The sequence below is a fragment of the Mesorhizobium sp. M0563 genome (assembly GCF_040321065.1).
In the GTDB taxonomy this organism is placed as follows: domain Bacteria; phylum Pseudomonadota; class Alphaproteobacteria; order Rhizobiales; family Rhizobiaceae; genus Mesorhizobium.
In genome coordinates, this window is the sequence record NZ_JAMYQV010000024.1 from 1 (window position 1) to 57,671 (window position 57,671).

45 protein-coding genes and 9 pseudogenes (1 of these 54 running past the window's edge) are annotated in these 57,671 nt (G+C 61.0%); 30 read left to right on the forward strand and 24 right to left on the reverse strand.

What is annotated here, in order from left to right; all coding sequences use genetic code 11:
• Nucleotides 1-67: 67 nt before the first annotated feature.
• On the reverse strand, nt 68-364 hold the full coding sequence (gene groES, locus NKI50_RS25215) for a co-chaperone GroES (protein ID WP_019863563.1): 297 nt from the start codon (nt 362-364) through the stop codon (nt 68-70).
• Between the two features lie 610 nt (nt 365-974).
• Here groES and NKI50_RS25220 point away from each other — a divergent pair.
• Both NKI50_RS25220 and NKI50_RS25225 read left to right on the forward strand, forming a co-directional pair.
• Nucleotides 975-1,118, forward strand: a complete 144-nt coding sequence (locus NKI50_RS25220) for a S46 family peptidase (protein ID WP_245278729.1) — start codon at nt 975-977, stop codon at nt 1,116-1,118.
• Nucleotides 1,119-1,122: 4 nt separating this feature from the next.
• Nucleotides 1,123-1,736: pseudogene (locus NKI50_RS25225) on the forward strand (S46 family peptidase).
• An 803-nt stretch (nt 1,737-2,539) separates the two neighbouring features.
• On the opposite strand, the pseudogene NKI50_RS30580 reads toward NKI50_RS25225, so the two are convergent.
• The 11 genes and pseudogenes from NKI50_RS30580 to NKI50_RS25280 all read right to left on the reverse strand — a co-directional run.
• Nucleotides 2,540-2,704, reverse strand: a pseudogene (locus tag NKI50_RS30580) (NrtR DNA-binding winged helix domain-containing protein); the annotation flags it as partial.
• 103 nt (nt 2,705-2,807) lie between these two features.
• Nucleotides 2,808-3,074 carry an aspartate 1-decarboxylase gene (locus tag NKI50_RS25235; protein ID WP_352717983.1) on the reverse strand — a complete coding sequence of 89 codons (267 nt, stop codon included), beginning with the start codon at nt 3,072-3,074 and terminating at the stop codon, nt 2,808-2,810.
• Nucleotides 3,075-3,142: 68 nt separating this feature from the next.
• A complete protein-coding gene (bioZ, locus tag NKI50_RS25240) occupies nt 3,143-4,126 on the reverse strand; it encodes a 3-oxopimeloyl-[acyl-carrier-protein] synthase BioZ (RefSeq protein WP_352717891.1) in 984 nt (327 codons plus the stop codon).
• Nucleotides 4,123-5,388 carry an adenosylmethionine--8-amino-7-oxononanoate transaminase gene (locus tag NKI50_RS25245; RefSeq protein WP_352717985.1) on the reverse strand — a complete coding sequence of 422 codons (1,266 nt, stop codon included), beginning with the start codon at nt 5,386-5,388 and terminating at the stop codon, nt 4,123-4,125. Before NKI50_RS25245 ends, bioZ begins: the two co-directional genes overlap by 4 nt.
• Nucleotides 5,388-6,023, reverse strand: a complete 636-nt coding sequence (bioD, locus tag NKI50_RS25250; RefSeq protein ID WP_031194973.1) for a dethiobiotin synthase — start codon at nt 6,021-6,023, stop codon at nt 5,388-5,390. Before bioD ends, NKI50_RS25245 begins: the two co-directional genes overlap by 1 nt.
• An 11-nt stretch (nt 6,024-6,034) precedes the next feature.
• Entirely contained in the window at nt 6,035-7,174 is a 1,140-nt protein-coding gene (locus NKI50_RS25255; RefSeq protein WP_352717893.1) for an 8-amino-7-oxononanoate synthase, read from the reverse strand.
• Nucleotides 7,171-8,169 (reverse strand): biotin synthase BioB, encoded by a 999-nt coding sequence (gene bioB, locus NKI50_RS25260; RefSeq protein WP_352717987.1) that lies wholly within the window; start codon nt 8,167-8,169, stop codon nt 7,171-7,173. The genes NKI50_RS25255 and bioB overlap by 4 nt, the downstream gene beginning before the upstream one ends.
• A gap of 95 nt (nt 8,170-8,264) precedes the next feature.
• Nucleotides 8,265-9,119, reverse strand: a complete 855-nt coding sequence (nadC, locus tag NKI50_RS25265) for a carboxylating nicotinate-nucleotide diphosphorylase (protein WP_352515915.1) — start codon at nt 9,117-9,119, stop codon at nt 8,265-8,267.
• Nucleotides 9,119-10,660, reverse strand: a complete 1,542-nt coding sequence (locus tag NKI50_RS25270; protein ID WP_352717989.1) for an L-aspartate oxidase — start codon at nt 10,658-10,660, stop codon at nt 9,119-9,121. The genes nadC and NKI50_RS25270 overlap by 1 nt, the downstream gene beginning before the upstream one ends.
• The gene (gene nadA / locus NKI50_RS25275) at nt 10,657-11,631 is read right to left on the reverse strand and encodes a quinolinate synthase NadA (protein ID WP_352508058.1); all 975 of its coding nucleotides are present in this window, start codon (nt 11,629-11,631) and stop codon (nt 10,657-10,659) included. Before nadA ends, NKI50_RS25270 begins: the two co-directional genes overlap by 4 nt.
• Nucleotides 11,632-11,689: 58 nt before the next feature.
• Complete coding sequence (locus NKI50_RS25280) at nt 11,690-12,658, reverse strand: NUDIX hydrolase (protein WP_352515987.1); 969 nt, start codon at nt 12,656-12,658, stop codon at nt 11,690-11,692.
• A gap of 173 nt (nt 12,659-12,831) precedes the next feature.
• On the opposite strand from NKI50_RS25280, the gene panB reads away from it, so the two are divergent.
• From panB to NKI50_RS25325, 9 genes are all read left to right on the forward strand, one after another.
• Nucleotides 12,832-13,692, forward strand: coding sequence for a 3-methyl-2-oxobutanoate hydroxymethyltransferase (gene panB, locus NKI50_RS25285; RefSeq protein WP_352717895.1), 861 nt, complete (start codon nt 12,832-12,834; stop codon nt 13,690-13,692).
• Nucleotides 13,689-14,549, forward strand: coding sequence for a pantoate--beta-alanine ligase (panC, locus tag NKI50_RS25290; protein ID WP_352717897.1), 861 nt, complete (start codon nt 13,689-13,691; stop codon nt 14,547-14,549). Before panB ends, panC begins: the two co-directional genes overlap by 4 nt.
• A gap of 94 nt (nt 14,550-14,643) precedes the next feature.
• A complete protein-coding gene (locus NKI50_RS25295; RefSeq protein ID WP_352518022.1) occupies nt 14,644-15,369 on the forward strand; it encodes a LuxR family transcriptional regulator in 726 nt (241 codons plus the stop codon).
• 93 nt (nt 15,370-15,462) lie between these two features.
• Nucleotides 15,463-16,113, forward strand: coding sequence for an acyl-homoserine-lactone synthase (locus NKI50_RS25300; RefSeq protein WP_352458529.1), 651 nt, complete (start codon nt 15,463-15,465; stop codon nt 16,111-16,113).
• Nucleotides 16,110-16,484, forward strand: a complete 375-nt coding sequence (locus NKI50_RS25305; protein WP_352717900.1) for a transcriptional regulator domain-containing protein — start codon at nt 16,110-16,112, stop codon at nt 16,482-16,484. The genes NKI50_RS25300 and NKI50_RS25305 overlap by 4 nt, the downstream gene beginning before the upstream one ends.
• 157 nt (nt 16,485-16,641) lie before the next feature.
• The gene (locus tag NKI50_RS25310; protein WP_245278728.1) at nt 16,642-16,953 is read left to right on the forward strand and encodes a DUF2285 domain-containing protein; all 312 of its coding nucleotides are present in this window, start codon (nt 16,642-16,644) and stop codon (nt 16,951-16,953) included.
• A 370-nt stretch (nt 16,954-17,323) separates the two neighbouring features.
• Nucleotides 17,324-17,506, forward strand: a complete 183-nt coding sequence (locus NKI50_RS25315) for a hypothetical protein (protein WP_352717902.1) — start codon at nt 17,324-17,326, stop codon at nt 17,504-17,506.
• 259 nt (nt 17,507-17,765) lie between these two features.
• Nucleotides 17,766-19,589, forward strand: a complete 1,824-nt coding sequence (glmS, locus tag NKI50_RS25320) for a glutamine--fructose-6-phosphate transaminase (isomerizing) (RefSeq protein ID WP_352717904.1) — start codon at nt 17,766-17,768, stop codon at nt 19,587-19,589.
• Nucleotides 19,590-20,046: 457 nt separating this feature from the next.
• Nucleotides 20,047-20,262 (forward strand): helix-turn-helix domain-containing protein, encoded by a 216-nt coding sequence (locus NKI50_RS25325; protein ID WP_352453550.1) that lies wholly within the window; start codon nt 20,047-20,049, stop codon nt 20,260-20,262.
• Nucleotides 20,263-20,955: 693 nt separating this feature from the next.
• Here the strand turns inward: NKI50_RS25325 and NKI50_RS25330 are convergent.
• Nucleotides 20,956-22,300: pseudogene (locus NKI50_RS25330) on the reverse strand (IS1380 family transposase).
• A 97-nt stretch (nt 22,301-22,397) separates the two neighbouring features.
• A pseudogene (locus NKI50_RS25335) lies at nt 22,398-22,499 on the reverse strand (LysR family transcriptional regulator); the annotation flags it as partial.
• A gap of 575 nt (nt 22,500-23,074) precedes the next feature.
• Here NKI50_RS25335 and NKI50_RS25340 point away from each other — a divergent pair.
• Together NKI50_RS25340 and NKI50_RS25345 are read left to right on the forward strand one after the other, a co-directional pair.
• Nucleotides 23,075-23,350 carry an acyl carrier protein gene (locus NKI50_RS25340; protein ID WP_023679611.1) on the forward strand — a complete coding sequence of 92 codons (276 nt, stop codon included), beginning with the start codon at nt 23,075-23,077 and terminating at the stop codon, nt 23,348-23,350.
• Nucleotides 23,351-24,556 (forward strand): beta-ketoacyl-[acyl-carrier-protein] synthase family protein, encoded by a 1,206-nt coding sequence (locus NKI50_RS25345; protein WP_352453892.1) that lies wholly within the window; start codon nt 23,351-23,353, stop codon nt 24,554-24,556. It begins immediately after the preceding gene.
• On the opposite strand, the pseudogene NKI50_RS25350 reads toward NKI50_RS25345, so the two are convergent.
• The 4 genes and pseudogenes from NKI50_RS25350 to NKI50_RS25365 all read right to left on the reverse strand — a co-directional run.
• Nucleotides 24,543-24,707: pseudogene (locus NKI50_RS25350) on the reverse strand (LysR family transcriptional regulator); the annotation flags it as partial. The gene NKI50_RS25345 and the pseudogene NKI50_RS25350 sit on opposite strands and share 14 nt — an antisense overlap.
• Nucleotides 24,708-24,875: 168 nt before the next feature.
• Nucleotides 24,876-25,759: pseudogene (locus tag NKI50_RS25355) on the reverse strand (IS1380 family transposase); the annotation flags it as partial.
• Nucleotides 25,760-25,992: 233 nt separating this feature from the next.
• On the reverse strand, nt 25,993-26,172 hold the full coding sequence (locus NKI50_RS25360) for a hypothetical protein (RefSeq protein WP_352717906.1): 180 nt from the start codon (nt 26,170-26,172) through the stop codon (nt 25,993-25,995).
• Nucleotides 26,173-26,425: 253 nt separating this feature from the next.
• Nucleotides 26,426-26,815, reverse strand: coding sequence for a hypothetical protein (locus NKI50_RS25365; RefSeq protein WP_352717907.1), 390 nt, complete (start codon nt 26,813-26,815; stop codon nt 26,426-26,428).
• Between the two features lie 610 nt (nt 26,816-27,425).
• Here NKI50_RS25365 and queC point away from each other — a divergent pair.
• The 3 genes from queC to queE are packed head-to-tail and all read left to right on the forward strand — an operon-like array spanning nt 27,426 to nt 29,211.
• On the forward strand, nt 27,426-28,124 hold the full coding sequence (gene queC, locus NKI50_RS25370; protein ID WP_023679622.1) for a 7-cyano-7-deazaguanine synthase QueC: 699 nt from the start codon (nt 27,426-27,428) through the stop codon (nt 28,122-28,124).
• Entirely contained in the window at nt 28,124-28,480 is a 357-nt protein-coding gene (gene queD / locus NKI50_RS25375) for a 6-carboxytetrahydropterin synthase QueD (RefSeq protein ID WP_023722053.1), read from the forward strand. The genes queC and queD overlap by 1 nt, the downstream gene beginning before the upstream one ends.
• Nucleotides 28,477-29,211 (forward strand): 7-carboxy-7-deazaguanine synthase QueE, encoded by a 735-nt coding sequence (queE, locus tag NKI50_RS25380; protein WP_352717909.1) that lies wholly within the window; start codon nt 28,477-28,479, stop codon nt 29,209-29,211. Before queD ends, queE begins: the two co-directional genes overlap by 4 nt.
• A 556-nt stretch (nt 29,212-29,767) precedes the next feature.
• Here queE and hemN read toward each other — a convergent pair.
• Complete coding sequence (gene hemN, locus NKI50_RS25385) at nt 29,768-31,117, reverse strand: oxygen-independent coproporphyrinogen III oxidase (protein WP_352717911.1); 1,350 nt, start codon at nt 31,115-31,117, stop codon at nt 29,768-29,770.
• A 154-nt stretch (nt 31,118-31,271) separates the two neighbouring features.
• Between hemN and NKI50_RS25390 the strand changes: the two genes are divergently transcribed.
• The 11 genes from NKI50_RS25390 (at nt 31,272) to ubiM (ending at nt 42,223) form a co-directional block, all read left to right on the forward strand.
• Complete coding sequence (locus tag NKI50_RS25390; RefSeq protein ID WP_352717913.1) at nt 31,272-32,018, forward strand: Crp/Fnr family transcriptional regulator; 747 nt, start codon at nt 31,272-31,274, stop codon at nt 32,016-32,018.
• A gap of 256 nt (nt 32,019-32,274) precedes the next feature.
• The gene (locus tag NKI50_RS25395; RefSeq protein ID WP_352610871.1) at nt 32,275-32,577 is read left to right on the forward strand and encodes a hypothetical protein; all 303 of its coding nucleotides are present in this window, start codon (nt 32,275-32,277) and stop codon (nt 32,575-32,577) included.
• A 46-nt stretch (nt 32,578-32,623) separates the two neighbouring features.
• Complete coding sequence (gene ccoN, locus NKI50_RS25400; RefSeq protein WP_352717915.1) at nt 32,624-34,255, forward strand: cytochrome-c oxidase, cbb3-type subunit I; 1,632 nt, start codon at nt 32,624-32,626, stop codon at nt 34,253-34,255.
• The gene (gene ccoO, locus NKI50_RS25405; RefSeq protein WP_352717917.1) at nt 34,246-34,977 is read left to right on the forward strand and encodes a cytochrome-c oxidase, cbb3-type subunit II; all 732 of its coding nucleotides are present in this window, start codon (nt 34,246-34,248) and stop codon (nt 34,975-34,977) included. The genes ccoN and ccoO overlap by 10 nt, the downstream gene beginning before the upstream one ends.
• Nucleotides 34,978-34,988: 11 nt before the next feature.
• Complete coding sequence (locus tag NKI50_RS25410; protein ID WP_352717919.1) at nt 34,989-35,138, forward strand: cbb3-type cytochrome c oxidase subunit 3; 150 nt, start codon at nt 34,989-34,991, stop codon at nt 35,136-35,138.
• A 2-nt stretch (nt 35,139-35,140) separates the two neighbouring features.
• The gene (gene ccoP / locus NKI50_RS25415; RefSeq protein WP_352717921.1) at nt 35,141-36,004 is read left to right on the forward strand and encodes a cytochrome-c oxidase, cbb3-type subunit III; all 864 of its coding nucleotides are present in this window, start codon (nt 35,141-35,143) and stop codon (nt 36,002-36,004) included.
• Between the two features lie 128 nt (nt 36,005-36,132).
• Entirely contained in the window at nt 36,133-37,692 is a 1,560-nt protein-coding gene (gene ccoG, locus NKI50_RS25420) for a cytochrome c oxidase accessory protein CcoG (protein WP_352717923.1), read from the forward strand.
• Complete coding sequence (locus tag NKI50_RS25425) at nt 37,689-38,186, forward strand: FixH family protein (protein ID WP_352642228.1); 498 nt, start codon at nt 37,689-37,691, stop codon at nt 38,184-38,186. The genes ccoG and NKI50_RS25425 overlap by 4 nt, the downstream gene beginning before the upstream one ends.
• On the forward strand, nt 38,183-40,471 hold the full coding sequence (locus NKI50_RS25430; RefSeq protein WP_352717925.1) for a cation-translocating P-type ATPase: 2,289 nt from the start codon (nt 38,183-38,185) through the stop codon (nt 40,469-40,471). Before NKI50_RS25425 ends, NKI50_RS25430 begins: the two co-directional genes overlap by 4 nt.
• A complete protein-coding gene (gene ccoS, locus NKI50_RS25435) occupies nt 40,468-40,620 on the forward strand; it encodes a cbb3-type cytochrome oxidase assembly protein CcoS (RefSeq protein ID WP_023679633.1) in 153 nt (50 codons plus the stop codon). Before NKI50_RS25430 ends, ccoS begins: the two co-directional genes overlap by 4 nt.
• 421 nt (nt 40,621-41,041) lie before the next feature.
• Nucleotides 41,042-42,223: a 5-demethoxyubiquinol-8 5-hydroxylase UbiM gene (ubiM, locus tag NKI50_RS25440; protein ID WP_352717991.1), complete on the forward strand. Its 1,182-nt coding sequence runs from the start codon at nt 41,042-41,044 to the stop codon at nt 42,221-42,223.
• Nucleotides 42,224-42,564: 341 nt separating this feature from the next.
• Here the strand turns inward: ubiM and NKI50_RS25445 are convergent.
• From NKI50_RS25445 to NKI50_RS25460, 4 genes and pseudogenes are all read right to left on the reverse strand, one after another.
• Nucleotides 42,565-42,823: pseudogene (locus tag NKI50_RS25445) on the reverse strand (transposase); the annotation flags it as partial.
• Nucleotides 42,820-43,047, reverse strand: coding sequence for a hypothetical protein (locus tag NKI50_RS25450; protein WP_352717927.1), 228 nt, complete (start codon nt 43,045-43,047; stop codon nt 42,820-42,822). The gene NKI50_RS25450 and the pseudogene NKI50_RS25445, both read right to left, overlap by 4 nt.
• Nucleotides 43,048-43,279: 232 nt before the next feature.
• Nucleotides 43,280-44,327: pseudogene (locus tag NKI50_RS25455) on the reverse strand (IS5 family transposase); the annotation flags it as partial.
• Between the two features lie 299 nt (nt 44,328-44,626).
• Nucleotides 44,627-45,789: pseudogene (locus NKI50_RS25460) on the reverse strand (IS110 family RNA-guided transposase).
• Between the two features lie 341 nt (nt 45,790-46,130).
• Here NKI50_RS25460 and NKI50_RS25465 point away from each other — a divergent pair.
• The 3 genes from NKI50_RS25465 (at nt 46,131) to NKI50_RS25475 (ending at nt 56,519) form a co-directional block, all read left to right on the forward strand.
• The gene (locus tag NKI50_RS25465; RefSeq protein ID WP_352717929.1) at nt 46,131-51,701 is read left to right on the forward strand and encodes a DUF3320 domain-containing protein; all 5,571 of its coding nucleotides are present in this window, start codon (nt 46,131-46,133) and stop codon (nt 51,699-51,701) included.
• 88 nt (nt 51,702-51,789) lie between these two features.
• Entirely contained in the window at nt 51,790-53,052 is a 1,263-nt protein-coding gene (locus NKI50_RS25470; RefSeq protein WP_352717931.1) for a metallophosphoesterase family protein, read from the forward strand.
• Entirely contained in the window at nt 53,049-56,519 is a 3,471-nt protein-coding gene (locus tag NKI50_RS25475) for an ATP-binding protein (RefSeq protein ID WP_352717933.1), read from the forward strand. The genes NKI50_RS25470 and NKI50_RS25475 overlap by 4 nt, the downstream gene beginning before the upstream one ends.
• Before the next feature lie 222 nt (nt 56,520-56,741).
• On the opposite strand, the gene NKI50_RS25480 is transcribed toward NKI50_RS25475, so the two are convergent.
• On the reverse strand, nt 56,742-57,671 hold the final stretch of the coding sequence (locus tag NKI50_RS25480; RefSeq protein WP_352717993.1) for a TrlF family AAA-like ATPase. The gene runs 2,067 nt beyond the window's last position; 930 of the gene's 2,997 nt are visible here — the last part of the coding sequence; its start codon lies off the right edge, out of view; the stop codon is at nt 56,742-56,744.

Genomic DNA, 57,671 nt, shown 5'->3' on the forward strand with positions numbered 1-57,671 from the left:
GCCATTTTTAGCTCCTGGCAGGGGCTTGGATTGAGCCCGAAGATTTAAATGAGGGTGAGGCCGATATTCAGCCGATGATGCCCATGATGTCGGATTCCTTCATGATCAGAAGGTCTTCGCCATTGAGCTTGACTTCGGTGCCCGACCACTTGCCGAACAGGATGCGGTCGCCGGCCTTGACGTCCAGCGGGACGAGCTTGCCGGCTTCGTCGCGGGCGCCGGAACCGACGGCGATGATCTCGCCTTCCTGCGGCTTTTCCTTAGCCGTATCGGGGATGATGATCCCGCCCGCGGTCTTGGATTCGGATTCGACCCGGCGAACGACCACGCGGTCATGCAGCGGCCGGAAATTCGACTTTGCCATTTTTGGATTTCCCTGGTGCGGATGTTGAACGGTTCTCCGTTGCCGGAGCGTGGTTAGCACTCACCAGAAGCGAGTGCTAACGCGGCAGTGAGATAGGCCGTAGGCTCCTGCTAGTCAAGACGGAAGAGGGACGGGCGAAGAGCAAACGAGCGTGGAAGCACCGAGCCCTTTCCGTGAAAGACGTCGGAGATCGGACATGGATGGGGCGGCTCACCATTTGTAACTGAAGGCTTTATTCATTTGGCACGATTGGTGCAGCGGATGATCCGCAAACGTTGCGCGCGACAAATATGAGAGGTGAGCGCCATCAGGACTCTTGCGGTTAACGGGTCCACTCGGTGTTTACGGTGTTGGCCGCCGCGTGGGCGCCAGGACTCCGGCCATCCCGATAGTCACCAATCCAATCTGCGGAGAACAGGAGGCAAGATGAGAGCGACAGTCAGCATGAACTCGAATTTGAAATGTTTGGCCAAAGCAACTGCCATCGGCTTGCTCTGGACGGTCACGGCTACGTCGGCGGACGAAGGTATGTGGATGCCGGGCCAGACTGCGGAAGTGGGCGCGGCCATGCGGCCGTCTGTACGCTGACCCGCTCAACGCGATCGTATCACTGGGCGGATGCTCCGCCTCGTTCGTCAGTCCACAAGGGCTGGTCGCAACCAATCATCACTGCGTGTTCGAATCCATCCAATACCGCAGCAAGGAGGGCCAGGACTATCTCACAGACGGCTTTCTGGCGAAGAGCCCTGGGTGAAGAATTGCCCGCGGCGCCAGGCAGCCGAATCCATGTGATCGAGGACATGCGGGATGTGACCGCCGAAATGCTCAAGGGCGTCTCGGACAAGCTGAATGGGTTTGCCCGCTATGAGCGGCTCGCCACGAACCGCAAGGCCCTGATCGCCGCATGTGAAGGATAGCCCAATCGCCGCTGCGACGTAGGGGCCTATTATGGCGGCGCCTCCTACTATCTCCAGCAGAAGCTCGAAATCGAGGACGTGCGCCTCGTCTATGCGCCCGCGCTCGGCATCGGCAACTTCGGCGGCCAACGGACAACTGGATGTGGCTGCGCCACACGGGCCACTTCGGCTTTTATCGCGCCTATGTCGCTCCTGATGGTTCCTCCCGGCCATATGCGCGCGACAATGTGCCTTACCGGCCGAAGAGTTGGCTACCCATAGCCTGTGAAGGCGTCAAGGAAGGCGACCTTGTGATGGTCGCCGGCTTTCCCGGCGCAACCCACCAGTTCCTGACCGCGGATGAAGTCCGGTTCAACTTCGCGCAATTCGAACCGCGGTTGCAGCGTTCGCTCTCGGATTATCCCGCCCAGATCAATCAGGCAACGGCAGGCAATCGCGAGGCGCAGATCCATTGACCGCCCGCTTCACAAATTGGCTCGGCCTAAAACGCATGGGAAAAGCAGAAAAGGCAACAGATCGGCACCAGAATGAATATGGCCGCGCGAACTGACAGACGCGCCAACAATCGGCATCTCGCATGGTCGGTGGCACTGGACGTGGCTCCCACCCTGCTGGCGCGACTCCCCATCAGGTCGTCGGGGTTTCGATGGCGAAAGAAACTTCCGCGTGTCTCTGCGCGATCCATCCCGCTTGCGCGTGCCTAGTCAACCAAAAAACTGACCATCTGCAGGATCAGGATCAGCAAAAAAAAGCCAAAGGCAGACGCCAAAACAGCTGCCAGCAGGACGATGCGTTGTTTCTTCACCCACAGTTCCCCCGGGAGAGAGTCTAATGATAATCCGTAAAAAAGGCGCCATGGAACAGGGCGCCTCACGCTCATTTGTGCAAGTTTAAAGTTTAGCTTGCCTGCTTTATGTAATTGGACGTTTCTTTTATGCAACACTTTTCCAAGTGTTACTTGCACAAATCGAACGTATCGCACATTTAGACGAACTGTACATTCGATAGCGACTTTGACGCACGCGTTTACTGGCGGTATACATCCTTCACCGTTGCCGCAAGGCATTGGCCCAGACGCGCGGCACCTCCTTCACGACAAAGGTTGAAAGCCCGTCCTCGGGCGTTTCATTTCCAAGATCACTTCGATCAACTCATACGGGCTTCCCGAGCGAGACCGTGGGTTCGGACGGTGCGAATGAATTTCTCGTTATAATCGAATTGATTATAAGGGATATTTCTACGTTGAGTATAAAGGATGTCAAGCCCGCGCCAGCGGCAATTTTGTCCGGGCGACCTCCGTTTCGTCGAGGACATGGTGGCGGAAGCGATAAAGCTTCGCCGGCCGACCGCCGGTATCAAATGCACTTTCGCCGGTCTCCTCCACCAGTTCCTGCTGCTCCATCAACCGGCGAAAGTTCTGCTGAAGCGCCCCTGCCGATGTAATCGTCAACGCCGTCCGCGTCAGCGCATTGCCATCGGCGAGAAGCCGACGACATTGTTGATGACGAACGTAACGATCCGCGGCTTCAGACAGGAATGTGCGCTTCGTCCAGATGGATGGAGTGGACTGGCAGGTTCCGGGCGGCCGCGCCGTTGAGGATGCAGCATCGAGAGCCGCGCTCGCCGAGGATGACATAGGTCGAGATTCGCGCGCCGGAAGTCTTGCTCCATGTCTCCACGAATCCATTGGCAGGATCCCGGGTTCTTCGCGTGGTCAGGGTCGAGCAGTATCGAACCGTGGTAGTTGAGCTTTGCTCGGTGACGTGGATGCCGTGCAGCTTGCCGGCGACTATTTTCGCATTGGTCCCGTTGTCCTATTCATCTCACAAAGTCAGTCCTGATGTTGAGCAGCTTCGCTGGGCTAAATCCCGACGACGAGCGCCCCGCCGCTGAGTCCCGCACCTGCCGCCGCCAGGAGTATTTTCTCGCCCGGCCGAAACGGCTCCGCTTGATTGGCGAGCGACAGTGAGAGCGGGATCGTCGCGGCGGAAGAGTTGCCATATTCGGCGATCGTCTTGACGATCAGGTGATCGGCAACGCCGAGGTTTCGCCCGACCGCATCGAAAATGCGAGCATTGGCCTGATGCGGCACGAACCGGTCGACATCCTGTGGTCGCACTCCGGCAGCGGCTAGCGCGCTTATCGAGCAATCGGTCATCATCTCGACGGCCTTTGCGAACACTTCGCGGCCGTCGGTCATCGTCATTCGGGTTTGCGCGAGGTCGAGGTCACCGTGGAACGGCTTGTTGCTTCCCCCTGCGGGAATCTGGATCAGCCCGTATCGCGAGCCGTCCGAATCCACAGAGGCACCGAGAATCCCCCGATCAGTATCCTCGGAGGGACCGATCACGAGGGCGCCGGCGGCATCGGCAAACAGCACGGCGCTGGCGCGCTCAGAGGGATTGATGCGGCGGCTGAGGATATTGGCGGCGATAACAAGGCTCGCTTTGCCGTGCAGGCGGGTAAATCCGTCCGCAAACATCAGCGCATAGATGAAGCCGGCGCAGGCGCCGGTCAGATCGACAGCGCCGGCGCGGCCGAGCCCCAGCCGATGTGCGACCAGGGGCGCGCTGGGCGGCAGGAGGTGATCGGGCGTCGAGGTGGCAAGCAGCAGCAGACCGATGTCGTGGCGCGCAATGCCGGCGCTGGCCAGCGCCATGGCCCCGGCCTGCGCAGCAAGACCAGACAGCGTGTCTTCGTTTGTTGCCCAGAAGCGCGACCGGATTCCAGTACGCCGCTCGATCCAGCCCGGTTCGAGGCCGAGATCGCTCTCGATCTCGGCATTCGCCACCTTTCGGCCAGGCGCATGATGGCCAAACCCGAGAAGGCGCGACAACCTGCTCATGGGCTCGAACCGAAGCGTTCGCCGGCCTCCTCGATCGCGTCATGGAGCCGATCGAGCTCGTCGCCGGTGACGCAATAGGGCGGCAGGAGATAAAGGACATTGCCGAGCGGGCGCACAAGCAGGCCGAGCTCGAGGAAAAAGGCCCGCAGCTTAGGTCCGATCTCGGCCAGATAGCCGGCAGAGCCGGCGCGCAGGTCGAGAGCCAGGATCGTGCCGATCGCGCGGCTGTCGATGAAGTTGGCATTGTCGCGAAAGCGTCGAAACCCGGCGGCCTGCCTCGCGCTCAGGGTGGCGATCCGCTCGGCCACCGGCTCGTCACGCCAGATCTCGACATTGGCGAGTGCTGCCGCGCAGGCGATCGGATTGGCCGTGTAGGAACTCGAGTGGAAAAAAGTCTTCTTCCGATCGTCGGAATAGTGGGCCTGGAAGATGGCATCGGTGGCGAGCGTGGCCGCGAGCGGGATGGTGCCACCGGTCAAGCCTTTCGAGGTGCAAAGGATATCAGGAGAGATCGATGCCTGCTCGCAGGCGAACATGCTCCCGGTGCGTCCCCAGCCGGTCATCACCTCGTCGGCGATCAGCAGCGTGCCGGAGGCTTCGGCAATCTTCTTCAGTCCGGTCAGAACCGAGGCCGGATACATCCGCATGCCGCCGGCGCCAAGCACGAGCGGTTCGACGATCAGCGCGGCGGCGCGCCGGTCGCGGCTGACGGCCTCGAACCGATCCAGTGTTTCCTGCTCGCGCCCGGCGGCCGGGAAGGGAATGGTGTCGACCTCGAACAGCAAGGGTTCGTAGGCGGCGTTGAACACGCCACGGGCACCGACGCTCATCGTGCCGATCGTGTCGCCGTGATAGCTGTGCTCCATGACGACGATGCGCGAGCGCGGCGCGCCGATGTTGCGGAAATAGCCGAGCGCCATCTTCAGCGCGACTTCGACGCTGGTCGAGCCGCTGTCGGAATAGAACACCCAGTCGAGTCCGGCGGGAGCGAGCCCGACAAGCGCCTTGGCCAAGCATTCGGCAGGCTCGTGCGTGAAACCTGCGAAGATGATCTGGTCGAGGCTCGAGGCGGTCGTCTCGATCGCCTTTATAATGCGGGGATGGCGGTGGCCATGGGTGACGACCCACCAGGAGGAAATGGCGTCCAGAATGCGCGCGCCATTGGGTTTGTGGAGATACGCGCCTTCAGTCAGGACGATTTCAGGGATCGCCGGCTCGAGCGCGTGCTGGGTGAAGGGATGCCACACACGGGATTGCGGCATCATCCGCCTCCGGCAATCAAAGCGAGGTCGAAGCCGGCAATCATCGCTTGTCTCAGCGTTTTGTCCGTCAGCGGATCGAGGTGCGGCAGCCTGCCGAGTTGCGGCACGTCGCCGAATTCCACGATCGTCCGTTGCGTATCGGTCATCTCATCGCCGATGAAGGCGATGCCAGCCAGCGGGATAGCGCGCGCCCGCAGGGCCTCGATCGACAGCAGGGTGTGATTGATTGTTCCGAGCGCGGTGCGGGCGCACAGAATGACCGGCAACTGCCATTGCTCGAATATGTCGATGAACCTTGTCCGGCGGTTCAGCGGCACCATCAGCCCGCCGGCGCCTTCGATGACGAGCGGTGTCGGCAGGACCGGAAACGAAAGATCGGCAGCCTCGATCGAAACGTCGTCGATTTCGGCCGAACGATGCGGCGACAGCGGGCTCTTCAAGCGGTAGGCTTCCGGCAGCACGCGCCCCGACGGCAGCCCGGCAAGTCGCGCAACCGCCTCGCTGTCGGTCTCGCCGTCGAGGCCCGATTGCACCGGCTTCCAGTAGAAACCGTCAAGCAGGCCGGCAAGCCCGGCCGAAAACACCGTCTTGCCAATTCCGGTGTCTGTTCCGGTGATGACGATGCGCTTGGTCATGTCGCCTCCGGTCATGTCTGGGCCAACACCTCGACGAGCGCCTCGACCATGGCGGAAATGTCGGCTTCGCCGATATTGAGCGTCAGTGAGATGCGCAGCCGCGACGTGCCCTCGGGCACGGTCGGCGGACGAATGCCGCGTATGTCGAAGCCGCGGGCCTGCAGGCGCGCCGAGACTGCCATGGTGCGCCTGACATCGCCGATGACAAATGGCTGGATTTGCGAGCCGCTGGGCGTGACGCCGCAGCGATCGACCAATTGGCGGCCTGCGAGGGCGACGCGTTCATGCAGCTGAAAACGCCGCATAGGCTCGTCGGCGAGCATTGCGAGCGCTTCGCGCGCCGCGACCGCCATCAGCGGCGAGGGCGCGGTGGCGTAGATGAATGGCCGGCAACGGTTGATCAGATACTGGCACAGTGTCCTCGGCCCGGTCACGAGCCCACCAGATGCGCCGAGCGCCTTGCCGCAGGTGTGGAGCGCGACGATGTTGTCGCGGCCCTCGAAAGCGGCGGCCAGCCCCCGGCCGTCCGGTCCCCAGACGCCGGTCGCGTGCGCCTCGTCAATGACGATGAATGCGTTGTGCCGATCGGCAAGCGCGGCCAGGCTATCCAAAGGCGCGCAGTCGCCATCCATGCTGTATAGGCTTTCCACCGCAATCCAGACGCATCCCATGCCGCCTTCGGCGCGCCAACGCTTGATCGCGTCCTCGACAGCATCGACGTCGTTGTGCGCGGCCAGCTTGAACTCGGCACGTCCGGCCTGTGCCCCCTCATGCATGCTGGCATGGGCGAGCTCATCGAGGACCAAAAGGTCGCCCTTCTGCGGCAGCGCAGTCAGCAGAGCGAAGTTGGCGATGTAGCCGCTGCCGAAGAACAGCGCGCGGTCGGCTCCAAAGAATGCCGCCGCGTCTGCCTCGAGCTGCTCGTGTTCCGGTGCATTGCCGCGCAACAGCCGCGACCCGGTGGCGCCAACCGACGTGCCCCGCGCAATCGCCGCCGCAACCGCTTCGCCAAGTCTTTTGGAGGCGGCAAGTCCGAGATAGTCGTTCGACGAGAAGTCGCGCCCGGCGCGCGGCTTCAGCGTCCGCAGCCGGTCCTTGCGCGCCAGTCCCTGCAAGGTCGCCTCATAGCGGGCAAGCGGTGCCCCGTTCATTGCGCCTCGAGTTCCATCGGCTCGATGCCAAGGCGCCGGAACAGCAGGGTATCCTTGTCCTCACCGGGATTGTCCGCCGTCAGCAGCGTGTCGCCGACGAAGATCGAGTTGGCGCCGGCAAAAAAGCACAGCGCCTGCATCTCGTCGGTCATGGCGGTACGGCCGGCGGAAAGACGGATATGCGATTTCGGCATCATGATGCGCGCCAGCGCGATCACGCGTACGAATTCGATCGGCTCGATCGGCTTGGCGTCGGCAAGCGGGGTGCCGGCGATCGGAATGAGCATGTTGATCGGAACGCTTTGCGGATGTTCCGGCAGATTGGCCAGCGTCACCAGCATGCCGATCCGGTCCACCGGCTCCTCGCCCATGCCGACAATGCCGCCGCAGCAGACCTTGATGCCGGATTGGCGAACGTGCTCGAGCGTCTCGAGCCGCTCGGCAAAGCTGCGCGTGCTGATGATCTCGCTGTAGTAGCGTTCCGACGTATCGATGTTGTGGTTGTAATAGTCGAGGCCTGCCTGTTTCAGACGAGCCGCCTGCTCAAGATCGAGCATGCCGAGCGTCATGCAGGTTTCCATGCCCAGCGCCTTGACGCCTTCGACCATCGCCACGACCGCATCCATGTCGCGCGCCTTGGGGTTTCGCCAGGCCGCGCCCATGCAATAGCGGGTGGCGCCGGCGTCACGCGCTTTCTTCGCCTCGGCGACGACGCGCCTGACCTCCATCAGCTTCGACGCCTTCAGGCCGGTCTCGTGATGCGCCGACTGGCTACAATAGCCGCAATCCTCCGGGCATCCGCCTGTCTTGATGCTGAGCAGCCGGCTGAGCTGGACCTTGTTGGGATCGAAATTCTGGCGGTGCACGGTTTGCGCGAGGAAGAGGAGATTGTTGAAGGGGGCATAGTGAAGTGCCCGAGCCTTCTCCAGGGTCCACGCTACAGGGTCACGGGATTGAGCCTGTGGCGATGTCTGCGTTGGACTGGCTGTTTGCATGTCCATGCTGTTCCTCCGGTTCTGCCTTGCTTTGCTGTCTGATTGATGACGATCGGAAAGGACAGTTGATTCGATCCTGTTCGTTCCTCAGGCAATCATGAGCCCCAATAGTCGAGGCCGATATCCAGGATCGGCGCGCTGTGGGTCAGTCGGCCGACTGAAATCAGATCAACGCCGGTCGCGGCAATCGCTCGCGCTGTATCGGATGCGATCCCGCCAGAAGCCTCGGTGATAGCACGGCCGCCAACGATTGCGACGGCGCGGCGAAGATCGGCGAGGGACATGTTGTCGAGCAGAACCGCATCGGGAGCGAAGCCAAGTACCTCCTCCAACTGGGCCAGCGTATCGACCTCGACTTCGATCTTGACGAGATGACCGGCCCGTCTTCGTGCTCGCTCCAGCGCCGGGCGAACGCCGCCTGCGATGGCGATGTGGTTGTCCTTGATCAGAATTGCGTCGTCGAGGCCGAAGCGGTGATTGGATCCGCCACCTGCGCGCACGGCATATTTTTCGACTGCCCGCAATCCGGGCGTCGTCTTGCGCGTGCAGACGATCTTCGCGCCATATCCACGAACCGCAGCGACGATCGATGCCGTTGCTGTAGCGATGCCGCTCAGATGGCACAAAAAATTGAGTGCCGTCCGTTCGGCTGTGAGAATGGCCCGGGCAGGGCCAACCACTGATGCAATGACCTCTCCATCCATGACATTGGAGCCGTCTGCCCGCTCCACCGAGATTTCGACATCAGGATCAATCAAGCGGAAAGCGAGCATCGCCAGATCGAGGCCGGCGACAACTCCGGACTGGCGCGCCGCCAGCACGGTTCCCGCTTGGTGTTCCTTCGGGACGATGGCCTCCGTGGTCAAGTCGCCGGCTCTGCCAAGGTCTTCAAGAAGAGCTGCCCTTACAAGCGGCTCAAGCATGATCGTGGGAAGCGGTGAGAACGTCATCACTTTGCCCCTTCGAGGCTTGGCGAGTGTCCGAGTTCCCGCGCAGCGGCCAAGGCGGCTTCGAGGGTGATTTCGGACCGTCGGGCGACAGTCGCATGATGAGGAAAATCTGTCCGGTAATGAGCGCCGCGGCTTTCTTGGCGCAACAAGGCGGCAACCGCGATCATTAGCCCGACAGCCGCCGCATCCGAGGCCGCGTCCTTGCTTTCGGCGAGCGGCAATAAGGCACGTGCGGCTGCTTTCAAACCTTCACCATCCCGGACGATGCCGAGTGCGCGCGACAGGAAAACACGCACGGGTGTCGGACCGGGCGATGGGTAAACGTCCGCAAACGCAGGCTTTGTTCTGCGAGCAGGCGTTCCGGCGACACTTTCAGCGACCCAGCGCGCGCACACGACGGCCTCGGTCAAGGAATTGCTGGCGAGCCTGTTGGCGCCATGCAGTCCTGTCGAAGCGACTTCGCCGCAGGCCCACAACCCCTTGACGGAGGTCCTACCGGAGCCGTCCACGGCAACGCCACCCATGTGGTAGTGTTGGGCCGGACGAATGGGGATGAGATCGCGCGCGGGATTGATGCCGGCTCCACGACAGGCTGATGCGATTGTCGGGAAGTGTCGAGCAAATTCCGGGCCAGGCCGTTGCCGCGCGTCTAGAAAAACACGGTGGCCGTTGGCAAGATGGTTCCAGACGGCGCGCGCCAAGACATCACGAGGCGCAAGTTCCGCCCCTGGCACGCTCTGGAGAAAAGCTTGGCCGGTTTCGTCGATCAGGGCAGCACCTTCGCCGCGGACGGCCTCGCTGAGCAGCACCATAGGGCGTTCCGGGCCGTCAAGCGCGGTCGGGTGGAACTGGATGAACTCGAGGTCGGCAAGGACAGCTCCAGCGCGGGCCGCAAGCGCCAGGCCCTGTCCACAACTGCCCGAAGGATTCGTGGTGTCGAGAAACAGTCCCCCGATCCCACCGGTGGCGAGGACGACCCGCCGTGAGCCGAAGAAGACAGGTCCTATCGAACCGCTCGCCCAGACGCCTCGGATCGCATTCTCTCGCACCGCCAGCCGGCGCGCTTCCACGCCCTCCACGACAACAATCGAGGGAGTGGAACGCACAGCCGCGATCAGGGCACGCATGATCTCACGCCCGGTGCCGTCACCATGCGCATGAACGATGCGACGTCGGCTGTGTGCGGCCTCCAATCCGAGGCACAGTGATCCTTTCGGCGTACGGTCGAAGGGAACCCCAAAGCCCGCAAGCCCCTCTATCGCCTTGGGCGCGGCTTGGAGGATGCGGCTCGCCACGTCTCTGTCGCAGAGACCATCCCCGGCGGCAAGCGTATCGGCCAGGTGCAGTGCCGGATCGTCGTCTTCGCCGAAACTTGCAGCCAGACCACCCTGTGCCCACGTGCTCGAATTGTCAGCTCCCAGCAGCGTCCTGGACAGAAGCAGCACCGGCTCCGGCGCCAGTTGAAGCGCGGTCATCAGTCCGGCGATGCCGCCGCCGATGATGATGGGCCGCCCGAAGAAGCTGCGGACATCGGCGCTCAAATTGCCAGCATCCGTTCGACCGCAAGCCGCGCGCGCCCGGCGATCCCGGGTTCGATGGTTACGATATGGTGGTTCTGCTCGAGCGCCATGCGGATGTTGGCAAGCGTGATCCGCTTCATGTGCGGGCACAAATTGCAGGGCCGGATGAACTCGACCTCTGGGTGCGCTAACGCGACGTTGTCGCTCATCGAACATTCCGTCATCAGCACGACACGTGCCGGCCTTTGCCTTTCGACATAGTCGGACATGGCAGCGGTCGAGCCGGAAAAATCTGCTTCAGCCACGACGTCGGGCGGGCATTCGGGATGCGCGAGCACGATCACGCCGGGATGGCTTTCGCGCAACTCGCGGATGTCGGCCGGTGTAAAGCGCTCATGCACCTCGCAATGCCCTTTCCAGGCGATGATCTGCACATCGGTCTGGGCGGCGATATTCTGGGCCAGATATTCGTCCGGCAACATGATCACCTGGGGAACGCCAAGGGATTGGACGACCGCCTTGGCGTTGCCGGATGTACAGCAGATATCCGACTCGGCTTTCACTTCGGCCGACGTGTTGACATAAGTGATGATCGGCACGCCGGGATAACGCTGGCGCATCAAGCGCACGTCTTCTGCCGTGATCGATTCCGCCAACGAACAGCCTGCCCGCAGGTCGGGAATGAGCACCGTCTTTTGCGGATTGAGCAGCTTGGCCGTTTCGGCCATGAAATGTACGCCGGCCAGCACGATGACTTGCGCCTCGATCGTCGCAGCCGTGCGGGCCAGTGCCAAGCTGTCGCCGACGATGTCGGCCACGCAATGGAAGATCTCGGGGGTCTGATAGTTGTGCGCCAGGATGATGGCGTTGCGCTCGCGCTTCAGTGCAAGGATCGCCTCGATATCCTCGACGAAAGCCGGCCATTCGATCGGCGGGATCACTCGTCGGACGCGCTCGTAGAGAAACGCGGTCGCAGGCAGCATGGCGCTCATCGACCCCTCCAGCTTATACTCTAGTTGAAAATAACTCTTGCTGTGAGTATAAGCGATGTCAACCCCGCGCCAGCGGCAATTTTGTCCCGGCGATGACCCTCTCGTCGAGAACGGCGTGGCGGAACCGGTAAAGCTTCGCTGGCCGGCCGCCGGTCTCCGCGGTTGCCTCTCCGGTCTCTTCGACCAGCTCCTGCTGCTCGATCAGCCGGCGAAAGTTCGGCTTACGAACGAGCCTGCCGGCAAGCGCCTCCACGGTTCGCTGCAGCTGCAAAAGCGTGAAGACCGGCGGCATCAGCTCAAAGACGACCGGCCGGTATTTAATCTTGGAGCGCAGCCGCGCAATGCCGGTCGCCACGATGCGGCGATGATCGGCGACCATAGACTTGCTGGGCACCAGGGGAGGCAGCGTCGCGTCCCGTCCGCTTCCGGCCTCTTGGACCAGGCCTGCTTCGTAGACTAACTCATAGCGTTGAAGCGTGAGTTCCTCGTTCCAAAGGCGGTCGTCGAAGCCGAAGGCTATCGTCGCCCGCTGCCAGCGTTCACGTCGCGTGGCCGCGTCGCTGACGCCGTCTGCCCATTCAATCAGGCGCGGTCGCAGAACGTCCAGCACGACCGGAGGCGTGCCGGAGCGGTGGTCCTCCCATGGAAAATATTCATACCAGCTCTGCCAGCCGCACTTGGGCGAGCCAGCTGCCTGTTCCTTGCGGGTCAAGGCGAGATAGCTGATGGAGATGACGCGCTGCTGGCGCTCGGCGCCGATGCGATCCCGATCCGCGAAGGTGTAGAGTTGCTCAATGTACCCCAGCGGATGGCCGGTCTGCTGCTCGACCCACCCCCTCAAACCGGATTGCAGCGATCGGTGCTCAAGCGCAAATGGTCCGGAGGGAAGGGTGTCCGCCTGGCCGATGGTGAGGACACAGGGTTCACTGTCGTTTACGGCGACGACAAAGGCGATCAGGTCCACTTTGACTTCGTCGGCCTTGACGGCGGCTCCGTCTTTCCTGGGTCCTTTTGCCTGATCGTCCATGTTCGCGAAAGTGGTTGGCCAGCTCGGGGGCGCCTGAATCGATTTAAGTGTAAGCGCGCCTGTCCGCACGTCAACACCGCACAGCTGCACGGCCATTTTTAGCTCTTCGCACTTGCACAAAAATGTGGCAAACGCGACACCCGCGGTTGGTAACGTTGGGGAAGGAGGGTCCATTGAGTGCGTTTGGTGACACCAAGGCGATCACACCGCCGGATATTCGTTCGCGCAAAGGTGGGACGCCGCTCGTCTGCCTTACCGCCTACACGACGCCAGTCGCCCGGCTTGTCGATCCCCATTGCGATGTGGTGCTGGTCGGCGACAGCGTCGGCATGGTTCTCCACGGCCTGCCCTCGACGCTCGGTGTGACGCTGGAGATGATGATCACGCACGGCCAGGCCGTGCGCCGTGGCCTCGAGCAGGCGCTGATGGTCGTCGATCTGCCGTTCGGTTCCTTCGAGGAAAGCCCCGAGCAGGCTTTCCGCAATGCCGCGCGCGTCATGGCCGAGACCGGCTGCGCGGCCGTCAAGCTCGAAGGCGGCGAAACGATGGCAGAGACGATCGGCTTCCTCGCCGCGCGCGGCGTGCCGGTCATGGCCCATGTCGGCTTGACGCCGCAGGCGATCAACACCATCGGTGGCTACCGTGTGCAGGGCAGAGGCGGGGATGCCGAGCGCATCAGGCGCGACGCGCTTGCGGTGAGCGAAGCGGGCGCCTTTGCGGTCGTGCTGGAGAAGGTTCCCGAGGCGCTCGCCCGCCGGATCACCGGGGAGGTGGCGATCCCGACCATTGGCATCGGTGCCTCGGCAGCCTGTGACGGCCAGATTCTCGTCGTCGACGACATGCTCGGCCTCTTCGGCGACTTCCGGCCCAAATTCGTCAAGCGCTATGCTGAAATGGGGGAGGCCGCTGCGGCTGCGATCGCGGCCTATGCGCGGGAAGTGAAGGAGCGCCAGTTTCCGGCCGCCGAGCACGTGTTTGCCGATGCGCGCAAGCCCGCCGACGCGGACGCCACCAAGAGCGGAGAAGCAGCGTGAGCGTGCCGATTGTGAGGAGCGTTCCCCAGCTTCGCCAAATCATCGCCGCATGGCGCCGCGAGGGCGTGAGGATTGCCGTGGTGCCAACGATGGGCGTCCTGCATGAGGGCCATCTCAGCCTGGTGCGCGCGGCACTCGAGAAGGCCGACCGGGTGATCGTGACGCTCTTCGTCAACCCGAAGCAATTCGATAGCCAAGCCGATCTCGCCGCGTATCCGAGCACCGAGGACGAGGATGCCGCCAAGCTGGCACCGCTTGGCGCGCACCTGCTTTATGCGCCGGATGCAGAGGAAATGTATCCGGCGGCCTTCGCCACGACCGTTTCGGTGTCCGGTGTCAGCGAGGGCCTGTGCGGTGCCTTCCGGCCGGGACATTTCGATGGCGTGGCGACCGTCGTCGCCAAGCTCTTCCTGCAGACCAGCGCTGACTTCGGCTTCTTTGGCGAAAAGGACTTTCAGCAGCTTCAGCTAGTCAGGCGTATGGCCCGGGACCTGGATATTCCAATCACCATTGTTCCTTGTCCGACAGTCCGCGAAGCCGACGGTCTTGCACTATCATCGCGCAATGTCCGGCTCTCGCCAGTAGAGCGTGCTGTTGCCCCCAAGCTACCATCGGTCTTGCTCGAGACGGCTGAGCGGCTTGCCCGCGGCTCGCCCGTCCTGCCAACGCTTGCCGAAGCGCGCGCAGCAATTCTGGCTGCGGGCTATCGCGAGGTCGAATACCTGGAACTTCGCGACGAGGCAGATTTGCGACCCATGACAAGCCTTGACCGACCTGCACGCTTGCTTGTCGCGGCCTGGCTCGGCGGCACACGGCTCATAGACAACGTCAGAATATCACGGGTTTCAACAGATTAACGGGGTTCTCGGCACGCGCTGTATCCGTCCGGGATCGTTTAAAACAAGGTCTCTGCCTGGCATCGAGCGATCACGGAGGTTACGCAAAGCGCAAATGCATCGCGTGTTTGAGAACTTCGTCGAGCAACTGTCTGCAAGTGTTGATGCTGCCGATCTCCGTGAGGCAATGGCATCCGCTGCAGCCGGCTTCGATTTTCCGCTATTCGCCTATTTCACTTACCCGTCGGCCCCCGGCGACGCCCCGCAATTGATCTCAAACTATCCTTCATCCTGGACATCACGTTATCTGCAACAGCGGTACCACAGTCTTGATCCGGTCATCCTGCGCGGGCTGCAAGGCTGGGATACCTTTGATTGGGGTGTGGATCGCGCTCGGCACTGTCTGCCGAATTCGCAGCAACAAATTCTGGAGAGTGCGGCTGAGTTTGGCATCCGCGGCGGCCTGACGATATCCATGCATGATCATTGCGGCCGGTTTGCTGCCCTGACCTTTGCTTCCGACGAGTCCCGCCCGCCTCTGTTGCGGTCACTGACACGTTACGAAAAAGCATTGCAGCTGGTGGCCATCAACTTTCATATCCATGTCCGGCGCAGGCTCGCCGACGATCGCGTGGTGGATGGTGTAACGCTCACCCCGCGGGAGTTCGAGTGCCTGAAATGGGCGGCGCGCGGCAAGTCGGCTTGGGTTATCAGCCAGCTTCTCGGCGTCTCAAAGCGCACCGTGACCTTTCATCTGGAAAACGCCAAGGCAAAGCTTGGCGTTCGAACGATCAACCAGGCCGTTGCACGACTGGCTGCCTCCGGCCAGGCGAGATCCTGATTCGTCGGCCACGATAGCTGTAAACCTCTACAGGCTGCATCGCTGCCGGCTTTGCCCTTCGATGGCGGGAACACATCCCGCACGGAGGCGACCATGATGCAGCTGATAACACCAGACCTTTACGACGAGTTCGCAAGCGAGCTCAAAGAGATGCACGGGCTCAGGTTTCGGGTGTTCAAGGAAAGGCTCGATTGGGAAGTTGATACCGAAGACCAGATGGAAACAGACCCGTTTGATGGTCTGAAGCCTGTCTATCTGCTCCTCAAGGGATCCGACTGGCGAATTCGCGGTTGCGTGCGTCTTTTGCCCAGCACCGGACCCACAATGTTGCGCGACACGTTCCCGGTGCTGCTGGGTGCTGACGTCGTGCCCTCGACCTCCGACATATGGGAGAGCAGTCGTTTCGCGCTCGATCTTCCTCCGTCGGCGCCCAAGGCAGCGGGCGGACTGGCCCAGGCAACCTACGAGCTCTTCGCGGGCATGATCGAGTTCGGCTTGGCCAAGGATCTGACCCGGATAGTAACGGTGACGGATACGCGCATGGAACGGATCCTTCGCCTCGCGACGTGGCCATTGTCGCGCATCGGACAACCCAAGTCCGTCGGCAAAACCGAGGCGGTGGCCGGGTTTCTCGAGATTTCCCGCGCGAGCCTTTTGCGCATCCGCAGCAGGGGACGTCTGAGCGGACCGGTACTGTGGCAACCGGTTCTAGGCCCGTCGGCATTGTGGACACCTGAGCCGTGAAGGATGCTGGTCTGCCCAAGGAAGCGACGGTCGGTCTTGTATGCTGGCCGGACTGGCGTCGTCACGAAGCTTACCACTACGCCAGACGATTGCCACGCACTGCCTGGGCCTGGGAGTTTCTTCGGCGCAATCCACAATTCCAGCGCGACCACGCCAAAATGGCACCGTCCGCCTGCATTGTCGGAGCCCAGGCCGACATGAACATAATCGAGTTGACGACAGGATCATCTTTCCTAAGACAATGGAGCCTCCTTTTTCGCGGACGCGCCACAGTCAGACGCTACGTCGGCAAGGGTCTTTTGGGATCCGCGCGACTGCGCCCGTATTCTACGAGCGGCCGCGGAGCCGGTTGGGCTCGACCACGATTTTGAACCGCTTGATCTTTCTTCGCTCTCGTGCTGCAAGGACATCCTGCTGACACCTGCCGGCGTGCAGCACGTGCTGCTGAGGGAGGACTGCCGGAGTCTGCAGATCGTCCTTTCCGGTGCATCCGTTCTCCGCCCGTTGCGGCTATATGTCGACGCGATCGTGCAGCCGCAGCACCTGAAGTTCCATGTCGCTGCCCTTCAGTTCCTGAACGACATCAATGGTTGCGGCCGCCTGGCAGCTGCTTGCTTTCCGCCGGAACCCCGCGGAGCGCGTCTGCGTATCGTGCTCCAGGCTTTGGACGGCTCGCTTGCGGGAGCATCTCATCAGGAGATCGCCATTGCCCTGTTCGGGAGACGCCGTGTCGAAGAAGATTGGTCTCATCCAGGTAGCCATCTTCGCGATCAGGTGCGTCGCGCCATCCAACGTGGCCGCTACCTGATGGGCGGCGGCTATAGACAGTTCCTGATGTAATTCGGGTGACAGCTTGGTGATTGTCTTATTCGAAAACGCGCAGGCATCAATCTCCATTTCTCACTGCTATTGTGCCTTGTACAAGACGTGACACGCGCCTAGTTCTTCCGCAGCGGGAATCGGGTTTGAGTAATACGGACGAAGCACTGAGAACCAACGTTTTCGTGATAGTGCATTCATGCCCCGAGAATCCTGATGACGTTTCGAACCCCGACAAAGCCGGCGCTGACTGAAACGGTCGCTGAACGTGCTCTGTGGCCTGCGCCGCCTGACTCTCGGTTTCGGCCATGCCGACCAACAGCGTATTGATAGGCCATCGCGGGCTAAACTCTACCGGCGAAAGCCGCGTCAACAGCGGCAGGCATTAAACTTGATCGGCGGCGACGATGATTATGATCAACGTGACGAACACGTGAATCATGCCGACGGCGCCGACGCTGCCGATGATGATGATGCCGATCATGCGTCGCTGATGCTGCCTAACTACAGTGCTTGTGATCATGCCGATCACCGCGTGATCACGAGCGGCGGCGGTCCGTGGTCAGGTGCGTAGCCGGGATGGTTCGCGCATGGCCGATTGTTCCTTCGTGCCGCGGGGTGTGGGCTTGCGTTCGGGCATGAGGGCGTCAGGCGCAACGAGAAGTTAGATCAGGGCCCACAAACGCGGCTCATCCATGGGGTGGATGATAGTTATCCCTACAATCAATTGTACCAATATTACCGAATACTACTACAAGGTCCCCAATGAACGCGGCCGGATGGGTATCCGTCTCGCGTGGGCTGAAGCTGCCGGCAAGAATGGGGAGACGAACATGTGCGGGATTGTTGGCATCGTTGGGCAACAGCCGGTGTCGGATCGGTTGGTCGACGCATTGAAGCGTTTGGAATATCGCGGCTATGATTCCGCCGGCGTTGCGACGATCACCGAAGGTGCCTTGCACCGCCGGCGCGCCGAGGGCAAGCTCGTCAATCTCGAGAGGAGACTGAAGGAAGAGCCGCTGAGCGGCAACATCGGCATCGGCCACACGCGTTGGGCAACCCATGGGGCCTCGACGGAACACAATGCACACCCGCACTTTACCGACGGTGTCGCCGTCGTCCATAACGGCATCATCGAGAATTTCACCGAGCTGAAGGACGAATTGGCGGCGGCTGGCGCCGAGTTCCAGACCGACACCGACACCGAGGTCATCGCGCATCTCTTGGCAAGACACCGCCGGGAGGGCATGAGGCGGCAAGAGGCGATGCGTGCCATGCTGAAACGCGTCAGGGGCGCCTATGCGCTTGCCGTCCTCTTCGAAGATGATCCGTCGACCATCATGGCGGCGCGCAACGGACCGCCGCTGGCGATCGGTCACGGCGACGGCGAGATGTTCCTGGGCTCCGACGCGATCGCGCTTGCTCCCTTCACCAATGAAATTACCTATCTCATCGAGGGCGACTGGGCCATTGTCGGCAATTCGGGCGCCCATATCTTCGATTTCGACGGCCATCCCGTCGAGCGTCCGCGCCATACCTCCACGGCCGCGGCCGATCTGGCCAGCAAGGGCAATCATCGCCACTTCATGGAGAAGGAAATCTACGAGCAGCCCGAAGTCATCGCCCATGCTCTCCGTCACTATAGCAACATCATAGAGAATCGCGCCGACATGGTTTCTGGCATCGATTTCGCCAGGATCCCGAGCTTGGCGATCTCGGCCTGCGGGACCGCCTATCTCGCCGGACTGATCGGAAAATACTGGTTCGAGCGCTATGCGCGCCTGACGGTTGAAATCGACGTTGCGTCCGAATTCCGTTACCGCGAGATCCCGTTGTCGCCGCAGTCGGCGGCTCTTTTCATTTCGCAGTCCGGCGAAACCGCCGATACGCTCGCATCGTTGAGGTACTGCAAGGAGCGTGGGCTGAAAATTGGCGCTATCGTCAATGCCTGCGAATCGACCATCGCTCGGGAGGCCGATGCGGTCTTCCCGATCCTTGCCGGACCGGAGATCGGCGTCGCCTCCACCAAGGCGTTTACCTGCCAGCTTGCCGTTCTAGCGGCACTCGCCATCGGCGCCGCCAGAGCCCGCGGGACCGTAACCGAAGACGAGCTGCAGGCGCTCGTCAGGAGCCTCGCCGAAGTGCCGCGCGTCATGGGCCAGGTACTCAACAGCATCCAGCCGGAGATCGAGTTCCTGTCGCGCGAACTGTCAAAGTGTCGTGACGTCCTGTATCTCGGCCGTGGCACCAGTTTCCCGCTAGCGATGGAAGGTGCGCTGAAGCTCAAGGAGATTTCCTACATCCATGCCGAGGGCTATGCGGCGGGTGAATTGAAGCACGGTCCGATCGCATTGATAGACGACAACATGCCAGTGATCGTCATCGCGCCCCATGATCGCTTTTTCGACAAGACCGTCTCCAACATGCAGGAAGTGGCTGCCCGTGGAGGGCGGATTATCCTCATCACCGATGAAAAAGGGGCAGCCGCATCGAAACTCAACACCATGCACACGCTCGTGTTGCCGGCTGTCGACGAGATTATCGCGCCGATGATCTTCTCGCTGCCGATACAGCTTCTTGCCTACCACACGGCGCTCTTCATGGGCACAGACGTAGACCAGCCGCGCAATCTCGCAAAATCGGTCACGGTCGAGTGATTGTGAACCTTTATAGGTGGCGATGCTTGTCCATCTTCGCATCGGCGGTGGAAATTGGTCGAAGGTATCAGCGTCCGCGAGGCTGGGTGGACGGTGCCGCGAATAGCCACTGGAGGCGTCAGTGAGAGTTCGAGTTGCTGTTCAAGAAAGCCATCGGGGAGAATGAGTCGTGTAGGATCGCAGGTCGAATGCGCTACAGCCGATCAGGCCATCTCGTGGCGGGCAGGTTCTTAGAACTTGATCAGAAGCAGGTGAGCCGCCATATTCCGACCCGGCTGCCAATTTCAAGTGGCCCATTCCATGGATGAGGCCGGTCCGGCCGAATGGACGTCCATTTTTTTGATTTGCTGGGTGTGCGCCAGGGTCGGGGAGGAAATCTCCCGATTTGTCAGGCGCTCCCATCTTCTTGGAGATGTTTATGAAGGATTCGCGCATTCCCGAGCCAGTCTTGACGGCTATGTCGCAGGGGACCCACATCATCCGCGCTTATCGTGAGCACCTTGGGTATTCAATCGAGGACCTCGCGGTCGCGTGCGGGCTTGCCGCTCAGGAAATCCAAAACATCGAGCGGGGTCTAAAGTACAATAAGGGCTATCGGAATCGGATAGCGAGATCGCTGTCCATACCTGTGGGAATTCTCGAGGCAGAGTCGGACATATCGGACGCCGCCTGATCAGTTGGATAATCTGCAATGGGTGGAAGACCGCTCTTGTGATGTGAAGTTTGCGGCTGATAGTCGTCGCTTGATTCCGTTGGACGCGAATGCCTTCTGGCGCAGTACCGCCAAGAGAATTCTCGTCCACTGTCCGATTCAGGAACTGCACACGGGCTCGCCGAACAGGAAGTTGGAACTTCGTCATGCTGTCTTCGGCGATATAGCCGCCCGGAGTGCTGCGACACGTGCACGATAGCATCGGCTCGCGACGATGGATTGCTAACGGCGAACTCATGCTGGTCGGCAAGGCGATACTGGCTGGAGCATCAACTCGGCCGACGAGAGTCGCAACCATCCTAGGCAGGATCGGCCGACATGGCCGGCATCGCGAGCCGCTCTGAAAAGAGCACAGCGGGCATCCAGACGCTGCCGGGTTGACTATGGGTGTCGGAACCGCAAAAAGGGGCCGCTCTTCATGAGTGGCGTGCGCCGGCAGTCTAACCCCAAGCCCCCCGCCAGGCTGCCGGCGCGCTTCTAGCCGCCTTGATGCACGGCAATAAGCTTTTGAAGGCCTGAAGCGACGTTGTGGTCGCCGTTGCGGTGCTTTTCCACGCGCCTCGTCAGGCGCCGGGATTGCTCCGTCGTGATGGCAGGCGGGGGTTTGCGGGTTGCGGTCGGCGGGTTCGTTTCGGGGCGTTGGCGCCCCGTCGGCTACGTCACGAGCTGCGGGATCCGATCAAGCACGATGCGCAGGATGCGCTGGTCCGGGCAGGAGGTCGGCAGGTGCAGGCGGATCTGGGTTTTCATCTCGACCACGCGCGCGGCGATCTTGATGAGGCGCAGTCGCAGCGTGTCGAATTGGGCGACTGCGAAGCTCGAGCGTTTCGGCATTGGGGCGCGCAGGCCCCCCATGAGCCAGTAGGCGCCGGCATGCAGGAACAGCCGGAACTGGTTGGCCGTCGCTCTTGTGCCGGAGGTGCGGTCGGCGGCGAGATGCGTCTTCCACGACTTGATGTGGTTCTCGGCAGCGCCGCGCCGGCAGTAGACATCCTCGTAGAGCGCCTTGGCCTTGCCACCGGCAAGGTTGGTGAAGATGAAGCGGGTGTCGGGGCCGTGGGCGCCGCCCTCGACCCGGGCGATGATGCGCTCGACACGGCTCCAGCTGCCGGCGCCGTCAAAGAATTCCTTGAACCTGCGGACCTTGTCCGTCTTCGCCGACGCTTCAAAACGCGCCAGCGTGCGTGCTGACTTCCAGGTCCGCGACATGCTTGCGCAATGTGGTGGTGGACGCCACGCCGAGAATGAAGTCGACACCGTTGGCGCGGCACCAGTCGATGACCGGCGGACTGCAATAATGGCTGTCGGCCCGGATCAGGATCCGGGTGTTCGGCCAATTGCTCCGGATCGCCCGCACCAGGCGGCGCAGGTGGGGGCAGAGTTCTGCCCCACTCGGCCGCTTGGCCGGCCGCAGAACCGCACCGACGAAGCGGCCCTCGCCGTCGAACACCACGATCGGCTGGAAGCCGTATTCGTCATAATGGGCGTTGAACAGGCGCAATTGCTGGCCGCCATGCACGGCATCAAAGGTGCCGTCAATGTCGAGCACGATCCGCTTCGGCACCTGCCGGAACGAGGCGCAGTAGAGGTCGACCATCGCCCGCCCCATGGCGACCAGCTCCCGCACACCGGGCAGGTTCTCCAGCCTGCACATCGTCGATTGGGAGGCCAGATCCCGACCCGACGGCAGCGCATCCTGGGCCATCTTGAAGACCGGATCGCGGCGCAGCCGGTTGGCGTCGTTGCCGTCCTCGTAGCCGGCGGCGATCATCTTCATGCGAAAGCCGATCATGTCCGCCAGGCTGTGGACGACCTGGTCCGGGCAGCGCGGATCGTCGATGCAATGCGCCAGACGCTCGGCCACCCGCAACCGCTTTTCCACCTCGGCCAAGGCCAGAACGCCGCTGTTGGACGACAGCATGCCGCCGTCGAAACGGGCGACGACGGACTTGCCGCCGACTGATGACAAACCGCTCAGCGGCAGCGCAAGATCGTTCATGGTGGGTGTGGTCTCCGGGAAATGGTTCGGATCGGCTTAAGCAACCAAATCCTACGTCATTTCAACGGCTTGCGCCACATCCACCAACCCCCATGAATTTGGTTAGGTTGATGCGGCGTGCCGCCGCCGTGAGGCCGCGCTCGCTCAGCAGCGCGTCGAGAACGACGAGAAGATTCAGATCGAGCCCTTTGAAACGCATGTCTTAGCTATCCATAGCGTGGATGCATTTGATTGAAACAAACGATTTTACCAATTTTCCGGAATGTCGCATGGACTTGGCAGGACCTCACGTGCGCCGATCACTGCCTCTATCGCGTGGCGAGTCCCTTGAGAAGAGCCCGAAAGAGGAAATCTGTCGCGTGCGGTGGAGATTGTACTGGGAATGAGAGGCAGCGCTCCGATCATGTCGAACTCTCCGACGAATGGCGGACCGGTACAATAGTTGATCGCAACTGGTCCGGAGCTATGAAACATCTCGATTACATATGAGGTGCCGAGTGAATACGCTGACAGCACCCACCGTCGCAGCGTTTAGCTGACGTTTTACGACGGTTCCTATCCATTTACACGCAGATTCTTGATGTGCTGGCGCAAAAGCGGGAGGCCGGCGACTTTTCTTCGTCATCGGGCTGACGCCGCAGAAGCCGGAACTCGTCCGGTTCCTATGGGCATTGGGCTTGGTCGGTCGCACAGGCTCTATGAGGGGCAATTTTGGCAACGCGACGCGACTCGGGTTTTGAACGACGCCGAAAACGCAAGCTGGAAAGGAACAAGATGGCAGATCAACTCGCCAACGAAATAATCGCCATGATCAAGAAGCGCGCCGCGTCGGAGGGCGGCATAGCGCCTGCCACAGGCGGCGAGATAACGGCTGCCACGGGACTGACTTCGCTCGGTATCGATTCACTGGGATTGGCGGACGTTCTCTGGGACCTGGAGCAGGCCTACGGCATCGAGATCGAGATGAATACGGCCGAGGCATGGTCGGATCTCCAGAATGTTGGGGACATGGTGGAAGCCGTGCGCAGCTTGCTCGCTAAGGGGGTGTGAATGGACAGGCGCGTCGTGATTACTGGGATTGGCGGTATTTGCGGGCTTGGGACCAACGCCGCCGCCATTTGGACAGAGATGCGAGAAGGCCGCTCCGCCATCGGCCCAATCGTCAACTCCGAGCTCCATGAATTGAGGGTCAGGATCGGTGCCGAGATCAAGGCGCTGCCGGAGCATGACATCGACGGCAAGCAACTCATCTCCATGGACCGCTTCAGCCTGCTCGCTGTGCTTGCGGCGCGCGAAGCCATGCGTCAGGCCGGACTTTCCTCCAAAGAGGGAAATAGCTATCGCTTCGGTGCGACGGTGGGCGTTGGCGGCTGCGGGTGGGATGCGATCGAGCAAACCTACCGCGCCATCCTTCTGGGCGGTAAGCGTGCCGCTCTCTTGACTGTACCCAAGGCGATGCCGGGTGCCGCTGCCGGCCAGGTCAGCATGAGTCTCGGCCTGCGCGGGCCGGTCTTCGGCGTCACGTCCGCCTGTTCCTCGGCAAACCATGCGATTGCCTGCGCGGTGGACCAGATCAGGCTCGGCCGGGCCGACGTGATGCTTGCCGGCGGCAGCGAAGCGCCGCTCATATGGGGTGTGCTGAAGGCATGGGAAGCGATCCGCGTGCTTTCGCCCGATACTTGCCGGCCATTCTCGGCCGATCGCCAGGGCCTGTCGCTTGGTGAAGGCGCCGGCATGGCGGTGCTGGAAAGCTACGAGCATGCCCTGGCTCGGGGCGCCACCATCCTTGCCGAAATTGCCGGTGCCGGCCTTTCCGCCGATGCGTCCGACATCGTCGCGCCGACTGTCGAGGGGCCGGAGGCAGCAATGCGGGCCTGCCTTGCCGATGCCAGGCTGGACGCCGAGGATGTCGACTATCTCAACGCGCACGGCACCGGCACCAAGGCCAACGACCAGATCGAGACGGCGGCGATCAAGCGCGTCTTCGGTCAGCACGCCTTCTCAATGTCCATTTCTTCTACCAAGTCCATGCACGCGCATTGCCTCGGCGCGTCCGGCGCGCTCGAGTTGATCGCCTGCGTGATGGCTATCCGCGAGAGCGTCGTGCCGCCGACTGCCAATTATCGTGAGCTGGACCCCGATTGCGATCTCGACGTCACGCCCAATGTGGCACGCGAGCGCAAGGTGCGCGTGGCACTGAGCAACTCCTTCGCCTTTGGCGGCACGAACGCGGTTCTGGCGTTCAGGCAGGTGTAGAAGCCACGAGAGATGCCTCCGGCAACATTATCTCTCGCATCCAGATGCTTGCCGGATAACTATTGTGAAGGGCGGGTCATTGACCGCCTCGGCGAATGCGGGAAGTGGCAGCGGAAGCTCGACGATCCGGGGGTATCGTCTTTGCGAAATTCTTAACTGTTGAAGCGGCTTGGACGTACCGCCGCCCCGTAAAAGGTAAGCGAGGCCCTGCGGGCTCGGCTTGAGGGTCTGAAGCTGTACACGACAATGTCTGGAAGCCGCAGGGTCGGCTCTGCGCCCGTTATAGTCGCCTGAGTGCTGCCGGCCCGGCCGCGCCGCGGGCGCCGTCAACGAACTCCTTGAACCTGCGGACCTTGCCTGTCTTGGCCGACGCTTCGAAGCGCGCCGTCGTGCTGGCCTCCAGATCCGCGACATGCTTGCGCAGGGTCGTGGTGGGCGCGAGGCCAAAGATGAAGTCGACGTCGTTGGCGCGGCACCAGTCGATGACCTGCGGGTTGCAATAATGGCTATCGCCGCGGAGCAGGATTCGAATGTTCGGCCAGTTGATCCGGATCGCCCGCACCAGACGGCGCAGGTGGGGGCGGATCTCAGCCCCACTCGGCCGCTTGGCCGGTCGCAGGATCGCGCTGACGAACCGTCCCGCACCATCGAACACGACGATCGGCTGGAAGCCGTACTCGTCATGGTGGGCATTGAACAGGCGAAGCTGTTGGCCTCCGTGCACAGCGTCGAAGGTGTCGTCAATGTCGAGTACGATCCGCTTCGGCACCTGCCGGAACGAGGCGCAATAGAGATCGACCATCGCCCGTCCCATCGCGACCAGCTCCCGCACGCCGGGTAGGTTCTCCAGCCGGCACAGCGTCGATTGCGACGCCAGATCCCGACCCGACGGCAGCGCATCCTGGGCCATCTTGAAGACCGGATCGCGGCGCAGCCGGTTGGCGTCGTTGCCGTCCTCGTAGCCGGCGGCGATCATCTTCATGCGAAAGCGATCATGTCCGCCAGGCTGTGGACGACCTGGTCCGGGCAGCGCGGATCGCCGATGCAACGCGCCAGACGCTCGGCCACCCGCAACCGCTTTTCCACCTCGGCCAAGGCCAGAACGCCGCTGTTGGACGACAGCATGCCGCCGTCGAAACGGGCGACGACGGACTTGCCGCCGACTGATGACAAACCGCTCAGCGGCAGCGCAAGATCGTTCATGGTGGGTGTGGTCTCCGGGAAATGGTTCGGATCGGCTTAAGCAACCAAATCCTACGTCATTTCCGATCAGATCCCGAGCAGCCAGCCAGTATTCGACCGTCGCTTGCGCCTCTGCCCGCTGAGGCCTTGTGCTTCCTCCAGTGAGTCAAGCCGATCACCATGGGTGTCCTGGTGCTCACCCACGTGCCATTTGCGATCTCGTGTCGGTGAGAGCACCGCAAGCACCTCCCCTGCTAGAGGGCAAGGCGGCTTGCGTCGCCCGTGTTGTTACTATTCTTCGCTGTGGTCGGAGTTTTTTCCTTGGCTTCGGAATCGGGCCATTCGACTTTGCAAAAAAACAGGCCATCGTGGTCGATCGTCACGCCCCCGAGTTCGGCGGCACGATGCGACGACAACGGCAGCGCAAGCTCCATTTGCGCGAGGGGCTCGTCCCTTCAACTACTTGATGCATTTGCGCTTTGCGTACCTCCGTGCATGTTGCTCGATGCCAGGCGGAGATCTCCGTCTCAAACGATCGCGCATCGATGCAACGCCCACGCGTTGATCGCCATCATCGCGGCGATCGCTTTGCCGCTATCGCCGCCGCCGTTTTCGAGCACGACAATCATGCCGGCGGTTCGGCAGCGATGCGCATGCAAAAATTCACAGATGCATTCTAGCCAAATGCTAGCTGCCCAGCAAATGTCCGGCATTTCGCAAGGCCCCTAGGAAGAGACTGGCATGGCCGTTGGCATCGATCTTGGCCTGCATCGACAGGGGCATGCTGTGCCAGTTCTCCAAGGGCGCAGTGAAATGTGAGAACGTACCGTTGACGATGCAATGGTGGGTAACAAGGCCCTGTCTGTCCAACGCCAGCACCCCGATCTGGTCGCCCTGATATCGGATGGCTGCGACCCGCTGGACCTCCGCGTCACCGTCGACCCGCACGTCGAAAAGCAGGATGCCGCGGCTCCTGGTGGCTACCTCGGCGGCCTTTTCAGCGAAGCTTAAGGAGAGCGAGCGGACGCTTTCGACCGCCAGCTGTAAAACCATCAAATCCAGTTCATCCACTGCCATAAGGTACCTGCGCGCAACACATGGGTGATAGCAATCGACCACACCGCTTGTTCACAGATGTCGGCTCACGACCGATCATTCAGGGTTTGCCGGACGTCCATTGACCGAGGGCGTGCTCCGGTTCGAACCGATCCTGAAGCGGAATGCGCTGGATCTACGGAACCCGAGGAGCAGGCCAGCCAAAGTTGCCGCGACAATTGATGTCGTGATCATTCCAGACATCTGCATCGGCGTCGCTGAACATCCCACTGGCAATTCCGGTCTTTGCGGCAAGCCCATCCTTGGGCCGTCTTGTACCTGAAACCCTCGCGGTGGTGTCCCTCGAAAACTCGGGACCGCCGGGCGCTTGATCGTCGAGAACTTTGTTTACGAAGGTCCGGACCTCCTGCAGATGATATTCTGGTGCGCTCGCCTTTGAGCATTCCGCTGAAGCGTGACGTTTCGCTAGTCCGTGTTCCTTGCAGGCTCACTGCGAGGGCGCCTTGCACACAGCGGCACGTCAGCGCATGAAACTCGCCCCCGTTCACTTCACAAAATGGATTTCCTGAAGTACTGGGAGCGCAGAGAAATCTCCGGTCGCAGCCTACCCGGTTAAAACAAGGACCCAACGATGAAGACTCTCGTCGTCTGCTCCGGCGGATTGGACTCCGTTACCCTTGCTCACAAGGTGGCAGCGGAGCACGAACTCGCCGGCCTCCTATCTTTCGATTACGGCCAACGGCATAGGAAGGAATTGGGCTTCGCCGCCCTTTGCGCGGAGCGACTGAGCGTCCCGCACCGCATCATCGACATCCACGAGATCGGCGGCGGCCTTTCCGGCTCCGCGCTGACCGATAATGTGGACGTGCCCGACGGGCACTACGCCGAAGACACGATGAAGGTCACGGTGGTGCCGAACCGGAACGCCATCATGTTGGCCATTGCCTTCGGCTTCGCCGCAGCGCACGACGCTGACGCGGTGGCGACGGCCGTGCATGGTGGGGATCATTTCATTTATCCCGACTGCCGTCCGGCCTTCATCGACGCTTTCCAGATGATGCAGGACCACGCGCTCGACGGCTACGCGAAGATTCGCATTTATGCACCCTATGTGAATCTCACGAAGGCGGACATTGTTAGGAATGGAGCAGCATACGGCACGCCATTTGCGCAGACCTGGTCCTGCTACAAGGGCGCCGAGCGTCACTGCGGGAGGTGCGGGACCTGCGTCGAGCGGCGCGAGGCGTTTCATCTCTCTGGGCAGCCGGACCCCACCGACTACGAGGACTCCGACTTCTGGCTCGATGCGCTGCGAAGGAGGACCGCGTAATGTTCCGCATCACCAAGGAATTCCACTTCTCAGCCTCGCATCAGCTCACCTCGTTGCCACCCGATCACCAATGCGCGCGCCTGCACGGGCATAACTACATCGTTGAAGTGGAGCTTTCAGCGAATGGACTGAACGACAACGGCTTCGTGCGCGACTATCACGACTTGGCGCCATTCAAACGCTACATCGACGAGAGCTTCGACCATCGACATCTCAACGACGTGCTGGGACATGAGCAAGTCACGGCGGAATATCTGGCCAGACATTTTTATGAATGGTGCAAGGCACGCCTGCGCGAAACCTCGGCCGTGCGGGTGAGCGAAACACCGAAAACCTGGGCGGAATACCGGCCATGACCGATACGCATCCCGCAATCCGCGTGAGTGAGATTTTCGGGCCGACGATCCAGGGCGAGGGCGTGCTCATCGGTTTGCCGACGGTCTTCGTCAGAACCGGCGGGTGTGACTATCGCTGTTCCTGGTGCGACAGCCTGCATGCGGTGGACAATCAATTCCGGCATGAATGGGAGATGATGTCCATTGGCGCGGTGTGGCAAAACGTGCTTGCGCTTTCCGGTGGCCGCCCGCTGATGGTATCGCTGTCAGGCGGCAATCCGGCCATCCAGCCGCTCGGCGCGCTCATCGAGCGAGGCCATGGTGAAGGTTACCGTTTTGCGCTGGAAACCCAAGGTTCGGTGGCCAGGGACTGGTTTTCCGACCTTGACGTGCTAGTGCTCAGCCCAAAGCCGCCGTCAAGCCAAATGACGACCGATTGGGCCGCTTTCGAGGCGTGCCTCCAGGCGGCACAAGGCAGGCCGCAAGTCGTGCTCAAGCTCATTGTTTTCGACGAAAGGGACTACGCCTACGCGAAAGACGCCGCTGCGAGATTTCCGCGACTTCCGATCTATCTGCAACCCGGCAATCACACGCCGCCACGCCCCGCAAATGAAGACCCTCCTGTCGACCTTGACGGAATATTGAAGCGCATGGAGTGGCTGGTTGATGCCGTGACCCGCGACAGGTGGTTCGAAGCCCGTGTGCTGCCGCAGCTGCACGTTATGCTCTGGGGTAACAAGAGAGCCGTCTAGCCTAGGCCCGCTTTTCACTGAAACTGCCCCGGCGGATATTCGGGTGGACGGGTTGTCCCACGCTTGACGGCGCTGCCGGGGTGCTTGCGGACTTCTGCCACCGGCACCAGGAGCGTGGCCAGCCGCTTACGACTCGGATTGTTGCCGAGGCTCGCTTTCGACGGGCGTCCCTGGCGCGAACCAATCAAAGGTTAGCGCGAGCCACGGGTGGATAGTATGGTGGTGCGATGCGGCGGCGCCTGCTGCAGCTGGCACGGTCCTTGCGGATTCTTGTTGCAAGGCCGAAGGGAGCTGTTGGCCGACAACCATGATCTGGCCAAGACGATTGTCGACTGCTTCCGATACAGAAAAGAGGCCGGACTCGACGTGGCGCTTTAGGGACTGCGAAATGGAATACGGCGCCGGAAGGCACGACCGGACGATATCGTCGCTATGCCAAGACGCGTCTGGTCCGCTCCGAATCCTCTCTTGACACGACGGTCGCAGGTCAACAGTGAAAAACGTAGCGCAATCGGTTCACGATCGACTGAGAACCATGACCGTTCCTCTGCGGTGCTCAGACTGCCGCTGAGTGCCTGGCCGTTCCACTTTCGAAATATTTGTCGAACTTTGCCGCGATGCTCCTGACAAAGGGCCGGCTTTCCGCAGGCACGACGAAGCGGTCACCATCAAGTTCAAGCAGCCGCGCAGGACCATGAAGAGCCGTGGAACTCGCCTTGAGGAGAAGTCTTTGGCCGGCTTCGCCAAAGCGCTCCACCAGCTCAATCGCCGAGAAGCCGAAGTCACACATCAATCGCTCGATGATCCAGCCGCGAACACGGTCGTCGTCGGAAAGCGCGATACCCCGAACAGCGGCCAGCCCGCCATCAGCAACCATGCGTCCATACTCGGCGGTCGAAGGCATGTTCTGTGCATAGCCCTGGCGAAACTGGCTGATGGATGACGGGCCAAGGCCGATCAAGGTCTCGCAGCGATCCTCGGTATAGCCCTGGAAGTTCCGGTGCAGTGTTCCGGCGCGGGCGGCAAGCGCGAGGGCATCGCCCGGTTTGCCGAAATGGTCGAGCCCGATTGCTTCGTATCCCTGGTCCACGATCGCCCGCGCCGCCAATTGCGATTGAGCAAATCGCTCCTCTGGCCCTGGCAGCCACGCCTCGTCGATCATCGTCTGATGTTTCTTGAACCACGGTACATGGGCGTAGCCAAAAAGCGCGATCCGATCCGGTTCCAGGGTCAGTGCCTGTGCAACCGTGGAGGCGACGCTCTCCCTGGTCTGATGCGGCAGGCCGTAGAGCAGATCGAGATTGACGGATTCGACGCCGCGCGAACGAACGCCATCAACAACCGTCTTGGTCTGCAAAAAGCTCTGCTCGCGGTTGATCGCTTTCTGCACCTTCGGGTCGAAATCCTGGACGCCGAGGCTCGCCCTTGTCATGCCGATTTCGGCAAGTGCATCGAGGCGGGCATCGTCCATATCGTTGGGTTCGATCTCAACGCTGATCTTTGCACCGGGGAGAAACGTGAAGCTGTTGCGCAGGACGGTTCCCAGCGCCACCAGATCCTCCGGTTTGAGCATCGTTGGCGAACCGCCGCCGAAATGGACGGCACGCACGCGGCCCTTGCCTGCGACAAGACTGGAGACGGTTGCGATCTCGGCATCCAGTGAGCGCAGATATGTGGTCACTGGTTCGTAGTGGCGTGTCTGCTTGGTGTGGCAAGCGCAGAACCAGCAAAGCTTGTCGCAATACGGGATGTGCAGATAGAGCGAGATCTCATCGCCATCGTTGAGCGCCTGCAGCCAGCCACGACAAATTGCAGCATCAATGCCTGTATGAAAATGCGGCGCTGTCGGATAACTGGTATAGCGCGGGACGTTCTCGCCAAGTCTGGCAGCTAGCTCCAGTCGCATGTCGTGGTCCACCATGTTTGCGTCGCCGGAACTGTGGATGCTTGGATGAGCCTAAGCCCTGATTTCGATCAACCTTCAGCACGGACAAACTGCCGCAAGGATTTTTCTACCGTCGATTGCTATCCTGCCCGCACTGGACCGGTAGAGCGATCGAATGACATTACGGCACGACATTCACAGTTCCGGCATTCCCGTTCTTTGCCTGTCTTGCGAGGCACGGCACCGCGGTGTCTGTGGTGCGCTCGAACCAGACCATTTGGCTCAGCTCGCCAAGACGTCGTCGCGGCACAATATCGAGCCGGGGGTCGAACTGATCGGCGACGCCGAGGCGGTCGACTGTTATTCAAACGTGCTTTCAGGCGTGGTGAAGCTCACGAAGAGCCTTTCGGACGGCCGCCAGCAGATCGTCGGTCTCCAGTTCGCGCCGGATTTTCTGGGACGGCCCTTCAAGATGAAAAGCGCGATCAATGCGGAAGCGGCAACAGCTGTCTCGCTATGCTCGTTTCCGAGAGCGGCCATCGAACGGATGATGAAAGAATCACCGGAATTTGTGCATCGCCTGCTCAAGCAGGCGCTGAACGAACTCGACGAGGCACGCGAATGGATGGTGACTCTGGGGCGCAAGACCGCACCGGAGAAGGTGGCGAGCTTTCTCCTCATGATCGCCCGGAACATCGGTTCCAGTGTTGACCCGGCAGCTAGGTCGGCGTGCTTCGAGCTGCCGATGACGCGTGCCGACATCTCTGATTTCCTTGGAATTACAAACGAGACCGTGAGCCGTCAGCTGACCAGCCTGAGAATGGACGGCGTGATTCGGATCGAGAACAACCGCCGTGTCACCGTGGACAGCATGAGCCGGCTGGAACGGCGCTGCGGCGGCCGAGGCGCAACCGCCGTTTGAATGACACCGAAGCTGCATGGCCTACGTCACTTACTTCGTTCGGGGCAGGGCATGCTCGCGTTGGGCTTAGAAGAAGTCGCATAGCGACAGCCCGCTCTCCATCCGATCGCATGAGCCAGGTGCGTTTCGGCCAACTCGTCGGAGAAGCATCCATCCTCGACGTGCTCGACGTGCAACCGGCTGTTCCAGGCAGGATCGCACTCGGCCGAAGTCAATACGCCTCATACGTAGGGGAAAATCGCCGTCTCCCCGAACCATGAATGTCACGAAGGCAGCGCAACGCTGGCGCTGGCTGTCCCAAGGCATTGAAACGATCGACGTTCGGCAAGGCATCGGCCTACTTTCCAGCGTCACAGAAGGCGCGCTCCCCCACACGCCCGCGATCGCCTCCATACCCGACCCGACCGGGGACGCCGGGCCTGTCCATAAGCGTGGCGGCCGATGCTGCGCTTCCACATTCGATCGCCGCAGTCTGATCGCACCGAACTCGATGCTGCTCGAAGCAAAATCGTGCGGCTCTGACATGGATCAGGGCGAGCAGGCCACGGCTGCGCAATAAGGCACTGCGGTTTGGCGCCCGCCGGAATTGGAAATCGGGGCTTGCGATGAAATTCGGCACAGAGATCGTCCTTCTAAGCCTGTTTGCGTTTGCGGCCCTGGTGGCTGCCGGCTTCGGCGTAGATGAACCTTTTCGGCGGCATATGTGGGTTTTGTTCTTCGCCGTGGCTGGCTTCACTGCGATTCTGTTGCGCAACACGGAGTTCAAGCCGGCAGTTCCGATCGACCCCGCCGCTTACATGGATGGGCCGATCCGCTACGGTGCCATCGCCACCGTATTCTGGGGCGTCGTCGGCATGCTGGTCGGCGTGGTCATCGCCCTGCAGCTCGCCTACCCGGATCTCAACATCCAGCCCTGGTTCAATTTCGGCCGACTGCGGCCGCTGCACACATCCGGTGTTGTGTTTGCTTTCGGCGGCAACGCGCTGATCTGCACGTCTCTCTATGTGGTGCAGCGCACCTGCCGCGCGCGTCTGTTCGGCGGCGATCTCGCCTGGTTCGTGTTCTGGGGCTATCAGTTGTTCATCGTCATGGCGGCAACCGGCTACCTGCTCGGTATCACCGAGAGCCGCGAATACGCCGAGCCCGAATGGTATGTGGACCTGTGGCTGACCATTGTCTGGGTCGCCTATCTCATCCTGTTCCTCGGCACGATCCTGAAGCGCAAGGAACCGCACATCTATGTCGCCAACTGGTTCTACCTTGCCTTCATCGTGACCATCGCAATGCTGCATGTGATCAACAACCTGTCGATGCCGGTCTCCTTCCTGGGCTCCAAGAGCTATTCAGCCTTCTCCGGCGTACAGGACGCCCTGACGCAATGGTGGTACGGCCACAATGCCGTCGGCTTCTTCCTCACCGCCGGCTTCCTCGGCATGATGTATTATTTCGTGCCCAAGCAGGCCAACCGACCTGTCTATTCCTACCGCCTGTCGATCATCCACTTCTGGGCTTTGATCTCTCTCTACATCTGGGCCGGTCCGCACCACCTCCACTACACCGCCCTGCCGGACTGGGCCCAGACGCTCGGCATGGTGTTCTCGATCATGCTTTGGATGCCCTCGTGGGGCGGCATGATAAACGGCCTGATGACGCTCTCGGGCGCCTGGGACAAGCTGCGCACCGACCCGATCATCCGTATGATGGTGATGGCCGTCGCCTTCTACGGCATGTCGACCTTCGAAGGCCCGATGATGGCGATCAAGACCGTCAACTCGCTGTCGCACTATACCGACTGGACCATCGGCCACGTCCATTCCGGTGCACTCGGCTGGGTCGGCATGATCTCGTTCGGCGCGATCTACTACATGGTACCGAAGCTGTGGAACCGCGAGCGTCTCTATTCGCTGCGGCTGGTCACCTGGCACTTCTGGCTGGCGACGCTCGGCATCGTCGTCTACGCGGCCGTCATGTGGGTTTCAGGCATCATGCAGGGCCTGATGTGGCGCGAGTACGACGAGCAGGGCTTCCTGGTCTACTCCTTCGCCGAGACCGTCGCCGCCATGCACCCCTATTACATCATGCGTGCCATCGGCGGCGCGATGTATCTGTCGGGCGCCCTCATCATGGCCTGGAACATCGCCATGACCATCCTCGGCCACCAGCGCGAGGAAGAGCCGATGCCCGGCTCCATCCCCGCCCTCCAGCCTGTGCGATCAGGAGCCAGAAAATGGGCCTGATGGACAAACACAAGGTTATCGAGAAGAACGCCACACTTCTTCTCCTCGGGTCCCTGCTGGTCGTAACAGTCGGCGGCATCGTCGAGATCGCGCCGCTCTTCTATCTCGACAACACCATCGAGAAGGTCGAAGGCATGCGGCCCTACTCGCCGCTTGAGCTCGCCGGACGCAACATCTATGTGCGTGAGGGCTGCTACCTCTGCCATAGCCAGATGATTAGGCCGTTCCGCGATGAGGTCGAGCGCTACGGCCACTACAGCCTGGCGGCCGAGTCGATGTACGATCACCCGTTCCAATGGGGATCGAAGCGAACCGGACCGGATCTGGCCCGCGTCGGCGACCGTTACTCGAACACCTGGCATGTGCAGCATTTGTCCGACCCGCGCTCCGTGGTGCCGGAATCGATCATGCCGAGCTACGGCTTCCTCAAGGACACGCCGATCGAGGTGAAGGACTTCTCGACGCACCTCGTCGCGAACAGGCGGGTCGGCGTTCCCTATTCAGACGACATGATCGCTCATGCCAATGCCGATCTGATGGCGCAGGCCGACCCGAATGCCGATAGTTCGGGCCTCGAGGCTCGCTATCCGAAGGTCAAGACCGGCGATTTCGACGGCGATCCGCAGCAGGTCACCGAAATGGATGCCCTGGTCGCCTATCTCCAGATGCTCGGCACGCTGGTCGATTTCAAGAACTACGATGAGGCCGCCGGCTACCGCTGAGGAGAATGGCGATGACGTACAATTTCATGCGGGAGTTTGCCGACAGCTGGGGCCTGCTTGCCATGGCGCTTTTCTTCGTCGGATGCGTTGCCTTTGCACTTCGTCCCGGCAGCCGCAGGCAAGCCGACAAAGCCGCTCAAATTCCTCTCAAGGACGACTGATCATGAGCCGCGAGCATATCGACGAGGTTTCGGGCATCTCGACGACCGGCCATGAGTGGGACGGCATCAGGGAACTCAACAACCCGCTTCCGCGCTGGTGGGTCATCACCTTCTACATCACCATTGCCTGGGCGATCGGCTACACCGTCGCCTATCCGGCATGGCCGATGCTGACTTCCGCGACCAGCGGTGTGCTGGGATATTCGAGCCGCGGCGACGTCAAGAATGAACTGGCGGCCGCCGAAGTGGCCAAGGGCAAATATGTCGCTGCCATTCAGGCGAAGACCGTCTCCGAGATTACTGCCGACGACGCGTTGCGCGAATTCGCCGTTGCGGCTGGCGGAGCCACGTTCAAGGTCAATTGCGTGCAGTGCCATGGCTCGGGCGCTCAGGGGTCCAAGGGTTTTCCCAACCTGAACGACGACGATTGGCTGTGGGGTGGCAAGGCCGAACAGATCCAGCAGACGATTGCGCACGGCATCCGCTTCGCATCAGACCCGGACACGCGCCTGTCGGAAATGCCTGCTTTTGGCGACATCATCACGACGGATCAGATCAAGCAAGTCGCCGCCTATGTCGCAAGCCTCTCCGGTCCTGTTCAGGACACAAGCATGATCGAGCCCGGCGCCAATGTTTTCGCCGAGAATTGTGCCGCCTGTCATGGTGAGAATGCAAAGGGCAACAAGGACTTCGGCGCACCCGACTTGACTGACGCGATCTGGCTCTATGGACCGGGCGAGACGGCTATCGCCGCGCAGGTCCGCGCGCCGAAGCACGGCACCATGCCGGCATGGATGGGGCGTCTCGGCGAGATCAAGATCAAGGAACTCACGGTCTATGTCCATTCGCTTGGCGGCGGAGAATAGGAACGGAAGCCTATTCTCGTCCTCCCCACCGCCAAGCGACGAGGCCCGGCGCGAGCCGGGCCTCGACATCATCCAGAACCGATGGGTCGGGCTTCGGGCGAAATCGTCGCTGGTGACTGGAGCTTATCGTGCTTGATAACACGCAAATAGAACGGCTCGAAGCCGAGGCGGTCAACTCCGCCAAGACCCGGCAGCCCCTCTATGCCCCGCGCAGGAAGATCTTCCCGAAACAGGCCTCAGGCAGCTTTCGCCGTTTCAAATGGCTGGTGATGGCGATCACCCTCGGTATCTACTACCTGACACCATGGCTGCGGTGGGACCGCGGCGCGTTTGCGCCCGACCAGGCAGTGCTGCTCGACCTCGTTAACCGCCGATTCTACTTCTTCTTCATCGAGATCTGGCCACAGGAATTCTATTATGTGGCCGGCCTGCTGGTCATGGCCGGTATCGGCCTTTTCCAGATCACATCCACCGTCGGCCGGGCCTGGTGCGGCTATACGTGCCCGCAGACCGTGTGGGTCGATCTGTTTCTGGTCGTCGAGCGAGCCATCGAGGGCGACCGCAACGCGCGCATGAAGCTTGACGCCGGGCCGTGGACTGCCCGCAAGCTGGTGCTGCGGGTATCGAAACACGCCATCTGGCTAGTCATAGGTGCGGCGACCGGCGGCGCCTGGATCTTCTATTTCGCCGATGCGCCGACCCTGCTCGGCGAACTCTTCACCGGCACGGCAGCGCCTGTCGCCTATATCACCGTCGCCGTGCTGACAGCGACGACTTATACGTTCGGCGGGCTGATGCGCGAGCAGGTCTGCACATACATGTGCCCTTGGCCGCGCATCCAGGCAGCCATGCTCGATGAAAGTTCGCTCACCGTCACCTACAATGACTGGCGCGGCGAACCGCGCTCACGTCACGCCAAGAAGGCGCAAGCCGCGGGGAAGGCTATCGGCGATTGCGTCGACTGCAATGCCTGCGTCGCCGTCTGTCCGATGGGGATCGACATTCGCGACGGCCAACAGCTTGAATGCATCACCTGCGCGCTTTGCATCGACGCCTGCGACGGCGTTATGGACAAGCTTGGCAAAGAGCGCGGGTTGATCTCCTATGCGACCCTCTCCGACTACAACGCCAACATGATGCTAGCGACCGCGGGCGGTTCCAGTGCAGTCAATCCGTCGCTGGTCAGAACCGCTGACGGCCTGTTTTCAGACAGTGTGGCTCATTTCCACATCCGCAAGATCTTTCGTCCCCGCACCTACGTGTACATGGCTATGTGGGGGCTGATCGGCCTGGGCCTGCTCTATTCGCTGATGACGCGCGACCGGCTCGAGATCAATGTCTTGCACGACCGCAATCCGCAATTCGTGACGCTGTCCGACGGCTCTATCCGCAATGGCTACACCGTCAAGCTGCTGAACATGATCCCCGAACCAAGAACGATCATCGTCACCATAGGGGGCTTGCCAGGCGCAGAGATGAGCATCGTCGGTGTCGATCTCCCCGCCGATCGTTCTTTCGCGATCCAGGTCGAACCCGACCGGCTTAAGATGTTGAAGGTTTTCGTGCGCCTGCCTGCTGATGCGATCCATGGCGAAGCGCAGACCTTCACACTCCAGGTCGAGGACAAAGCGAGTTTCGAGTCGAACGAATACACGGCCACTTTCAACACACCGGAGATCGCCAGATGAGCGACACCTCGCGACAATCCCGCGAATTCACCGGCAGGCATATGCTGTTCACCATCCTTGGCTTCTTCGGCGTGGTCATAGCGGTCAATCTCACGATGGCGACGCTCGCCAACACGAGCTGGACCGGCCTTGTCGTCGAAAACACCTATGTGGCGAGCCAGCAATTCAACAAAAAGGCCGAGCAAGGGCGAGCTCAGGCAGCCCTCGGCTGGACTGGCAAACTGACCATCGCAGGCGGTGAGGTCCGCTACAGCCTCACCGATGCTGGCGGCAAGACGGTTGCCGTGCATGGCGTCAAGGTGCTGTTTCGTCATCCTGCCTACGAGGCCGAGGACAAATCCGTCACTCTTGCCGCTGCCTCCGGTCAGATATTCGCCGCGCACCACATCCCCAAGGATGGCGTCTGGATCGTCGAAATCGACGCCGATGCGAGCCTTGCGGAACCCTATCGCGACGTTCGCCGGATCGTGATTTCCCGCGGGGCGCTGCAATGAGCTGCTGCGCGCCAGGCGCCGAAATGGCATTGGACCTGGAAAAGGTCACACTGGTCCTGCCTTCTGCCCAGGAAATCAGACTGGCGAGCCGCTCGATTGGCGAAAATCTTCGCCAGACCGACCTCTCGGTGCCGGCTGTGCATTGTGCCGCCTGCATCCAGACGATCGAGACGGCGATCGGCAAGCTGGATTGCGTCGAAGGCGCTCGTGTCAATCTTTCGACGAAACGTGTTTCGGTCCGGTGGCGCGGCGACGAGGTTCCGCCATTCGTCGCCACACTTGGACGGCTGGGCTATGGCGCGCACCTGTTCGATCCCGAGGCTGATGGGAAGAACAAGACGCTCTCGGAACTGATCCGCGCCCCCGCGGTCGCCGGCTTTGCGGCGGGTAACATCATGCTGCTATCAGTCTCCGTCTGGTCCGGCGCGCAAGGCGCGACCCGCGACCTGTTCCATTGGGTCTCGGCCTTGATTGCCATTCCTGCGCTCGCTTTCGCCGGCGGCATCTATTTTCGCTCGGCCTGGAATGCGCTGCGCCACAGCCGCATGAACATGGACGTGCCGATCGCGGTCGGGGTATCGCTCGCTTACGCCATGAGCCTCTACGAGACGATCAACCATGGCGACCATGCTTATTTCGACGCGTCGGTGTCGCTGCTGTTCTTTCTGCTGATCGGCCGCACGCTGGATCACGTGATGCGGGAACGGGCGCGGACGGCCGTGAACGGACTGGCTCGGCTGGCGGCGCGCGGCGCCATGGTGCTGCGCGAGGATGGTTCGCGCGACTACTTGCCGGTTGGCGAGATCGAACCAGGAATGGAGCTCTTGATTGCGGCTGGCGAGAGGGTGCCCATCGACGGCAGGATCATTGGCGGGGCATCGGATCTCGACTGTTCCCTGGTTTCCGGGGAAAGCACGCCCAGAACGGTGGGCCCGGGGGCGCAGGTCCAGGCCGGTACACTCAATCTCACCGGTCCGCTGACCATCGAGGCGACGGCCGCCGCGAAGGATTCCTTCCTGGCCGAAATGGTTCGGCTGATGGAAGCGGCAGAGGGCGGCCGCGCCCGCCATCGCAGGATCGCCGATCGCGTCTCCGCGCTCTATGCCCCCGTGGTCCACCTCACCGCCTTTGTGACGTTCCTCGGCTGGATGGCGGCGACCGGCGACTGGCACCGGGCAATAACAATCGCCATCGCCGTTTTGATCATCACATGCCCGTGCGCGCTCGGTCTCGCCGTGCCGATCGTGCAGGTGGTCGCTGCGCGGCGGCTGTTTGAAAGCGGCGTCATGGTCAAGGACGGCTCCGCCATGGAGCGCCTGGCGGGGATCGACACGGCATTGTTCGACAAAACCGGCACGCTTACGCTCGGACTGCCAAGGCTGATCAATGCGCCGTCGATCGATCCGACGATGCTCGCCATGGCGGCCGAGATGGCAGCGCATTCCCGCCATCCCTTTTCGAAGGCAATCGCTGGCAATGCAGCCTTTGCCGGCCAGCCGAAACTCGCATCCGTCAGCGAGCATCCGGGCTTCGGCATCGAAGCCATCGCCGAGGGCAGTACCTGGCGGCTGGGTCGCCGCGGATGGGGTGAGTGGAAAGCCCGGACCGGCGGCGAAGGCAAACAAGGCTATGGCGGAACCGTTCTGACGAAGGACGGGGTCATTGTCGCGACTTTCGATTTCGAGGATGAGCTGCGTGCCGATGCCAAGGCGGCCATCGAGCAACTGAACGGCGCCGGCGTGTCGGTGGAGATGCTGTCGGGCGACACAGAAGCTGCCTGCGGCGAGGTGGCGGAAGCACTGGGCGTCGAGCGCTTCGTTCCCGCGTTGCTTCCCTCCGGGAAGGTCGAACAGATCGAAGCATTGACCCGAACTGGCCACAAGGTGCTGATGGTCGGCGATGGGCTCAACGACACGCCTGCATTGGGCGCCGCACACGTTTCGATCGCTCCGGCCACGGCGGCGGATATCGGGCGCAACGCCGCGGATTTCGTGTTCCTGCGTAAAAGTCTTCTGGCGGTCCCACTTGCTTTAGACATTTCGCGGAAGGCCGGACGGCTGATCCGGCAGAACATCGCCATCGCGATCGTTTACAATGGCATCGCCGTGCCGGTCGCCATTCTGGGGCACGTTACGCCACTGATCGCGGCGGTCGCGATGTCCGCCTCGTCCCTCCTGGTCATCGGCAATGCGCTACGTCTGCAAGGTTTCGTGTCAAATGCATCGGTGCAAGATGCCCGACATGACAGGCGCTCGGACATTGGCGCACTGGCACAATCCTCATGACGACGCTCGCCTACCTCATACCTGTGGCCCTGTTCCTCGGAGCGCTTGGGCTGGCGGGGTTCCTGTGGGCCTTGAGGAGCGGCCAATATGAAGATCTCGATGGCGCCGCCGAGCGGATCCTGATCGACCGCGACGAGCCACGCAGTTGACCCAGCCTGCCCTGCGAGGACTCGCTCGAATATTTTCCGCGGTTGCTTCGCGTCATGCCGATTTCGGCGCGCGACGGGTGCGAACGGATCAGCCAGAATACGTTGCCGAACTTTCGGCCAGGAAAGGGCCGCACCGAACGGGGCCGGCCATTCCATGATGACCTGACCAGACCATGGCGTGGCGATCGACCAGTCGACCGTGAACCCGCCGTTGCCGCGTTTATCGAGCCTGGTTGATCCACATCAGGGTTATCTCTTCATCGGCATGGTTTCATTAGCCATTTTTCAACGGAGAACGGATGTCTAACGGACGGTTAGGTCGCGTGGAGACGCTTGGGGAGATGAGCCGCAAACCGTGGATCGATTGCGATGCGTTCCAGTGCCCTTCGTCGCAGGTAGCCGACGCTATGGCGGCACGCTGATGGCCGGCTCTGTCGACAGATTCGACGTTATTGTCGTCGGAGCCGGGCCGGTCGGACTTTCCTTCGCCGCATCGCTTGCCCAGAGCCGACTCAAGGTGGCAGTGGTTGAACGGCAGTCGCACGAAAGCCTGGCGAATCCGGCTTTCGACGGTCGCGAGATCGCGCTGACCCACGCATCGGTTGGAATCCTTCGCGAGCTCGGCGCCTGGGATGCCATCCCCGCTTCGGACAAATCACCGCTACAAGGCGCGCGCGTGCTCAACGGATCGAGCCCTTTCGCCCTGAGCTTCGATTCTCCCAGCGGATCTGGGGAACCACTCGGAATTCTGGTCCCAAATTGTCGGATCCGCGACGCCCTGTTCAAGCTTGTCCACTTCCAGGATCATGCCCAGCTGCTGTGCGGCCGCTCGGTCGTCAATGCAACAACCAGCCACAAAGAAGCAGTCATAACGCTCTCTGATGGCAGGCAATTGGCCGCTCGGCTGCTCGTTGCAGCGGATTCGCGTTTATCCGCGACGCGCGACCTGCTCGGCGTTGGCGCCGACATCAATCGGCTTGGCAACTCCATGCTGATTTGCCGGGTGAGGCACGAGCGCGCCCATCTCCAGATCGCGGTCGAATGGTTCGATCACCATCAGACGATAGCGATGTTGCCACTCATGGAAGGCGTGTCGTCGCTGCTTCTCACTTTGCGCTCAAGCGAGGCCGACAGACTGCTTGCTGTCGACGACGATTTGTTCCTCATGGAATTGACGAGCCGGTGTCGAGGACGCTTCGGAGAGATGACCTTGGCAAGCACCCGCCATGCCTATCCGCTGGTCACGACCTGGGCGCACAAGTTCTGGGCTCCGAGTGCGGCACTGATCGGCGATGCTGCCCTCGGCATGCACCCGGTGACCGCGCATGGCTTCAACATCGGCCTCAGTGGCCAGAAGCAACTCGCCGATGGAATCCTGGCGGCATGTCGCGAGCGCCGCCACATTGCTGATCCCGACATGCTCGGCAGATACGAAAGCCGACTGCGTCTGTCGGCGGCACCGCTCTATCATGCTACGAATGTACTTGTCGCTCTCTACTCAGGCGAGCACCCGACGGCACGGCTTGCAAGACATGCGGGGCTGCGCTTTGCCCAATATCTTCCCTTCGTCCGCCACGGCATTTCGGCCATGCTCAGGCGGTGAATCGCAGATAGCGCTGCCGCTCTGGAACGCTGTCTGGGCGCGGCTTCCTTTTGTCTCTGACGTTGCCGATCCTGGCATGATTCGGATCAAGAAACGCGCGCGGACGAGACCTTGATGATCAGCCGGCAATCCTCAGAGCAGACCTGCGACCCGAAGCCATGGTGAGCGCACTGGCTACCCCCCCTGGATAGTTAACCCGTCCTTCAGCGGGCTTGGGGTAGGCTTGGTCCTCGCGAACAACGATGGGAAGCAAGCTGGTCCGTTCATGGCCCCCCTAAAGGAAGAAGAATCGCTGCAGGCCAAAATCCGTCAGGATCAGCTTGCTGACCTGAGGACCGGTCGCGAACCCGCGCTAGCAAGGCCGCGTCCGACCACGGCGCCTGTCCCACGAAATGCAGCAGAGACTGATGCTTGACCGACACCCGCGACGGCGCCGTGACGGCCGCCAACGGCTCCACGCTCTTGCGCTCTATCGGCATCAGAAGTCCGAGGCAATAATCGTTCAGCGGCTCAGCTCGGTCGGCGTGGCCGATCCCCCCCGATCAAAGCATCGACATAGGCGTCGACCGCGGCTTCACTCTCGGCTGTCCAGTCGGTCATGGCGGGGCGCTTCCCTGATCACCAAGCAGCACCCTAACAAATCCGCGACCAGCGCGAATCCCCCCGCAGCCCCGACTTTCTGACTCAGTAAGACTAGCAGCTGTTGAAGAAGTCTGACGTATTGCCTTGAGGATGGCCTCGTCGCCGTTGTGGTAGGCGAATGTGATCTCGATCGAGCCGTCGTCGAGCAATTCGGCATAGCCATCGCCTGTGACTTCATCCATCTCGTCACACCCGCCCCATGTGAAGTGAACTATCGAGGGGCTGTAGCTCAGATCGAGGCCGGCTTGCAGGGCACCAAAGGCGATCTCGCCGTTGTTGTCGGGTCCGACGGCGATGGTTGCGGGTCCACCGAGGTTCAGGTAACCGCGATCCCACAGGTCGGCTTCGATGATCCGCCAGCGGCCGATCAGTTGCCAGCCCGCGGGCGCGGTCATTTCGACGCCGCCAAGAGCTTGGCACCCGCACCAGATTGTAGGCGGCGGCCGCGAAGGTGAAGGCCCACCCAACGCGGTCGCGCGGCCGCGCAATTTGGTCTTCTCCTGCCCAGCGACGGTTTTGATCCAGCCGAACGCCTCTTCGATGCGCTTTCTGATGCGCTGGCTGACGGCATAGCCACCGTGGCGCGTGGTGCGGCGATCGATCGCCGAACGACGGCCGTTCGTGTTCTGCGCTACGTGGGGTGTCACCTTCATCGAGCGCAACTCATTGACGAAGTCCTCTGCGTCATAGGCCTTGTCGGCGCTGAGCGTGATCGCCCGCGGCCGGTCGGCACGAGGTTCGATCATGTGCAGGGCCGCCACCCGCTCGGCATGTCCGTCGGCCAGCGTCAGACAGGCTTCCACCAGCAGGCCGTGGCGGTTCTCCATCAACCCATGTCCCATGAAGCACAACCTGGCCTCCTTGCCCCGCCCTTTGCGGTAGAGCCTGGCGTCGGGGTCGGTAGTCGAGGTGTGCGTCTCGTTCGATCGCCTCTCGCCGTGGAAGTCCGCTTCCGCATTGCGTCCGCCGCCGTCTGCCGGCGGTTCGCCATGACGCCGCTTGGGCCGCCCTTTGGCTTGACGCTCTTCATCGAAGCCCAGGCCTCGATCAGCGTGCCGTCGATCGAGAAGTGATCCGTGGACAGGAGCTTCTTGACTTTGGGTTGCGCCAGCACGGCCGCCAGGAACTTCGCCGCGATATCGCCCTCCAGCAGCCGGTCACGGTTTTTGGAGAACACCGAATGGTCCCAGGCTGCGTCGTCGACGCCGATGCCGACGAACCAGCGGAACAGGAGGTCGTATTCCAACCGTTCCATCAAAAGCCGCTCCGAGCGGATCGAATAGAACGCCTGCAAAAGCATCGCCCGCAGCAGCTTCTCCGGCGGGATAGATGGCCGTCCGATCGGCGAATATAGCGCCGCGAACTCACGCTCCAGCGTCGACAGGGCTTCAGTCACGATCGTCCGGATCGTCCGCAATGGATGATTGCGCCGAACCCGGACTTCAAGGTCCACGTAGCTTATATGAGGAGTGTCAAGGCCTTTAGGGCTCCGCTTTTTTGGGTCCGTTGGTTTTACGGTATCCATGGTCTGAGCCCGATTGCATGACGCGGCTCGTTTCCCGAGCCAGATCCAACTTATATACGGTCGCTGTTCGAAACAGCGGCACCAACATCCCGCTTGCGGCGGACAGGGGCTCAGGAAGACGAGACCATTCTGAGACAACGGCGATTGAAGCCACGCTACGTGCCGGTTCGTCCACCTCGGATCCGCCAGGACTGATCAGATCCTGGAAGATGGCAGAATTCGATGGGTGTAGCGCATCAGGCGAACGTCATGATCGCTCCCTCGATGACAACGCCGGCGTTAATGTATTTCCACAGCGCCACGAGCAGCTTGCGGGCCAGCGCCACGATCATTGTCTTCTTCAGCCGGCCGTTGTTCTGCTTCACCCGCTCCTTGAACCATAAGGTGAGCGCTGACTGCGGTTGATGGCGCACCCATAGCCAGGCCATCTGGACCAGCGTCGTTCGCAGAGTCGGATTGCCAGATTTCGACACCCCCTGCTCGTGATCGATCGCCCCACTCTTCCAGGGCGTCGCCGCCAGGCCGGCATAGGCGGCAACCTGACGTCGGTTGTCAAAATGACGCGACAGCCCCTCCGACCAGGGACAATGGCGAACTCCGGCCCGATGCCTTTCAGGTTGAGCAGCATCGCCGGTGCTGGCGAGACGGCCTGCGCAGCAGCGAGCATGGCATCGCGTTCGGCCTCGACCGCCTTGATCTGCTCCAGTAGCAGTTCCAGTCGATCGAGTTCCCGGCCGATCTGCGCCTTCAAATGTGCGGGCAAGGGCCGGCCGTCGCCGGTCTGAAGCGCCGCCAGTTGCTTGCGCCGATCGCGGCGCAACGGCTCGTAGCCGGATACGCCCTGGCTGAACAGCAGGCCCTTGATGCGGTTGACGTGGCGCACGCGCTCGTTCGTCAATGCCTTGCGCTCACGCGAGATGCGGCGGCGGTCCTCTTCCTCGGGCATCGGTACCCGTAGCATCGCGCACACCCGCGGTTCACCCCGCTTATAGGCCAGCAATGCCCGAACCAGCGCCTCGCCGTCGATCTTGTCGGTCTTTGCCCGGCGCCGCCGGCGCGCGGTCGCAATCGACGCCGGATCGACGACGTGGCTTTCGATCCCCTCGGCCTGTAGCACGCGGTGGATCCAGAAGCCGTCGAGCCCGGCCTCCTGGATCACGATGATCGGAAAGTGCCGCCCGGTCCGCGCTTGCGCCTTCCTGTTGAGCTCGGCAAATCGCGCCAGCATGCCGGCGACATCGCCGGCCGCCACCGAATGTTTCGACATCTTCTCGCCGCCACCCGGCGACAGCGAGGTGATCAACCATTTCGAGCGACTCAATTCCAACGAGACGAAAATTGCGCCAAGATCGGTGCGGATAGCGGTCGGCGCTTTGGGTTGGTGAGCTGCTACGGGCATGCTTGCCTCCAGGGTAAGGTGTTGACTACGCGACCTGACCTTGCCACAGCGCAGGTCGTTATCCACCCTCCTCATAGGATCTGAAAAGTTCGCCAGTTCCATCGTCGCCGCCGCGCACTCGCCACCTCCGAATCCCTTCGGAGCCAGTGAATCATTGCTGCGATCCGGTGGCGAGGGCCTTTTTCAACAGCCCGCTAGCTCAAATCAAGTCACCAACGTATCTCATTTCACAATGCTCGGACCGCACGGTGCCAACAGTATTATCGAGATGCGGATAGCTTTTTTGTTGCGGCCACCGTTGGGCAGGATCTAAGTGTTCGGCTCTGGGAGTGGGGGCATAATTGTCAGAATCCGAAAAGTCAGTCTTCCAAAGCGATCTACCGCTAAAGGAGAAGCTCGAGCGCGCCAGGATGGAGTTGCTCGACCTCTCCGCACGTAATCGCCTTTTGAACGTGCCCCGGTTTTCAAAGAGTGCGAAAACGATCGACATCGTCGATGAGCGGTCATCCGAGGTCTATCGGTTGCTGGTGAATGAAGGGAAGGTCTTTACGTTCGTCGCAGGCAAGCCTGATAGACCAAAGGCTGGCCAAGAAGGCTCTGCTACGGAAGACGAGATCGACTACTCCCCGATTTCCCTTGCTCAGCCAGAGGACGATAAAGTGGACGACAGGGGAGTGTTTGCGCGACATACAGACACCAAACTGCAGACGCGGATGACCCCCACCGGCTTGCAACGCCGGCTTCTCGATCTCCATCACGATGCCAGGACGCTAGAGGAGGAGCAGGGCGTCAACATCCTCTTTCTGGCTCTCGGGATGCTGAAGTGGATTGACCCGAACAACAAGGAAAACATCCGTCAAGCACCGCTCATTTTGGTGCCGGTCCGGCTCGAGCGAGGAACGGCTGGAGAGAAGTTTCGGCTGCGCGCCAGGCCAGAGGATCAGAGCGCGAACCTCTCCCTTGAGCTCTATCTGGATCGGATGCACAAGCTCGCCATGCCGAGCTTCGATGCGGGAGACGACTTCGACGCCTCAAAGTATCTCGATGCCGTGGCCGAAGCGGTTTCAACCAAAGAGGGTTGGGAGGTGCTCCGGGATGATATGGTGCTGGGCTTCTTCTCGTTCGCGAAGTTCTTGATGTACCGGGATCTTGATCCTGAGATCTGGCCCGAGGCCTCCAAGATAATCGAGCAGCCGAAGATCCGCTCGCTCCTTTCCGACGGCTTTGAAGCGCGCGAGCCGCTGATGTCTGACGACATCGCGATTGATCCGCACATTGCGCCAGCGGAGATGTTGCACATCGTCGACAGCGACAGTTCCCAGACACTTGCGATCCATGATGTCAGAAAGGGTCGCGACCTTGTGATCCAGGGCCCCCCAGGCACTGGCAAATCGCAGACAATTGCGAATGTTATCGCGTCGGCCGTGGCCGACGGAAAGACCGTCCTTTTTGTGGCTGAAAAAATGGCCGCGCTGGAGGTCGTGAAGCGCCGCCTCGACAATGCCGGGGTAGGGGACGTGTGCCTGGAACTCCACAGCAACAAGGCGAACAAGCGCATGATGCTGGAGGAACTGCGTCGTACCTGGCAGCTCGGATCGCCTCGAGGACAATTCCCATCTGCGCTGACCGATCAGTTGTCGCAGGCGCGCGACAGGCTCAATGCGCATGCCGACCGGATGCATGTTCCGTTCGGCGCATCCGCCCTGACGCCCTACCAGGTTTTCGGCCAGCTAACCCGGCTCAGGCAGAACGGGCAAAAACCCGTAGATATCGAGCTCGAGGGTGCCATCCATTGGACGAGTGAAGGCGTTTCGTCACGCCGGAAGCTTCTCGACGAGGTCTCTCAACGGATCAACGAAATCGGGCTACCCATCCACCATCCCTGGAGAGGGGTAGGCCTGGACGTCGTACTGCCGACCACGGTCGAGCGGCTCGTCCCGCGCATCGGGTCATTGCTCGATCAAGCGAAGGCTGTGCAGGCAAAACTGATCGACATTGCCGCGCGGACCGAGGCCGGGCCTTCGCGAATTCTCAGCGACAGCGGCGACATAGAAGATCGCGCAGAACTGCTTGCGTCCGCACCAGAGCTTCCCGCCGATGCGTTGGTCTCGCCGGTGTGGGACGACCATCCTAAGGAGATCTCATCGCTTCTTTGGACAGGATCGGATTTCGCCCGCAAATTCGAAGACGTTTCGCAGCATTTGGTGGCGACGGCGATCGACACCCCAATTGAAGGTCTGGAGGCAGAGCTTGCAAAGCTGCCATCGGAATTCCCGAAAGACGGTTTTGTCCGTGCGCACCAGCTGACCGTTCTGCTCCCGCGCTTGCGGGATGAAGCGGAGCGGCTGAACCAGGAGCTGGGATCAACGGTTGTACCGGACACGTTGGCAGGGCTGGTTAGATTGATCGTGACGGGAGAGAGAGTTGCGGCCGCCCCTGACGCGAGCCCTGAAGCGTTTGCCGCGACCGTTTGGGACACAGGACTTGAACAAGCGGCGGACCTTGCCGAGAGCGTCGCGACGCTTGAGGCAGTCCAAGCAGAGCTGAAGGGCAAAGTTGTCGATGCTGCCTGGAACACGGAGGTTGCACCGACAAGGCAAGCCCTCGCTAGTCACACGGGTCTGTTGAAGGCATTGAGCGGCGACTACCGTCGCGCCAAAGCCCTTCTGCGGTCCCTTCTAGTCGATCCTAACGCGCCGTCGACTGAGACAGTGCGTCTCCTAGACGTGTTGATGAAGGGGCAAGCGGCGGCCACGAAGGTTCGTGACGGTGACGCCTTTGGTCGTTCCGCCTTCGGAGCAGATTGGCGCCGGGAGAAATCCTCGTCGGCACCGCTCTTGGCTCTAGTGGAATGGATGCGCACGCTAAGGGGACTTGGCTCGGAACCGCGACTTATTGCTGGTCGGATGGCCGAGCGCTCTGAAGCGGGCGCGCGGGCGCTCCGGGTTCGCAAGGTGATCGATATCGGCCGGCCGATGATCGAGGGTTTCTGGAATGATCTCGGCCACCTCGCGCCGTCCATGCTGGGTGACGTGGCCTCCGCCGAAAGGGCTTCACTGCAGCTGATGGAAGTGAAGGCGCGATCCGTGGCTCAAGCGGACGAAGCGTCTCGAGAGGTTCTGGCCAGCCTTCCTGATCAGCTATCCGGTCGGGTGGAGCTCGTCCGACGACTGGGCGCCCTACAGACGCTTGCTCAAGAGATCGATGCTGCTCACGGCATTGGCATGTCCGCATTTGGCTCGTCTTGGCTCGGGCGAGGATCCGACTGGGCCGCGCTTACGCAGGCCGAGCTCTGGTTGAAAAACAATACCGCACTCCGACATCTGGTCGCGCGTCTGCCTGACAGGGTCGAGATCGCACAATCAGCTCGTGCAACGCGAGAAACGACCCAGGCCGCGGCACTGCGGTTGAAGGCGCTTGCGGAGGATTTGAAAGCTGATGCTTCGTCTTTGTTCGGAGTAGGCGATTTCTCTGAGGTCGTGATTGCTGAGTTGATTGCCCGATTGGAGAGCTGGGTCGAGCATCAGGAACAGCTCTCGAAATGGGTTGCCTACGAAGAACGATCTGAGACTGCCCGAAAGGCGGGACTAGGACAGTTGATCGGCGGCCTGGCCAATGGCCAGGTTCCAACCGCATCGGCGCGATCGGTCTTCGACATGGCCTATTACGAGAAAATGCTGACGGCGATGGCGAACAAGGAGCCGGACCTCGGGAGGTTTGACGGCGAGCTACATTCGAGAGCTGTTCGCGACTTTGCGGATTTGGACCGGCAGAGGATCAAGGCTAGCGCCATCGAGGTCGTGACCGCGCATCATCGCAAGATCCCCTCAAGAGATGGCGGAGCTGGGCCTGTCGGTTTGCTTCGATCTGAGATGGCGCGCAGAAGAGGCCATATGCCTATCCGGCAGTTGATGCTGAGGGCAGGACCTGCTGTCCAGGCGTTAAAGCCGGTGTTCATGATGAGCCCACTTTCGGTGGCGCAGTTCTTGTCGCCCGGTCGAATGTCGTTCGACCTCCTGGTTATGGACGAAGCGTCTCAGATCCAGCCGGTGGACGCACTCGGCGCAATTGCCAGGGCGAACCAGGTAGTCGTCGTTGGCGATGAACGCCAGCTGCCACCGACGACATTCTTTGCGAAGATGACGGGCTCGCAATCTGAAGATGACGACGGCGAGGGTGCGCAAGTCGCTGACATCGAGAGCATTCTCGGGCTTTTCACAGCCCGTGGTTTGCCACAGCGCATGCTTCGCTGGCACTACCGCAGTCGACATCAATCGCTCATCGCCGTGTCGAATAGCCAGTTCTACGACAACCGGCTCTTCATCGTCCCAAGTCCGTATACCCAAGAGGCTGGTATGGGGCTGCGGTTCCATTACGTGCCGGACGGAGTGTTCGATTCAGGTGGGACAGGGACGAACCCGATCGAGGCGCGTGCCGTAGCAGAAGCGATCATTCGTCACGCGAAGTCCAATCCACAAGAGTCTCTTGGCGTTGCGACTTTTTCTGTCAGCCAACGCCGTGCGATCCAAGATGAGCTTGAAGCCCTGCGGCGGTTGAATCCGGACACCGAAGACTTCTTCCACGCCCATCCGAGTGAGCCGTTTTTCGTCAAGAACCTGGAGAACGTTCAAGGCGACGAGCGGGACGTGATCATGATCTCGGTGGGATACGCGAAGAATTCCCAGGGCTACATGGCCATGCGCTTCGGCCCACTCGGTTCGGAAGGCGGAGAACGTCGACTCAACGTTCTCATAAGCCGGGCTAAGCGTGCCTGTGAGGTGTACGCGTCGATAACAGATGAGGACATCGACCTCGAGCGCGGAAAGGGTAAGGGGGTCTTTGCCTTCAAGCTCTTTTTGCACTACGCGAGGACTGGACGCATCTCGCTTGCTCAGACGACGACCAGAGAGATGGATTCAATCTTTGAAGAACAGGTAGCCAACGCCTTGATTGAACGAGGCTATCAGGTCCATGCACAGGTGGGTATCGCGGGCTTCTTCATCGATCTGGCAGTTGCTGATCCGGAGCGGCCAGGGCGCTACCTGCTGGGCATCGAATGCGACGGTGCCGAGTATCACTCCTCCCGCTCCGCAAGAGATCGGGATCGGCTTCGCCAGGCTGTGCTCGAAGACCACGGCTGGATAATTCACCGCATCTGGAGTGCCGATTGGTTCCAGCGTCCGCGTGAACAGCTCGAGCGGACGGTGGCGGCGATCGAGGCTGCAACGAGAGAACTTGCTGAACGGGCGGAGTTGGGAAACCAGAGAAGCCGTGGGGCGGCCGTACAAGTCGTAACGGTCGACCGGGGTAACGTCACCGAAATCGCCTTGGAGACTACGAATGGAGCCGCGACACCAGATCGAGCCTACGCAGAAGCAAGTGTACAGAGACCGCCCGAGCGGTTTGAACTTCACGAGACGCCCACCGGTCTCCTGGCTGGGCTGGTCGAGCAAATCGTCGCCGCAGAGACGCCAGTCCATCTCGATGAGGTAGTATCGCGCATTCGGGATGCATGGGGCCTACAGCGGGCCGGCGGCAGGATTCAGGACGCGATTGAGCGTGGTCTTGTTATCGCCGAAGCGCGGGGAGTGGTGGCGCGTCGAGGCGACTTCTGCTTCAAACCGGGCGCGCCTATTCAGCTACGCGACCGCAGTGGTGTCATGTCCCCTGGATTGCGTAAGCCAGAAATGATCTCCTCGGAGGAAGTTGCCCAGGGTGCAATCGAGGTGGTGAGATCCAATCTCGGCGCGACGGAGGACGAAATCGCAACAAGCGTCTCGAGGATGCTGGGCTTCAAAGCCACGAGCGCGCAGCTGAGGCAATTGATTTCAGCGGCGGTCGCCGGTGCTGTTGCGAATGGATCGTTGCGGTACCAAGACGGCCTGCTGATAGACGGCGCAAACGGTCAGTAAGAAATCAGCGAGGACGCGAGGGTGGACCGCCACCCTCGCCAGATCGTGGCGAACCTGGGGACAAACTCTGCCCTTGGCTGGAGGCTGAATGGCGTTTCGATTTGTTCATACGGCAGACATTCATCTGGATTCACCGCTGCGTTCGCTAGCGTTGCGAAACCTCGAACTCGCAGAGCTCGTGGGAGACGCCAGCCGCCAAGCCTTCATTTCGATAGTGGATTTGTGCCTGGAGGAACGCGTGGATGCGCTGGTCATTGCGGGCGACCTCTACGATGGCGATCAGACTTCGATGAAGACTGCGCGGTTCATCGCGACACAGATCGGACGGCTGCACCAGGCTGGTATTAGGGTCTTCAAGATCCGCGGCAACCATGATGCCCTCTCACGCATCTCAAAACAGCTCGTGTTTCCGGACAGCGTGACTATTTTCGGCGGCCGCGCCCAATCGGTATTGCAGACTTCAGGTGGTCTGGATGTGATGTTCCATGGCCTGAGTTTTACGCATTCGAAGGCGCCAGAAAGTCTGTTGCCCAAGTACCCAACACCTCGTGAAGGCGCGGTCAATGTCGGTATCATGCATACCAGCATGGCCGGTTCGCTCGGTCACGACGTGTACGCGCCCTGCAGTGTGGCTGACTTGCACAATCATGGTTTCGACTACTGGGCGCTCGGACACATCCATGTTCGCCAGGTCTATCCAGGGGCACGCGCAACGGTCGTGATGCCGGGTATTCCGCAAGGCAGGGATATCAACGAGGCGGGCGAAAAATCGGCAACGCTTGTGACGATACGTGATCACGGTTCTGTTGAGATCGAGGAACGGCTGACCAGCGTCGCGCAGTTCGAACGCCTCAACATCGACCTTATCGGAACCGTTGAGTGGCCCGAAGTCGTCACGCGCATTCGAGACGCACTTGAACAGCTGCGATCCAATGTTCGATCGCGGCACGTTCTGGCACGAGTCGATTTGAGCGGAGCGACACCGTTGTCGTGGCAGCTCATTCGCGACAGGGACCTCCTCCTTGCCGAAGCTCAACAGGTGGCCGGGCAACTGGGTGACACGTGGATCGAAAAGCTCGATCTCAACGTCCTTTCACCTGGGACCGAAGCAGTTGAGGACACCGCTGATCCAATTTATGAGCTAGCCGCGTCGATGCGCAGTGACGCCACGTCCGAGGCGTTCCGCGCCGAGGCGAGGGCGTTCATTCAAAAGACAGTTGCCGAACTTCCGGCGGAAGGCCGCGACTTTGCTGGCAAGAGCGAAGCCGACCTCGACCTTTTCCTAGATACAGCGCTGGCCAGGGGCATTGACCAGGTCACCGCACGTCTCAAGGCTGGTGCCTCGTCATGAGACTGCGACGCCTTGACCTCGTTCGCTATGGGAACTTCACCGATCGTAGGATCGACTTTGGACCGAAGCCCACGTCCGGCCCTGATTTGCATATCGTGTTCGGCCTGAATGAGGCTGGCAAGTCGACCGCTCTTTCTGGCTTTCTCGACCTCTTGTTCGGGATCGAGGAGCGTAGCAAATACAACTTCATTCACGAGTATAGCGCCATGCGCCTTGGTGGAGTGCTCGAACTGGCAGGTCTGGAGCATTCATTTACCCGCACGAAACAGCGGAACAATTCGCTCCTTGATGCGACCGGCAAGCCGGTCAGTGAGATGGCAATCTCGGCACACCTCGCCGGCCTGTCTCGCGATGCCTACGCGACAATGTTTTCCTTGGATGACGAGACGCTGGAAGCCGGTGGAAAGGCGATCCTGGAATCGCGCGGTGATCTCGGCAAGCTGTTATTCACCGCCAGCGCAGGACTTGGCCATGCAAGCGATACGCTAAATGCCTTGGATGCAGAGGCCGACGCGCTACATCGCAAGCAGGCCCAAGGTACCGAGATCGCGCTGCTCAAGAGGCGGCTGGCCGACCTAAAAACTCGGAAGGATGATATCGACACACTTGCTTCGACCTACGAAGGACTGGAGGCTGAACGTCGCGACGCGGCACAACAATACGACGCCCTGATCAATGAACGAGCGGTGCTGGCGAACCGGCTGGAGGCGATTGCGCGGTTCGAGCGTGCACGGCCGATGGTGGCAGATATTCGGCGCAAGCTCGTCCAATTAGACGGATTGCCGAAAACCGCTTCACCTACGCGCACTTGGGCGGGCTCGATCGCGGAGCTGATTGGTGACGATGCGAGCTTGAGAACGCGTTTGGCGGGCAATGTCGGCGAAGTTGAACGTCTGACGTCAAGCATTGCATTCCTCGACGTAGACGAGCTGATCTTGGGGGTCTCGGAGCGCATCAGAAGCTTGGCAGAGAGCAAGGTGCGCTATTCGTCGGCAGGCCTTGATTTGCCCACTCGCAAGTTCCAGCTGCAGATCCTCGACAACACCGTAGCGACTTGCCTTAGCGCGTTGGGACGCACTTCTGAACAGGATCCTGCGAAGCTACTTTTGCCAGCAGCGACGGTGGGCGTCTTGCGCACAATGACTGAGCAGCGATCCGGGATCGCCACGGCGGCAAGCGCTGCCCATGACGAAATTGCGGCTGCTATCGATGCGCTCCAATTGGCTCGACAGCGAGTTGGCGAAGAAAGAGCCGTGCCCGAATCCGTCAGAGCGAAGCTCAGTTCAGCATTGTCGAAGGCCCGCGCCAGCAACCAGTTCGCGGAAGTTGCGGCGGCCCGCGAGGAGGAAGATGCGGGTACAATACGATTCGAGGAGTTGCGGGCTCAGCTGCCGCCGTGGGCCGGCGATGCGAGCGCGCTCGCGAGCATCGCTGTTCCGAGCGCTGGGCAGATTGCTTCCTGGAAAATGGCCGCAACAGATTTAGCCAGAACCAGCTCGGTGATCGCCGAACGCCTTGAGGAATGTGAGAGCAATTCCACGAGGCAATCGGCACGACTCGAAGCATTTCGTGTGTCGATCGATGTGGCTGACGACGAAGCCGCTGCAGTGAGCCGACGAGCACGTGACGCAGCTTGGGAAACGCATAGGGCGGCGCTGACCAGCGAAACAGCTGATGACTTTGCTCTAGCGCTAGCCCGCGACGATGGCGTCGGCACGGGCCGTCTAGCGAACGCGTCGGATTTGGCAGAGATACGCGCAACGACCAGGGCGCTTGGCGAAACTTCGGCGGATTTGTCTCGTTTGCGTCAACAATACGCGCAGCTTGCCCTCGATCATGAAACCAAGATGGCTGAAGTCCGTCAGGCCGGCGGTGCGTTGCTAGAAGACGTGATCGAGCCATCACTAGAGCGCCTGGTACAGCGCTTGGACGATCGAATTGAGTTGCGTGCTGATGCACTCGGTGAATGGCGGCAGATCGAGCTCTCTCGGAAGAGGGCGGACCGGGCTGCCGAGGCGGGCGAGCAGATCCGACTGGAACTTATCAGGGCGTTGACGAGCGTCGGAATAGTACCGGCGCCGCATGACACGCTTGAAGCCGCTATGGCCCTCGCGGAATTGTTTCTAGAGCGGCAGCGCAAGTTAGACGCAGAATACGCTGAAGCACTAAGAACCGTGAATGGCAGGGAGGAGGATCTTACCGTCAGGCGTCGGGCTCTCGCCATGGCGGAGCGGCGCGAGGAGGAGTGGCTCGCCACGACAGGTGAGACGCTCAAGGGAACTTGGCTCGAGAGCGGCGTATCCGCTTCCGGCTTAAGCACAGTGCTCGAACAGTTGAGTAATCTGGCCAAAAGCGTGCAAGAGCGAGACGCCCTTCAGCTGCGCATCGACAAAATGGAAGCTGACAGGGCCGATTTCCTCAGTGAGGTCAGCTCTATCGCAGCAGATCTGGGAGAGGCTACGAAGGATGGAGAGCCGGAGCAGTTAGCGGTTCGCGTTGGCGACCGCTTGGATCGCGCTGAAAGGGCGCGTGACTCGAAGGCAGGCTTTTTGGCCGATCTCAAACGCTTGCAAGGCGAGCGCAATGTCCTCGACAATGAGACTTCGGTCCATGAGCGCCGCAAGAATGAGGTGCTGATCGCGTTCGGCGTCGAAACCTTAACCGATGTGGCGCACCGCGACGAGTTGCTGCGCGAGAGGGATCGTCTGCGCACCAGCGTGGCCGAGCTTGAGGATCGCGTGGCGGCTGAACTTTCATTGGAGAAGTTTGAGCAGGCCCGCTCGGTCCTTGACGAAATCGACTTCGACGGCCTGGCGATCGAGAAGGGACAAGGCGAGCAGAGGCTCCAGCAGCTAGACAGCTTCCTCCAACAACAGCTGATCCGACAAACGCGCGCTGCGGATAAGATTGACGAGATTGGAGGCGACGGCGCTGTCGCTCGGCTCGACGCCGAACGCCGAACCATTCTGCTGGAAATCGAGGACAGCGCGGTTCGCTATATTGAACTGAAGCTCGGCATCATGTCAGCCGGGAATGCTCTGCGCGCCTATCGCGAGCGCCACCGGTCAGGAATGATGGCGCGTGCATCGGACGCTTTCAAGCTGATGACGCAAGGCCAGCATTCTGGCCTCACGACGCAGCCCGTGAAGGGTGGCGAGGTCCTGATCGCGATGCAGCGCGACGGCCAATCCAAGGTCGCCGATGCGCTGTCAAAAGGCGCGCGGTTTCAGCTCTATCTGGCCCTGAGACTCGCTGGATATTACGAATTCGCGCAATTCCGACAGTCGGTCCCATTCGTCGCGGACGACATCATGGAGACGTTCGACCATATCCGGTCTGAAGAAGTGTTCAGGCTTTTCGGCGAAATGGCGGGCATGGGTCAGGTGATATATCTAACGCATCACAAGCATTTATGCGAAATCGCCAAGGCAGTTGTGCCAGGGACTACCATCCACCAACTCGAATAGGATGGCCGCCCAAACAGCGTCTTCCAATCTACAAGGAAATCGCTTGGCGTTGGCCGCGCTGCCGGCAATTGCGGCTTCTTACCCCTAGCCTTGCTTGCCAAGATCCCCCGGCAACTTTGCGCCTCATTTCGGTCGTCCGCATCGGATGCTTCGCCATTGACCACGTCCGGAAACGCCAGGAGCGGACGTTACAAAACAAAGCAACGCCGCAATACCCCGCCATCAGGTGATTTGATACTTGAGTCGACGTTGTACGAAGGCTGGCCGCGACCCTTCGAGCACCCTTACGATATGGCCATTGGTGTTCGGGTTCTCGATCGCGCCGCAATCATAGCTGAACCTGTAACCGTTCACCTTGTCCAACCGGACATAGACGATTTGTTCGGCGTCGGCTCCGATCGCGAGGTTTGGGTTATGCGTCACCAATATGACCTGCCGGGTTTTCTTCGCGTCGCGAATACACCTTGCGAGTACCGCAAATATGCTGTCGTTGTCGAGATTGTCTTCGGGTTGGTCGATGATGAGGGGCGAGCTGTCGGTGTCTAGGTGTAGGTAGAAGACCAGCAGCAGAAGCCCCTTCTCTCCGGGGGAAAGCTGGTTCAGGTCTTTGCCTCCCAGTCTCAACTCGTACCGGGGTTCGAAGTATCCGAGGGAATAAAGGAACTCGTAGAATTTCTTGACGTCTTTGGTCTGCCGTCTGATGCCACCGGATTTCATCGATCCGACCACATCGTGCACAAAGGCAAAGATGCTTTCGAAGGAGTTCCAGTCGACTATCGATAGCTTCTGTTGAAGGGCGCGCGCGCCTTCCGCGACTCCGCGGAAGGGGCCGCTCACGTTTTGGTTCAGATGGTTGAAGAATTCATCACCGAACTTGGGAGACGGTACAAAAGACGCGTCGATCGACACCTTGAAGTCCCCGGTACTCACCGCAGTGAGCCGCGACTCAACCTTGGTTTTCAAACCCTCGTAAAACGTTCTTATCTTGTGCTTGCTTTCGAAGAGGGTCAAGCAAAGTGCCTTACGGTCCTCAAACGCCTTGGACAATTCACCCGGCAGATCGTTGTCGATCCGGGCAATGCGGGCCTCTAGTTCCGCGATCGTCCCTAATTTCGGCGAGGCCTTTTGACCGACGATATCGCTGATCTGCTC

Excerpts from the sequence above, each read along its gene's own strand:
- NKI50_RS25280 (WP_352515987.1), bottom strand. The coding sequence starts at position 12,658 with ATGGACGATCAGGCAAAAGGACCCAGGAAAGACGGAGCCGCCGTCAAG.
- nadA (WP_352508058.1), bottom strand. The coding sequence starts at position 11,631 with ATGAGCGCCATGCTGCCTGCGACCGCGTTTCTCTACGAGCGCGTCCGA.
- NKI50_RS25255 (WP_352717893.1), bottom strand. The coding sequence starts at position 7,174 with ATGAACGGGGCACCGCTTGCCCGCTATGAGGCGACCTTGCAGGGACTG.
- bioD (WP_031194973.1), bottom strand. The coding sequence starts at position 6,023 with ATGACCAAGCGCATCGTCATCACCGGAACAGACACCGGAATTGGCAAG.
- NKI50_RS25475 (WP_352717933.1), top strand. The coding sequence starts at position 53,049 with ATGAGACTGCGACGCCTTGACCTCGTTCGCTATGGGAACTTCACCGAT.
- NKI50_RS25365 (WP_352717907.1), bottom strand. The coding sequence starts at position 26,815 with ATGGCAGTGGATGAACTGGATTTGATGGTTTTACAGCTGGCGGTCGAA.
- NKI50_RS25360 (WP_352717906.1), bottom strand. The coding sequence starts at position 26,172 with ATGGAGCTTGCGCTGCCGTTGTCGTCGCATCGTGCCGCCGAACTCGGG.
- NKI50_RS25300 (WP_352458529.1), top strand. The coding sequence starts at position 15,463 with ATGATGCAGCTGATAACACCAGACCTTTACGACGAGTTCGCAAGCGAG.
- ccoO (WP_352717917.1), top strand. The coding sequence starts at position 34,246 with ATGGGCCTGATGGACAAACACAAGGTTATCGAGAAGAACGCCACACTT.
- NKI50_RS25410 (WP_352717919.1), top strand. The coding sequence starts at position 34,989 with ATGACGTACAATTTCATGCGGGAGTTTGCCGACAGCTGGGGCCTGCTT.
- NKI50_RS25295 (WP_352518022.1), top strand. The coding sequence starts at position 14,644 with ATGCATCGCGTGTTTGAGAACTTCGTCGAGCAACTGTCTGCAAGTGTT.
- queE (WP_352717909.1), top strand. The coding sequence starts at position 28,477 with ATGACCGATACGCATCCCGCAATCCGCGTGAGTGAGATTTTCGGGCCG.
- queC (WP_023679622.1), top strand. The coding sequence starts at position 27,426 with ATGAAGACTCTCGTCGTCTGCTCCGGCGGATTGGACTCCGTTACCCTT.
- NKI50_RS25245 (WP_352717985.1), bottom strand. The coding sequence starts at position 5,388 with ATGCCGCAATCCCGTGTGTGGCATCCCTTCACCCAGCACGCGCTCGAG.
- NKI50_RS25345 (WP_352453892.1), top strand. The coding sequence starts at position 23,351 with ATGGACAGGCGCGTCGTGATTACTGGGATTGGCGGTATTTGCGGGCTT.
- groES (WP_019863563.1), bottom strand. The coding sequence starts at position 364 with ATGGCAAAGTCGAATTTCCGGCCGCTGCATGACCGCGTGGTCGTTCGC.
- queD (WP_023722053.1), top strand. The coding sequence starts at position 28,124 with ATGTTCCGCATCACCAAGGAATTCCACTTCTCAGCCTCGCATCAGCTC.
- NKI50_RS25390 (WP_352717913.1), top strand. The coding sequence starts at position 31,272 with ATGACATTACGGCACGACATTCACAGTTCCGGCATTCCCGTTCTTTGC.
- nadC (WP_352515915.1), bottom strand. The coding sequence starts at position 9,119 with ATGACGTTCTCACCGCTTCCCACGATCATGCTTGAGCCGCTTGTAAGG.
- ubiM (WP_352717991.1), top strand. The coding sequence starts at position 41,042 with ATGGCCGGCTCTGTCGACAGATTCGACGTTATTGTCGTCGGAGCCGGG.
- bioZ (WP_352717891.1), bottom strand. The coding sequence starts at position 4,126 with ATGAGCAGGTTGTCGCGCCTTCTCGGGTTTGGCCATCATGCGCCTGGC.
- hemN (WP_352717911.1), bottom strand. The coding sequence starts at position 31,117 with ATGCGACTGGAGCTAGCTGCCAGACTTGGCGAGAACGTCCCGCGCTAT.
- NKI50_RS25340 (WP_023679611.1), top strand. The coding sequence starts at position 23,075 with ATGGCAGATCAACTCGCCAACGAAATAATCGCCATGATCAAGAAGCGC.
- ccoP (WP_352717921.1), top strand. The coding sequence starts at position 35,141 with ATGAGCCGCGAGCATATCGACGAGGTTTCGGGCATCTCGACGACCGGC.
- NKI50_RS25450 (WP_352717927.1), bottom strand. The coding sequence starts at position 43,047 with ATGGATGAAGTCACAGGCGATGGCTATGCCGAATTGCTCGACGACGGC.
- glmS (WP_352717904.1), top strand. The coding sequence starts at position 17,766 with ATGTGCGGGATTGTTGGCATCGTTGGGCAACAGCCGGTGTCGGATCGG.
- NKI50_RS25425 (WP_352642228.1), top strand. The coding sequence starts at position 37,689 with ATGAGCGACACCTCGCGACAATCCCGCGAATTCACCGGCAGGCATATG.
- NKI50_RS25470 (WP_352717931.1), top strand. The coding sequence starts at position 51,790 with ATGGCGTTTCGATTTGTTCATACGGCAGACATTCATCTGGATTCACCG.
- NKI50_RS25430 (WP_352717925.1), top strand. The coding sequence starts at position 38,183 with ATGAGCTGCTGCGCGCCAGGCGCCGAAATGGCATTGGACCTGGAAAAG.
- ccoS (WP_023679633.1), top strand. The coding sequence starts at position 40,468 with ATGACGACGCTCGCCTACCTCATACCTGTGGCCCTGTTCCTCGGAGCG.
- NKI50_RS25325 (WP_352453550.1), top strand. The coding sequence starts at position 20,047 with ATGTCGCAGGGGACCCACATCATCCGCGCTTATCGTGAGCACCTTGGG.
- NKI50_RS25395 (WP_352610871.1), top strand. The coding sequence starts at position 32,275 with ATGAATGTCACGAAGGCAGCGCAACGCTGGCGCTGGCTGTCCCAAGGC.
- ccoN (WP_352717915.1), top strand. The coding sequence starts at position 32,624 with ATGAAATTCGGCACAGAGATCGTCCTTCTAAGCCTGTTTGCGTTTGCG.
- bioB (WP_352717987.1), bottom strand. The coding sequence starts at position 8,169 with ATGCAAACAGCCAGTCCAACGCAGACATCGCCACAGGCTCAATCCCGT.